General features: G+C 66.7%; 57 protein-coding genes and 1 tRNA gene (2 of these 58 only partly in view). 19 read left to right on the top strand and 39 right to left on the bottom strand.

Annotated elements, in window-relative coordinates:
- Positions 1-870, bottom strand: partial view of a YihY family inner membrane protein gene (locus tag AC1D29_RS05845; RefSeq protein WP_477895097.1) — the 5' portion only. Its footprint begins 420 nt before the window's first position; 870 of the gene's 1,290 nt are visible here — the first part of the coding sequence; the start codon lies at positions 868-870; its stop codon lies beyond the left edge, outside the window.
- Positions 871-891: 21 nt separating this feature from the next.
- Here AC1D29_RS05845 and AC1D29_RS05840 point away from each other — a divergent pair, with 21 nt between their 5' ends.
- On the top strand, positions 892-1,284 hold the full coding sequence (locus AC1D29_RS05840) for a DUF2069 domain-containing protein (protein WP_477895095.1): 393 nt from the start codon (positions 892-894) through the stop codon (positions 1,282-1,284).
- Positions 1,281-2,690 carry an FAD-binding oxidoreductase gene (locus AC1D29_RS05835; RefSeq protein WP_477895093.1) on the top strand — a complete coding sequence of 470 codons (1,410 nt, stop codon included), beginning with the start codon at positions 1,281-1,283 and terminating at the stop codon, positions 2,688-2,690. The genes AC1D29_RS05840 and AC1D29_RS05835 overlap by 4 nt, the downstream gene beginning before the upstream one ends.
- Here the strand turns inward: AC1D29_RS05835 and AC1D29_RS05830 are convergent.
- The 24 genes from AC1D29_RS05830 to rpsO form a co-directional block, all read right to left on the bottom strand.
- The gene (locus AC1D29_RS05830; protein ID WP_477895091.1) at positions 2,662-5,877 is read right to left on the bottom strand and encodes an efflux RND transporter permease subunit; all 3,216 of its coding nucleotides are present in this window, start codon (positions 5,875-5,877) and stop codon (positions 2,662-2,664) included. The two genes, AC1D29_RS05835 and AC1D29_RS05830, sit on opposite strands and share 29 nt — an antisense overlap.
- Positions 5,878-5,892: 15 nt before the next feature.
- Positions 5,893-7,062: an efflux RND transporter periplasmic adaptor subunit gene (locus tag AC1D29_RS05825; RefSeq protein WP_477895089.1), complete on the bottom strand. Its 1,170-nt coding sequence runs from the start codon at positions 7,060-7,062 to the stop codon at positions 5,893-5,895.
- Positions 7,063-7,198: 136 nt separating this feature from the next.
- Positions 7,199-7,777, bottom strand: coding sequence for an NUDIX domain-containing protein (locus AC1D29_RS05820; protein WP_477895087.1), 579 nt, complete (start codon positions 7,775-7,777; stop codon positions 7,199-7,201).
- Positions 7,764-8,066 (bottom strand): DUF2818 family protein, encoded by a 303-nt coding sequence (locus tag AC1D29_RS05815; RefSeq protein WP_477895085.1) that lies wholly within the window; start codon positions 8,064-8,066, stop codon positions 7,764-7,766. The genes AC1D29_RS05820 and AC1D29_RS05815 overlap by 14 nt, the downstream gene beginning before the upstream one ends.
- 13 nt (positions 8,067-8,079) lie before the next feature.
- Positions 8,080-9,561 (bottom strand): NADH-quinone oxidoreductase subunit NuoN, encoded by a 1,482-nt coding sequence (nuoN, locus tag AC1D29_RS05810; RefSeq protein ID WP_477895083.1) that lies wholly within the window; start codon positions 9,559-9,561, stop codon positions 8,080-8,082.
- 23 nt (positions 9,562-9,584) lie between these two features.
- Positions 9,585-11,060, bottom strand: a complete 1,476-nt coding sequence (locus AC1D29_RS05805; protein ID WP_477895081.1) for an NADH-quinone oxidoreductase subunit M — start codon at positions 11,058-11,060, stop codon at positions 9,585-9,587.
- A gap of 21 nt (positions 11,061-11,081) precedes the next feature.
- Positions 11,082-13,127 (bottom strand): NADH-quinone oxidoreductase subunit L, encoded by a 2,046-nt coding sequence (nuoL, locus tag AC1D29_RS05800; RefSeq protein ID WP_477895079.1) that lies wholly within the window; start codon positions 13,125-13,127, stop codon positions 11,082-11,084.
- A gap of 12 nt (positions 13,128-13,139) precedes the next feature.
- A complete protein-coding gene (gene nuoK, locus AC1D29_RS05795) occupies positions 13,140-13,478 on the bottom strand; it encodes an NADH-quinone oxidoreductase subunit NuoK (protein WP_477895078.1) in 339 nt (112 codons plus the stop codon).
- Complete coding sequence (locus AC1D29_RS05790) at positions 13,475-14,119, bottom strand: NADH-quinone oxidoreductase subunit J (protein WP_477895076.1); 645 nt, start codon at positions 14,117-14,119, stop codon at positions 13,475-13,477. Before AC1D29_RS05790 ends, nuoK begins: the two co-directional genes overlap by 4 nt.
- Before the next feature lie 54 nt (positions 14,120-14,173).
- Complete coding sequence (gene nuoI / locus AC1D29_RS05785) at positions 14,174-14,662, bottom strand: NADH-quinone oxidoreductase subunit NuoI (protein ID WP_477895074.1); 489 nt, start codon at positions 14,660-14,662, stop codon at positions 14,174-14,176.
- A 10-nt stretch (positions 14,663-14,672) separates the two neighbouring features.
- Positions 14,673-15,770 carry an NADH-quinone oxidoreductase subunit NuoH gene (gene nuoH, locus AC1D29_RS05780; protein WP_477895072.1) on the bottom strand — a complete coding sequence of 366 codons (1,098 nt, stop codon included), beginning with the start codon at positions 15,768-15,770 and terminating at the stop codon, positions 14,673-14,675.
- Between the two features lie 14 nt (positions 15,771-15,784).
- On the bottom strand, positions 15,785-18,091 hold the full coding sequence (nuoG, locus tag AC1D29_RS05775; RefSeq protein WP_477895070.1) for an NADH-quinone oxidoreductase subunit NuoG: 2,307 nt from the start codon (positions 18,089-18,091) through the stop codon (positions 15,785-15,787).
- Between the two features lie 20 nt (positions 18,092-18,111).
- Positions 18,112-19,452, bottom strand: a complete 1,341-nt coding sequence (gene nuoF / locus AC1D29_RS05770) for an NADH-quinone oxidoreductase subunit NuoF (RefSeq protein ID WP_477895068.1) — start codon at positions 19,450-19,452, stop codon at positions 18,112-18,114.
- 8 nt (positions 19,453-19,460) lie between these two features.
- Complete coding sequence (locus tag AC1D29_RS05765; RefSeq protein ID WP_477895066.1) at positions 19,461-19,961, bottom strand: NADH-quinone oxidoreductase subunit NuoE family protein; 501 nt, start codon at positions 19,959-19,961, stop codon at positions 19,461-19,463.
- The gene (locus AC1D29_RS05760; protein WP_477895064.1) at positions 19,958-21,211 is read right to left on the bottom strand and encodes an NADH-quinone oxidoreductase subunit D; all 1,254 of its coding nucleotides are present in this window, start codon (positions 21,209-21,211) and stop codon (positions 19,958-19,960) included. Before AC1D29_RS05760 ends, AC1D29_RS05765 begins: the two co-directional genes overlap by 4 nt.
- A 5-nt stretch (positions 21,212-21,216) precedes the next feature.
- Positions 21,217-21,813, bottom strand: coding sequence for an NADH-quinone oxidoreductase subunit C (locus tag AC1D29_RS05755; RefSeq protein ID WP_477895062.1), 597 nt, complete (start codon positions 21,811-21,813; stop codon positions 21,217-21,219).
- Positions 21,814-21,823: 10 nt separating this feature from the next.
- Positions 21,824-22,300 (bottom strand): NuoB/complex I 20 kDa subunit family protein, encoded by a 477-nt coding sequence (locus tag AC1D29_RS05750; RefSeq protein ID WP_046113908.1) that lies wholly within the window; start codon positions 22,298-22,300, stop codon positions 21,824-21,826.
- A 30-nt stretch (positions 22,301-22,330) separates the two neighbouring features.
- Entirely contained in the window at positions 22,331-22,690 is a 360-nt protein-coding gene (locus tag AC1D29_RS05745; RefSeq protein WP_056196915.1) for an NADH-quinone oxidoreductase subunit A, read from the bottom strand.
- 228 nt (positions 22,691-22,918) lie between these two features.
- Positions 22,919-23,003 (bottom strand) — tRNA-Leu (locus tag AC1D29_RS05740).
- 111 nt (positions 23,004-23,114) lie between these two features.
- Positions 23,115-23,501, bottom strand: coding sequence for a preprotein translocase subunit SecG (secG, locus tag AC1D29_RS05735; RefSeq protein WP_477895059.1), 387 nt, complete (start codon positions 23,499-23,501; stop codon positions 23,115-23,117).
- Positions 23,502-23,561: 60 nt separating this feature from the next.
- Positions 23,562-24,305, bottom strand: a complete 744-nt coding sequence (tpiA, locus tag AC1D29_RS05730; protein WP_477895057.1) for a triose-phosphate isomerase — start codon at positions 24,303-24,305, stop codon at positions 23,562-23,564.
- A 10-nt stretch (positions 24,306-24,315) separates the two neighbouring features.
- Positions 24,316-25,302, bottom strand: a complete 987-nt coding sequence (locus AC1D29_RS05725) for an NAD(P)H-quinone oxidoreductase (RefSeq protein WP_477895055.1) — start codon at positions 25,300-25,302, stop codon at positions 24,316-24,318.
- A gap of 17 nt (positions 25,303-25,319) precedes the next feature.
- Positions 25,320-27,476 carry a polyribonucleotide nucleotidyltransferase gene (gene pnp / locus AC1D29_RS05720; RefSeq protein ID WP_477895053.1) on the bottom strand — a complete coding sequence of 719 codons (2,157 nt, stop codon included), beginning with the start codon at positions 27,474-27,476 and terminating at the stop codon, positions 25,320-25,322.
- A gap of 223 nt (positions 27,477-27,699) precedes the next feature.
- Entirely contained in the window at positions 27,700-27,966 is a 267-nt protein-coding gene (rpsO, locus tag AC1D29_RS05715) for a 30S ribosomal protein S15 (RefSeq protein ID WP_477895051.1), read from the bottom strand.
- A gap of 393 nt (positions 27,967-28,359) precedes the next feature.
- Here rpsO and AC1D29_RS05710 point away from each other — a divergent pair, with 393 nt between their 5' ends.
- Positions 28,360-28,755, top strand: a complete 396-nt coding sequence (locus tag AC1D29_RS05710) for an Hsp20/alpha crystallin family protein (RefSeq protein ID WP_477895049.1) — start codon at positions 28,360-28,362, stop codon at positions 28,753-28,755.
- Here the strand turns inward: AC1D29_RS05710 and tsaD are convergent.
- The 9 genes from tsaD to uvrB all read right to left on the bottom strand — a co-directional run bounded on the left by tsaD (position 28,752) and on the right by uvrB (position 37,384).
- The gene (gene tsaD / locus AC1D29_RS05705) at positions 28,752-29,795 is read right to left on the bottom strand and encodes a tRNA (adenosine(37)-N6)-threonylcarbamoyltransferase complex transferase subunit TsaD (RefSeq protein ID WP_477895047.1); all 1,044 of its coding nucleotides are present in this window, start codon (positions 29,793-29,795) and stop codon (positions 28,752-28,754) included. The genes AC1D29_RS05710 and tsaD overlap by 4 nt on opposite strands.
- Positions 29,792-30,130 carry an ISC system 2Fe-2S type ferredoxin gene (gene fdx, locus AC1D29_RS05700; protein WP_056196904.1) on the bottom strand — a complete coding sequence of 113 codons (339 nt, stop codon included), beginning with the start codon at positions 30,128-30,130 and terminating at the stop codon, positions 29,792-29,794. Before fdx ends, tsaD begins: the two co-directional genes overlap by 4 nt.
- Positions 30,131-30,142: 12 nt before the next feature.
- Positions 30,143-31,987, bottom strand: coding sequence for a Fe-S protein assembly chaperone HscA (gene hscA / locus AC1D29_RS05695; protein ID WP_477895045.1), 1,845 nt, complete (start codon positions 31,985-31,987; stop codon positions 30,143-30,145).
- A 3-nt stretch (positions 31,988-31,990) separates the two neighbouring features.
- The gene (gene hscB, locus AC1D29_RS05690) at positions 31,991-32,509 is read right to left on the bottom strand and encodes a Fe-S protein assembly co-chaperone HscB (RefSeq protein WP_477895043.1); all 519 of its coding nucleotides are present in this window, start codon (positions 32,507-32,509) and stop codon (positions 31,991-31,993) included.
- A gap of 60 nt (positions 32,510-32,569) precedes the next feature.
- Positions 32,570-32,893 carry an iron-sulfur cluster assembly protein IscA gene (iscA, locus tag AC1D29_RS05685; protein ID WP_422015086.1) on the bottom strand — a complete coding sequence of 108 codons (324 nt, stop codon included), beginning with the start codon at positions 32,891-32,893 and terminating at the stop codon, positions 32,570-32,572.
- A gap of 4 nt (positions 32,894-32,897) precedes the next feature.
- Positions 32,898-33,287 (bottom strand): Fe-S cluster assembly scaffold IscU, encoded by a 390-nt coding sequence (gene iscU / locus AC1D29_RS05680; RefSeq protein WP_477895040.1) that lies wholly within the window; start codon positions 33,285-33,287, stop codon positions 32,898-32,900.
- Between the two features lie 24 nt (positions 33,288-33,311).
- On the bottom strand, positions 33,312-34,532 hold the full coding sequence (locus AC1D29_RS05675) for an IscS subfamily cysteine desulfurase (RefSeq protein ID WP_477895038.1): 1,221 nt from the start codon (positions 34,530-34,532) through the stop codon (positions 33,312-33,314).
- A gap of 24 nt (positions 34,533-34,556) precedes the next feature.
- Positions 34,557-35,090 carry a Fe-S cluster assembly transcriptional regulator IscR gene (gene iscR / locus AC1D29_RS05670; protein WP_025563988.1) on the bottom strand — a complete coding sequence of 178 codons (534 nt, stop codon included), beginning with the start codon at positions 35,088-35,090 and terminating at the stop codon, positions 34,557-34,559.
- A 185-nt stretch (positions 35,091-35,275) separates the two neighbouring features.
- Positions 35,276-37,384, bottom strand: coding sequence for an excinuclease ABC subunit UvrB (uvrB, locus tag AC1D29_RS05665; protein WP_477895173.1), 2,109 nt, complete (start codon positions 37,382-37,384; stop codon positions 35,276-35,278).
- 135 nt (positions 37,385-37,519) lie between these two features.
- Between uvrB and AC1D29_RS05660 the strand changes: the two genes are divergently transcribed.
- From AC1D29_RS05660 to AC1D29_RS05625, 8 genes are all read left to right on the top strand, one after another.
- Positions 37,520-38,707: an amino acid aminotransferase gene (locus tag AC1D29_RS05660; protein WP_477895036.1), complete on the top strand. Its 1,188-nt coding sequence runs from the start codon at positions 37,520-37,522 to the stop codon at positions 38,705-38,707.
- A gap of 131 nt (positions 38,708-38,838) precedes the next feature.
- On the top strand, positions 38,839-40,161 hold the full coding sequence (locus AC1D29_RS05655; RefSeq protein ID WP_477895033.1) for a polyhydroxyalkanoate depolymerase: 1,323 nt from the start codon (positions 38,839-38,841) through the stop codon (positions 40,159-40,161).
- Complete coding sequence (rsxB, locus tag AC1D29_RS05650; protein ID WP_477895031.1) at positions 40,158-40,802, top strand: electron transport complex subunit RsxB; 645 nt, start codon at positions 40,158-40,160, stop codon at positions 40,800-40,802. The genes AC1D29_RS05655 and rsxB overlap by 4 nt, the downstream gene beginning before the upstream one ends.
- Before the next feature lie 10 nt (positions 40,803-40,812).
- The gene (gene nth / locus AC1D29_RS05645; protein ID WP_477895029.1) at positions 40,813-41,457 is read left to right on the top strand and encodes an endonuclease III; all 645 of its coding nucleotides are present in this window, start codon (positions 40,813-40,815) and stop codon (positions 41,455-41,457) included.
- Positions 41,458-41,471: 14 nt separating this feature from the next.
- The gene (locus AC1D29_RS05640; protein WP_477895027.1) at positions 41,472-41,684 is read left to right on the top strand and encodes a DUF904 domain-containing protein; all 213 of its coding nucleotides are present in this window, start codon (positions 41,472-41,474) and stop codon (positions 41,682-41,684) included.
- A complete protein-coding gene (locus AC1D29_RS05635; RefSeq protein ID WP_477895025.1) occupies positions 41,681-41,992 on the top strand; it encodes a cell division protein ZapA in 312 nt (103 codons plus the stop codon). Before AC1D29_RS05640 ends, AC1D29_RS05635 begins: the two co-directional genes overlap by 4 nt.
- 219 nt (positions 41,993-42,211) lie before the next feature.
- Entirely contained in the window at positions 42,212-42,670 is a 459-nt protein-coding gene (locus AC1D29_RS05630; RefSeq protein ID WP_477895023.1) for an EVE domain-containing protein, read from the top strand.
- A complete protein-coding gene (locus AC1D29_RS05625) occupies positions 42,667-43,482 on the top strand; it encodes a sulfite exporter TauE/SafE family protein (RefSeq protein WP_477895021.1) in 816 nt (271 codons plus the stop codon). Before AC1D29_RS05630 ends, AC1D29_RS05625 begins: the two co-directional genes overlap by 4 nt.
- Here the strand turns inward: AC1D29_RS05625 and AC1D29_RS05620 are convergent.
- On the bottom strand, positions 43,475-44,488 hold the full coding sequence (locus AC1D29_RS05620; RefSeq protein ID WP_477895019.1) for a GGDEF domain-containing protein: 1,014 nt from the start codon (positions 44,486-44,488) through the stop codon (positions 43,475-43,477). The genes AC1D29_RS05625 and AC1D29_RS05620 overlap by 8 nt on opposite strands.
- Positions 44,489-44,701: 213 nt before the next feature.
- Between AC1D29_RS05620 and AC1D29_RS05615 the strand changes: the two genes are divergently transcribed.
- The 6 genes from AC1D29_RS05615 to AC1D29_RS05590 all read left to right on the top strand — a co-directional run bounded on the left by AC1D29_RS05615 (position 44,702) and on the right by AC1D29_RS05590 (position 49,468).
- Complete coding sequence (locus AC1D29_RS05615; protein ID WP_477895017.1) at positions 44,702-45,919, top strand: BaiN/RdsA family NAD(P)/FAD-dependent oxidoreductase; 1,218 nt, start codon at positions 44,702-44,704, stop codon at positions 45,917-45,919.
- A 165-nt stretch (positions 45,920-46,084) separates the two neighbouring features.
- A complete protein-coding gene (gene rpsU, locus AC1D29_RS05610) occupies positions 46,085-46,297 on the top strand; it encodes a 30S ribosomal protein S21 (protein WP_007833691.1) in 213 nt (70 codons plus the stop codon).
- 101 nt (positions 46,298-46,398) lie between these two features.
- Positions 46,399-46,845, top strand: coding sequence for a GatB/YqeY domain-containing protein (locus AC1D29_RS05605; RefSeq protein WP_477895005.1), 447 nt, complete (start codon positions 46,399-46,401; stop codon positions 46,843-46,845).
- A gap of 10 nt (positions 46,846-46,855) precedes the next feature.
- Entirely contained in the window at positions 46,856-47,200 is a 345-nt protein-coding gene (locus AC1D29_RS05600) for a TIGR01244 family sulfur transferase (RefSeq protein WP_477895003.1), read from the top strand.
- A 100-nt stretch (positions 47,201-47,300) separates the two neighbouring features.
- Positions 47,301-47,909: a TRAP transporter small permease subunit gene (locus tag AC1D29_RS05595; protein WP_477895001.1), complete on the top strand. Its 609-nt coding sequence runs from the start codon at positions 47,301-47,303 to the stop codon at positions 47,907-47,909.
- Entirely contained in the window at positions 47,909-49,468 is a 1,560-nt protein-coding gene (locus AC1D29_RS05590; RefSeq protein WP_477895171.1) for a TRAP transporter large permease, read from the top strand. The genes AC1D29_RS05595 and AC1D29_RS05590 overlap by 1 nt, the downstream gene beginning before the upstream one ends.
- A gap of 67 nt (positions 49,469-49,535) precedes the next feature.
- On the opposite strand, the gene AC1D29_RS05585 is transcribed toward AC1D29_RS05590, so the two are convergent.
- The 3 genes from AC1D29_RS05585 to AC1D29_RS05575 form a co-directional block, all read right to left on the bottom strand.
- Entirely contained in the window at positions 49,536-50,618 is a 1,083-nt protein-coding gene (locus AC1D29_RS05585) for a TRAP transporter substrate-binding protein (protein ID WP_477895169.1), read from the bottom strand.
- A 243-nt stretch (positions 50,619-50,861) separates the two neighbouring features.
- Complete coding sequence (gene pmbA, locus AC1D29_RS05580; RefSeq protein WP_477894999.1) at positions 50,862-52,229, bottom strand: metalloprotease PmbA; 1,368 nt, start codon at positions 52,227-52,229, stop codon at positions 50,862-50,864.
- A 92-nt stretch (positions 52,230-52,321) separates the two neighbouring features.
- A complete protein-coding gene (locus AC1D29_RS05575; RefSeq protein WP_477894997.1) occupies positions 52,322-52,564 on the bottom strand; it encodes a hypothetical protein in 243 nt (80 codons plus the stop codon).
- A gap of 337 nt (positions 52,565-52,901) precedes the next feature.
- Between AC1D29_RS05575 and yjgA the strand changes: the two genes are divergently transcribed.
- Entirely contained in the window at positions 52,902-53,435 is a 534-nt protein-coding gene (gene yjgA, locus AC1D29_RS05570) for a ribosome biogenesis factor YjgA (RefSeq protein ID WP_477894995.1), read from the top strand.
- On the top strand, positions 53,428-54,000 hold the full coding sequence (gene mog / locus AC1D29_RS05565) for a molybdopterin adenylyltransferase (protein ID WP_477894993.1): 573 nt from the start codon (positions 53,428-53,430) through the stop codon (positions 53,998-54,000). The genes yjgA and mog overlap by 8 nt, the downstream gene beginning before the upstream one ends.
- On the opposite strand, the gene AC1D29_RS05560 is transcribed toward mog, so the two are convergent.
- Positions 53,997-54,767, bottom strand: partial view of a two-component regulator propeller domain-containing protein gene (locus tag AC1D29_RS05560; protein WP_477894991.1) — the 3' portion only. 2,484 nt of this gene lie beyond the right edge of the window; only the last 771 of its 3,255 coding nucleotides appear in the window; its start codon lies beyond the right edge, outside the window; it ends in the stop codon at positions 53,997-53,999. The two genes, mog and AC1D29_RS05560, sit on opposite strands and share 4 nt — an antisense overlap.

Genomic DNA, 54,767 nt, shown 5'->3' with positions numbered 1-54,767 from the left:
GCCCAGCAGCACGATGACCCAGCCGAGGTAGATCCAGACCAGGAAGATGGGCACGGTGGCGAAGGCGCCGTACAGCGTCGAATAGGTCGGCACCTGCTTCACGTACCAGGCCAGCAGCGACTTGGCGAGCGCGAAGCCGACCGACACGAAGACGCCGCCGATCAGCGCGTGGCGCCAGCGCACATGGGTGTTGGGCACGTAATGGAACAGCCCCGCCATCGCCAGGCCCAGCAGCACGATGTCGACGCCGCCCAGCAGCGCGGCCAGGTTGCCGGGCATCTTCGTGAACAAGCCCTGGCCGACGCTGATCGCATAGCTGGTCAGCGTCAGGCTGCCGCCCAGCAGCAGCGGGCCCAGCGTCAGCGCGGCCCAGTAGACGAGCACGCGCTGGGCCATGGGCCGCGGGCGCTTTACGCGCCAGATGGCGTTCAGCGTGCGGTCGATGGTCAGCATCAGCGCCAGCGCCGTGACGCCCAGCACCACCAGGCCCACTGCACCCAGCTTGTTGGCCTTGGCCGCGAACTGCGTCAGCGCGCCCAACACCGGCTTGGCGATGTTGGGCGGGATCAGGCTCTTCAGGAAGTACTGCTCCAGCGCCGACTGGAAGTTGGAGAACATCGGGAAGGCCGTGAACAGCGCCAGCATGACGGTCAGCAGCGGCACCAGCGAGATCAGCGTCGTGAACGTCAGGCTGCCGGCCGTCAGACCCAGCTTCTCCTCGCGAAAACGCTGGCGGAAGGTGTGCAGCGTCTGCAGCCAGGGCCAGGCCAGCAGCTCGGTGATGACGTCGCTGACGAAGGCGATGGGGTTGCGGGCGAGTGGCGCGTCGGGGTTGTCGGGCGGCGTCGGCGGAACGGGTGCAAGGGACATGGCTTCTATGATGCCGCAGCTATGTCCCCTGCTCTCGAAACGCTCCCTCAAAGAACCGAACCCACGGCCGTCGAGCGCCTGTCGCGCAACGTCGCACTGGGTGCCACCGTGGCGTTGATCCTGCTGTGCCTGGCCTGGGAGCTGTGGCTGGCCCCGACCGGCCGCGGCACGCTGGCCGTGAAGGCGCTGCCGCTGCTGGCTGCACCACTCGGCCTGTGGCGCTACCGCATGTACACCTACCGCTGGCTGGCGCTGGCCATCTGGCTGTACGTGCTGGAAGGTCTGGTGCGCTCCACCAGCGAGGCGGGGCGCGGCCAGTGGCTGGCGCTGGCCGAAGTGGTGCTGGGCGTGGTCATCTTCGTGGCCTGCACGGCCCAGATCCGTCAGCGGCTGAAGGCCGCGAAACTGGCATGAAAGACCTTCTCGCCGCGTTGAAAGAGCAGCTCGGCGAGGCTGGGCTGCTGGTCGGCGGCGACCTGTCAGCCTACGAGAACGACTGGCGCAAGCGCTACGCCGGCAAGGCGCTGGCCGTCGCGCGACCGGCATCGACCGCCGAGGTGGCCGGGGTGATGCGGCTGTGCCACGCGCACCGCGTGCCGGTCGTGCCGCAAGGCGGCAACACGGGCCTGGTGGGCGGCTCCACGCCCGACGACAGCGGCGGCCAACTGGTGCTGAGCCTGTCGCGCATGAAGCGCGTCCGTGCCATCGACGTTGCCAATGCCAGCCTGACCGCCGAGGCCGGCTGCGTGCTGGCCGATGTGCAGGCCGCGGCTGCCGGCGCCGGCCTGCTCTTCCCGCTCAGCTTGGCGGCCGAGGGCTCGTGCACGCTGGGAGGCAACCTGGCGACCAACGCCGGCGGCACGCAGGTGCTTCGTTATGGCAATGCGCGCGAGCTGTGCCTGGGGCTGGAGGTCGTCACGGCGACCGGCGACATCTGGCAGGGCCTGTCGGGCCTGCGCAAGGACAACACCGGCTACGACCTGCGCGACCTGTTCATTGGCAGCGAGGGCACGCTGGGCATCATCACCGCCGCAACGATGAAGCTGTACCCGAGCCCCAAGGACCGGCTGACCGCGCTGGCCGCATGCAGCACGCTGGAAGATGCGGTGGCGCTGCTGAGCCTGGCGCGAGAACGGGCGGGCGATGCGCTGACCGGTTTCGAGGTCATGAACCGGGCCTCGCTGGCGCTGGTCGCGCGCGAGCTGCCGCAACTGGCGCAGCCGCTGCAGGGCGCCGAATGGACCGTGCTGCTGGAGCTGTCCGACGCCGAGAGCGCCGAGCATGCGCGCGCGGTGTTCGAAGGCCTGCTGGAGGCTGGCGTCGAGCGCGGCAGCGTGCAGGACGCGGCCATCGCGCAGAACATCCAGCAGGCCAAGGCGTTCTGGCATCTGCGCGAATCCATCCCGCTGGCCCAGGCCCAGGCGGGGCTGAACATCAAGCACGACATCTCGCTGCCGGTATCCGCCATTCCCGGCTTCGTCGCCGAGATGGACGCGGCGCTGGCGGCCTATCTGCCCGGCATCGAGGTCATCGACTTCGGCCATCTGGGTGACGGCAACCTGCACTACAACGTGCAGGCACCGGCCCAGGTCGCGCCGGCCGAGTTCCTGGCCGCGCACGAGCCGGCGATCAACGCGCTGGTCTACGACGCGGTGCAGCAGCGCGGCGGCTCGATCTCGGCCGAGCACGGCATCGGCCGGCTCAAGCGTGACGAGCTGGCCGAGCGCAAGGACCCGACGGCCCTCGCACTGATGCGGGCGATCAAGCGGGCGCTGGACCCGCTTGACCTACTCAACCCTGGGCGGCTGGTGTCACCGTGACGCGGCGGCCGGTGGCAAACCGGCCCAGCTTCACGATCAGGCGGAACACGAAGCGCACCATCACCAGGGCCAGCACGGCTTCGATCAGCGTCAGCACGAACGCGCCCACCATCGTGAACCGCGGCGCACGCCGGTGGAACTTGGCCAGCGCGTGGTCACGGGCGATCTCGATGCTGTCGTAGAAGGTCGGCACGATCAGCAGCGTCAGGAAGGTCGACGTGATCGTGCCGCCGATGATGGCCACGGCCATCGGGCGGTAGAACTCGCCGCCCTCGCCCACGCCGATGGCCACCGGCATCATGCCGGCGATCAGCGCCAGCGTCGTCATCAGGATGGGCCGGAAGCGCTTGCGGCCCGCGTGCATCAGCGCCTCCTCACGGTCCACGCCGGCCGCCTCCTCCTGGCGCGTCGCGTCCAGCAGCAGGATGGCGTTCTTGGCCACGAGGCCCATCAACATGATGACGCCGATGAGGCTCATCAGGTTCAGCGTGCCGCGGGTCAGGATCAGCGCCAGCACGACACCGATCAGCGAGAGCGGCAGCGACAGCATGACACCCAGCGGCGCCGTGAAGCTGTTGAACTGGATGACCAGCACGAAGTACATCAGCGCGATGCCGGACAGCAGCGCCGTGATCATGGCCGTGAAGACGACCTGCTGGTCACGCGCGGCGCCGGCCAGCTCGATGCCGAAACCGGGCGGGAAGTCGATCTTCTCGGCCAGCTTCTTGGCCTCGGCCGTGATCTCGCCCGACGAGCGGCCCTGCGCATTGGCGCTGACCGTGATGGTGCGCTTGCCGTCGCCGTGCTGGATCTGGCCCGGGCCCTTGCCCATGGTCACGGTGGCGATCTGGTCCAGCGGCACCATGCGGTTGGTGCCGGTCACGGCGATGGGCAGGCGCTCGATGTTGGCTGCGTCGACGCGGTCGGCCGGGTGCAGGCGGATGGACACGTCACGCGTCTCGCCGGTCGGGTCGACCCAGTCGCCGGCCTCCACACCGGCGAAGGCCACGCGCAGCGCCTGAGCCGCATCGTTGACCGAGATGCCCATCTGGTTGGCCAGGCTGCGGTCCAGCTCGATCTGCAGCTCGTTCTGCGGGTCCTGCTCGGAGTAGCCGATGTCGACGGCACCCTTGATGCCAGCCATGGTCTTCTGGAAGTCCTGCGTGATCTGCTGCAGCTTGCGCGTGTCGGTGCCGAAGAAGCGGATCTGCACGGGCTTTTGCGCGCCGTTGTTCAGGTCGTCCAGCACGACGTACTCGGCGCCGACCAGGCGGGCGACCTTTTCGCGCAAGTCCTTGGCGACGTCGGCCGCGGAGCGCTGGCGCTCGGTGCTCTTGCCGATGTCGACATAGATGCGGCCGCCGGCGGCGTTGGGATAGGAGGTCGTCGCCTTGGTCTCTGGCATGGTCGCGGCCAGGGCCGCGGCGGCGTCGAGCTTGAGCTTGGAATAGTCCAGGCTGCTGGACGCGGGGCTGCGCACCTCGACGGCCAGGAAGCCGGCGTCGGCCTGCGGCAGGAAGCTGGAGCCGCCGACTGTGGCCTGCAGCGCGATGGCGCCGACGAAGCTGGCCACCGCAAATGCAGCCATCCAGCGGCGGTGGTGCAGCGCCCAGGCGATGACGTGGCCGTAGTTGTTGGCGACGCCGTCGAACCATTCGTTGAAGCCCTTCAAGACCTTGCTGAAGCCCTTCTTCTCGGCATGGTGGTAGCCCGGGGGGTCGCCCCAGAAGGCCGACAGCATCGGGTCCAGCGTGAAGCTGATCAGCAGCGACACGATGACGGACGCGACCACGGTCAGTGCGAACGGCTTGAACCACTGGCCCGGGCCGTTGCCCATGAAGGCCACCGGCACGAACACGGCCACGATGGCGAAGGTCGTCGCGGCGACGGCCAGGCCGATCTCGGCCGTGCCCTCGCGCGCCGCGGTCACGCGGTCGCTGCCGCGCTCCATGTGGCGCACGATGTTCTCTCGCACGACGATGGCGTCGTCGATCAGCACGCCGATGGCCAGCGACAGGCCCAGCAGGCTCATGAAGTTCAGCGAGAAGCCCATCAGCCAGACGGCGATGAAGGCGGCCAGCACGGAGGTGGGCAGCGACAGCGCGGTGATCAGCGTCGAGCGCCAGCTGTTCAGGAAGGCGTAGACCACGAAAATGGTCAGCGCCGCGCCAAACACCAGCGCGTCGGTCACGTTGTGCAGGCTGTTCTCGGCGTCCTTGCCGCCGTCCTGCGTGATCTCGAGCGTCGTGCCCTTGGGCAGCTCCTTCTCGATCTCCTTGAGCAGCTTGCGGGAGTCATTGGCAACGCTGACGGTCGACGCGTCACGCGAGCGCGTGATGGAGATGCCGACGTTGGGCCGGCCGTTGCGCAGCGAGTAGCCGGTCATCTCGGCAAAGCCGTCCTGCACCTCGGCGACCTGGCCCAGGCGCACGACGGTGCCGGCGCTTCGCTTGATGATCATCTGCTCGAACTCGGCCGGCGACTCCAGGCGGCCCAGCAGGCGGATGCTCTGGTCTTCCAGCGCGCCACGCACCTTGCCGACCGGCGCCGTCGTGTTCTGCAGGCGCACGGCGCTCAGCACCTCGGTGACGGAGACGCCGAACTCGCGCAGCTTCTCGGCGCGCAGCAGGATGGACAGCTCGCGCTTGAGCGCGCCGTTGACCCCCACCGTGGACACGCCCGTGATACCGCGGAAGCGCTCGGCCAGCTTGTCCTCGGCCAGGCGGCTGAGCTGCGCATGCGTCAGCGTCGTGCTGGACAGCGACAGCTGCAGGATGGGCTGGGCGCCAGGGTCTGCCCGCGTGATGATGGGCTCGCGGATCTCGGTCGGCAGCTTGTAGCGCACCGATGCAATCGCGTTGCGCACCTCGTCGGCGGCCTCGATCATGTTCTTCGAGAAGTCGAACACCAGCACGATGGTGGCGCTGCCTTCGCGCGACGTGGAGTTGGAGCGGTCCACGCCGGAGATGCTCTGCAACGCCTTCTCGATGCGGTTGACCACCTCGCGCTCCACCGTCTCCGGCGACGCGCCCGGATAGGGGATGTTGATGACGAGCACCGGTGGCTCGACCTCGGGGAACTGGTTGACCTTGAGCTTGGACAGCGCCAGCAGGCCCACCAGCATCAGCCCGATGACCATGACGACGGTCGCGACGGGCCTGTTGATGCTGAAGTTGGAGAGGAACATGAAGACCCCTTGCGGTTACTTGCTGGCCGTCGTGGTCGGCGGGATGGCCGACGCGGCGCCCGCACCGGCGGCGACGCGCTGGACCGGCGCGCCGTCGACGAGGGTGCTGGAAGGTGCGCGAAGCACCTCGTCACCCAGGGCCAGGCCCGAGGCGATGACGACTTCACCGCGACGGTCGTCACGCTCGCCCAGCGTCACGCCGACCTTCTTCAGCTGGTTGCCGGCGACCTTCCAGACGAAGGCAGTGTCACCTTGACGCTGCACCGAGCCTTCGGCCAGCACCAGCGCACGGCGATCGGCGCTCTCGACACGGCCTTCGGCGTACAGGCCGGCCACCTGCGGCGCCTTGGCGCGGTCGTTGAACTCGGCGATCAGCTCGACCTGGCGGGTCGTCGCGTTGGCGGCCGCGTCGATGCGGGCAAGCTTGCCGCGGAACTCGGCGTCGCCGAAGCCGTTGATGCGAAAGGCCACCGGCTGGCCGAGCTTGAGCTCGCCCAGGCGGTCGGCGGAAACCTGGCCTTCAAAGCGCATCGAAGCCGGGTCGATGACCTTGATCAGCTCGCGGCCGATCTGCACTGTGTCGCCGACGGAGATCTTGCGCTCGCTGACGACGCCGTCGAACGGTGCGCGGACTTCCGTGCGCGAGACCTGCTGGCGTGCCGTGACGGCACGCGCCTTGGCGGCGGCCAGCTCGCTCTGGGCGGCGTTGCGGCGCACCTCGGCGTCTTCCAGGCCTTGCATGGAAATCATGCCCTGCTGGTTCAACGTGCGCTGGCGGACCAGCACGCGCTCGGTCTGCTCGAAACTCTGCTGCGCGGCGCGCAACGCCTCGTCGGCGGACGTCAGGCCGTCGCGGATGGAGGTCGGGTCCAGGCGGATGATGAGATCACCCGCGCGCACGCGCTCGCCGTTGTCCTTGGCCACCTGCAGCACCACGGCCGCCACTTCGGCGCGCAGGTCGGCGCGTCGGGCCGGCTGGATGGCGCCGTTGATGACGGGTGCACCGATCAGGCCGCTTTGACCCACCTGGCGCAGATCCTCGGGCGCCAGCAGCAGCGGCGCCACCGGCTTGGCCGCAGCGGCCTTGGCCTCGTCGGGCTTGCCACCCTTGCCGCAGGCGGTCAAGGTCAGGGCCAGGGTCAGTGCCAGCGTCAGGGCGGTCAGGATCGGCGTTGCACGCGTCATGGAAAAGCCTTCTTCAGAGGACAAAGTTCGAGCGTCTTACAAACGGCTGAGCTTAACGGTCTGGCAATACTTCGCCAGAGGTCATGCACGGGTCTTTTCACCAGCGCGCGGGGGTGCGCACAGGCTCCAACAGGTCTCAGGCGGGCTGCCAGTCCAGCGGCCAGCCGCCCTGCTGCCAGCGTTGCAGCCACAGCAGGCCGATCAGCGTCTTGGCATCGGTCAGTTCACCGCGGGCGGCGAGCGTGTCCAGCTCGGCGGCGGTGTGCGTGACCAGCTCGAGGAACTCGCCGTCGTCCAGCTTCTGCTCGCCGCGCGTGAGGCCGCGCGCGAAGTAGATGTGGATGCCTTCGTCGGAGTAGGCGATGGCGTTGTGCAGCACGCCGGCATAGGCCCACTCGGCGGCGCTGTAGCCGGTCTCCTCCAGCAACTCGCGCTGGCCGCAGACGCGCGGGTCCTCGCCGGCGTCGAGCTTGCCGGCCGGGAACTCCAGCATCACGCGCGCCATCGGGTAGCGGTACTGGCGCTCCATGACGAGCCTGCCGTCGTCCAGCAAGGGCACGACCATGACGGCACCGGGATGGCGGATGTATTCGCGGTGCGCGGTGCTGCCGTCCGGCAGGCCCACGCGGTCGCGACGCACGTCGAGAAAATGGCCTTGGTAGACCTGTTGGCTGTCGAGCAGGCGCTCGACGAGATGTTCGTCAACCTCGGCCACGGCGCAGGTATCTCCAGACGAAGCCGGGGAAGCCCAGCGTGATGAAGAGGCAGGCGGCCGCGGCGTAGAACTCCCAGCCCTGCTCGTGGCGCTGGCCGATGCGGCTTTCAAGCGCGGTGCCGAGCGCGAAGGTCAGCGCGGCCATCAGCGCCAGCTCCAGCAGCCGCCACCACGCCGACTTGAGCGGCGGACGCGGGCCGACCAGCAGCAGGCGCTCGTTGAAGTAAGGCAGGTTGGCCGCGACGACGGCCGCGGCGAGGACCAGCCAGACAGCGGCGGACTGGTCCATCAGCCGCGATCCATCAGGTCGCGAGCGCCTTCACGATGGCCTGGGCGCACAGCGCCATCAGGCCGCCGGGCAGCAGGCCGAAGACCAGCACCGCCGCGCCGTTCAGCGACATGACGAAGCGCACGTCGCCGGGCGCGCCGATGGGGGCCGTGTCGGTCGGCTCGTCGAAGAACATGACCTTGACGACGCGCAGGTAGTAGAACGCGCCGACCAGGGACACGACGACGGCGAACACCGCCAGGCCCAGGTAGAACGGCACGTGCGTGGACACCAGCGCCTGCAGCACGGCCAGCTTGGCGTAGAAGCCCACGGTGGGCGGCACGCCGGCCAGCGAGAACATGAACAGCGTCATGACCAGCGCGAACCAGGGGCTGCGCTTGGCCAGGCCGGCCAGGTCCTTGATCTCTTCGGCCTCATGGCCCTGGCGCGACAGCAGGATGATCATGCCGAACGTGCCCAGCGTCGTCAGCACGTAGGCGACGGCGTAGAACATGGCCGAGCTGTAGGCGTTGGCGGCCGACAGCGTGTTGTTGTTGACTACGCCCGATGCCATGCCCAGCAGCATGAAGCCCATCTGCGCGATGGTCGAGTAGGCCAGCATGCGCTTCAGGTTGGTCTGCGCGATGGCCGCCAGGTTGCCCACCAGCAGCGACAGCACGGACAGCACGACCAGCATCTGCTGCCAGTCCACCGCCAGGCCGATCATGCCTTCGACCAGCAGGCGCACGGTGATCGCGAACGCGGCCAGCTTGGGCGCCGCGCCGATCAGCAGCGTGACCGCCGTCGGGGCACCCTGGTAGACGTCCGGCACCCACATGTGGAAGGGTGCGGCACCCAGCTTGAAGGCCAGGCCGGCAACGACGAAGACGACGCCGAAGACCAGCACGGCGCGGTTGGGCGCGCCCTTGGAGATGACGTCGAAGACCTCGGGAATGGTCAGCGAACCCGTGGCACCGTACATCATCGACAGGCCGTACAGCAGGAAGCCGCTGGCCAGCGCGCCGAGCACGAAGTACTTCATCGCCGCCTCGGTCGCGACGGCGTTATCGCGGCGCAGGGCCACAAGTGCGTACAGCGACAGGCTCATCAGCTCCAGGCCGAGGTAGACGACCAGGAAGTTGTTCGCCGACAGCATCACATTGATGCCCAGCAGCGAGAACAGGCTGAGGATGAAGAGCTCGCCCTTCAGCATCTCGCGCACGCCGGCATAGGGGCGTGCATAGACCAGCGTGATCAGCGTTGCGATGCAGGCAAAGCCGGCCAGCAGATGGCCCATCGGATCGGCGACGACCATGCCTTGCATCGCGTAGACGGTCAGGCCGGCGTCGAAGTAGCTGAAGTGCATGGCGCCCACGAGGACCAGCGTCAGCTGGGTCAGCCAGTAGGTGGGGCGGCGCTGCTCGTCGGTGACCCACAGGTCCACCAGGGCCACGACGCAGCCCATGGCCAGCAGCAGGATCTCGGGATAGATCGCGAGCCAGTTCATGTCGTTCATTGTTCTTGCCTTTAGCTCGGAACTCAGGCCGGGATCTTGCTGAGCGCGACGTGCTTGAGCAGCTCGGTGACCGAGTTGTGCATCACGTCCGTGAAGGGCTTGGGATAGACGCCCATGTAGAGCGTCGCGACGGCCAGCAGGCCGAGCATGACGAACTCGCGGGTGTTGATGTCCGTCAGCGCGCGCACGTCATCGTTGGCGATGTCGCCGAAATAGACGCGCTTGATCATCCACAGCGTGTACGCGGCGCCGAAGACCAGCGCCGTGGCGGCGATGGCGCCCAGCCAGAAATTGGCGCCCACGGTGCCGAGGATGACCATCCACTCGCCGACGAAGCCGGCCGTGGCAGGCAGGCCGCAGTTGGCCATGCCGAAGAACACGGCAAAGGCGGCGAACGTGGGCATGGTGTTGACCACGCCGCCGTAGGACGCGATCTCACGCGAATGCACACGGTCGTAGAGCACGCCGATGCACAGGAACATCGCGCCCGACACGAAGCCGTGCGAGATCATCTGCACGAGGCCGCCGGACACGCCCAGCTCATTGAAGACGAAGAAGCCCAGCGTCACGAAGCCCATGTGCGCGATGGACGAGTAGGCCACCAGCTTCTTCATGTCCTTCTGCACCAGCGCAACCAGGCCGATGTAGACGACGGCGATCAGCGACATCGCGATGATGAGCCAGGCCCATTCACGCGCGGCGTCCGGGGCGATCGGCAGCGAGAAACGCAGGAAGCCGTAGCAGCCCAGCTTCAGCATGATGGCCGCCAGCACGACGGAGCCGCCGGTCGGCGCCTCGACGTGGGCGTCGGGCAGCCACGTGTGCACCGGCCACATCGGCACCTTCACCGAGAACGCGGCCAGGAAGGCGAAGAACAGATAGGTCTGCGCCGAGCCCGTCAGCGGCAGCTTGTGCCAGGTCTGGATGTCGAAGCTGCCGGCCGACTGGTAGTACAGGTACAGCAGCGCGATCAGCATGAGCAGCGAGCCGGCCAGCGTGTACAGGAAGAACTTGAAGGCTGCGTAGACGCGGTTCGGGCCGCCCCAGACGCCGATGATGATGTACATCGGGATCAGCGTGGCCTCGAAGAACACGTAGAACAGCATGCCGTCCAGCGCCGAGAACACGCCCACCATCAGGCCCGACAGGATCAGGAACGCGCCCATGTACTGGTTGACGCGCGTCTCGATGACCTCCCAGGCCGAGATGACGACGATGACCGTGATGAACGCCGTCAGCGGCACGAACCACATCGAGATGCCATCCACGCCCAGGTGGTAGCGGATGTTGAAGCGGTCGATCCAGGGCTGGTTCTCGACGAACTGCATCGCAGCCGTCGTCGTATCGAAACCGGTAACCAGCGGGACGGTGACGAGAAAGCTCGCCACGGCCGCCACCAGCGCCAACCAGCGCACGGCGTGCTTCTGGTCATCACGCCCGATCGCCAGCAGCAAGGCGCCGCAGACGATGGGCAGAAAAATCGCAAGACTCAGCAACATTCTTGTTCTCCGCCTCGTCGCTCAGAACCCGAACAGGGCCGTGAACTGGGGCTTGATATAGGGCCACAGCTGCCAGGTCATCAGTCCCATGACGCCAAGGATCATGACGAGGGCGTACCAGTACAGATAGCCGCTCTGCAGGCGACGCACCAGGCCGGCGATGCCGCCCACCGTGCGGGCCGAGCCGTTGATGATGAGACCGTCGATCAGCGCACCGTCGCCGCCCTTCCACAGGCCGGTACCGAGGGCACGCGCCAGGCGGGCCAGCACGTTCTCGTTGAACCAGTCCATGAAGTACTTGTTCTCAAGCACGATGATCAGCGGGCGCAGCACGCGGGCCAGCGTCGCCGGGATGCTGGGGGCGACCATGTAGAACACATAGGCCGTGACGACACCGCCCAGCGCCAGCCAGAACGGCAGCGTGGTCAGGCCGTGCAGCGCCATGGCAGCAGCACCGTGGAACTCTTCCTTCAGCTCTTCCATCGCCGGGTGGGCGTGCAGGTTGACGAGGATCGCGTCCTTGAAGAAGTCGCCGAACAGCATCGGCTGGATCGTCAGGAAGCCGATGACGACCGACGGAATGGCCAGCAGCACCAGCGGCACCCAGACAACGGCCGGCGACTCGTGCGGCGTGTGCGCATGCGCATCGTGGCCATGGTCGTCGTCGTGATGGTCGTGTTCGCCCGGGAAGGGCTTGTGGTGGAAGTTCTCCTTGCCGTGGAAGACCAGGAAGTACATCCGGAACGAATAGAAAGCCGTCACGAATACGCCGGCGATGACGGCGAAGTAGGCGAAGTGCGCAGCCGGCAGATGGCTGGCGTGCACGGCCTCGATGATCGAGTCCTTGGAATAGAAACCCGAGAACAGCGGCGTGCCGATCAGCGCCAGCGAACCCAGCAGCGACGTGATCCACGTGATGGGCATGTACTTGCGCAGGCCGCCCATGTTGCGGATGTCCTGGTCGTGGTGCATGCCGATGATGACGGAACCCGCGCCGAGGAACAGCAGCGCCTTGAAGAAGGCATGCGTCATCAGGTGGAACACGGCGACCGAGTAGGCCGAGGCACCCAGCGCCACGGTCATGTAGCCGAGCTGCGACAGCGTGGAGTACGCGACGACGCGCTTGATGTCGTTCTGGATGATGCCGAGGAACCCCATGAACAGCGCCGTGATCGCGCCGATGATCATGACGAAGTTCAGCGCCGTGTCGCTCAACTCGAACAGCGGCGACATGCGCGCCACCATGAAGATGCCGGCCGTCACCATCGTCGCCGCGTGGATCAGCGCGGAGATGGGCGTCGGGCCTTCCATCGAGTCCGGCAGCCAGACGTGCAGCGGGAATTGCGCCGACTTGCCCATCGCGCCGATGAACAGGCAGATGCAGGCGACCGTCAGCATGGCCCAGTCGGTGCCCGGGAAGACCATCTGCGACAGGATTTCGGACTTCGCGAAGATCTCCGCGTAGTTCAGCGAACCACCGAAGGCCACCAGCAGGCCGATGCCCAGGATGAAGCCGAAGTCACCGACACGGTTGACCAGGAAGGCCTTCATGTTGGCGAAGATGGCCGTCGGCTTTTTGTACCAGAAGCCGATCAGCAGGTAGGACACCAGGCCCACCGCTTCCCAGCCGAAGAACAGCTGCAGCATGTTGTTGCTCATGACCAGCATCAGCATGCTGAACGTGAACAGCGAGATGTACGAGAAGAAGCGCTGGTAGCCGTCGTCCTCTTCCATGTAGCCGATGGTGTAGATGTGCACCATCAGCGACACGAAGGTCACGACCACCATCATCATCGCCGTCAGGCCGTCGATGAGGAAGCCGACCTCCATCTTCAAGGGGCCGAGCGTCATCCACTCGTAGATGGTGGCGTTGAAGCGCGCGCCATCGACAGCCACGCTGTACAGCGTCTGGGCCGACAGGATGAAGGCGATCAGCACGCCGAGGATGGTGACGATGTGCGAGCCGCGGCGGCCCACCGTCTTGCCGAAGAAGCCGGCGACGATGGCGCCCGCGAGCGGTGCCAGCGGCACCGTCAACAGCAGGTTCTGGGAGAGTTGTGCAGACATCTTGTTGTGTCCTCAGCCCTTGAGGGCGTCGAGTTCCTCGACGTTGATGCTGGCTCGGTTGCGGAACAGCACGACCAGGATGGCCAGGCCGATGGCCGACTCGGCCGCCGCGACGGTCAGGATGAAGAACACGAAGACCTGGCCGCCCATGTCGCCCAGGTAGTGCGAGAAGGCGACGAAGTTCAGGTTGACCGCCAGCAGCATCAGTTCGATGGCCATCAGCAGCACGATCAGGTTCTTGCGGTTCAGGAAGATGCCGATCACCGACAGCGCGAACAGCATCGCGCCCAGCGTCAGGAAGTGGCCCAGGGTCAAGCCACTCAGGCCGCTCAGTCCAGCAAAGCCGGTCATGCCTGGCCTCCTTCGGTGGGTGCGGCAGGGGGAGCCGGCGGCGTGGCGACGGTGGGCGCCATCTTGACGATCTTCAGGCGCTGGGCCTTGGTGACCTTGACCTGCTCGGACGGGTTCATGGCGCGCGAGTCCTTGCGGCGGCGCAGCGTCAGCGCGATGGCCGCGACGATGGCGACCAGCAGCAGCACGGCCGCGATCTGCAACGGGTACAGGTAGCTGGTGTAGATCTCGATGCCCAGCAACTTGGTGTTGCCCATCCTCACCTGCTCGGCGGTGGCCACCGGCGCGTCGGCCAGCTGGAAGCCGCCCATCAGCACGATGCCCATCTCGAAGGCGATCAGCGCGCCGATGACGGCGGCGACGGGCAGGTTCTTCCAGAAGCCCTCACGCATGCTGTCCGTGTTCAGGTCCAGCATCATGACGACGAACAGGAACAGCACCATGACGGCGCCGATGTAGACGAGCACCAGCGCGATCGCCAGGAACTCGGCCTTCAGCAGCATCCAGATGCAGGACGCCGTGAAGAACGACAGGATCAAGAACAGCGCGGCATGCACGGTGCTGCGCGCCGTGATGACGCGGAACGAACTCACCAGCAGGATGCCGGAGAAGACGTAGAAAAGGATGGTCGTGATGTCCATGGGTATCCAGGCCAGCTGAGCTGGACCGCCGGGCGCCTCGCGGCGCCACAGCAATCAGCGGTACTTGGCGTCGGCCTCCTTTTGGGCTGCGATTTCGGCCTCGTACTTGTCACCGACCGCCAGCAGCATGTCCTTGGTGAAGTACAGGTCGCCGCGCTTCTCGCCGTGGTATTCGAAGATGCTCGTCTCGACGATGGAGTCCACCGGGCAGCTCTCCTCGCAGAAGCCGCAGAAGATGCACTTGGTGAGGTCGATGTCGTAGCGCGTCGTGCGGCGGCTGCCGTCGGCACGCACATCGCTTTCGATGGTGATGGCCATCGCGGGGCAGACGGCCTCGCAGAGCTTGCAGGCGATGCAGCGCTCTTCACCGTTCTCGTAACGGCGCAGCGCATGCAGGCCCCGGAAGCGCGGCGACAGCGGCGTCTTCTCCTCGGGGAACTGGACGGTGATGTTGCGCGACAGGAAGTGCCTGCCGGTGAGCTTCATCCCCTTAAGCAGTTCCCAGAGGAAGAAGGTCTTCGCGAAATTCGTGATTGCAGTCATGGGCGCCGCCTCACTTCCAGATGTTGAACGGCGTCTGCATCCAGGCACCGACAACGACCAGCCAGATCAGCGTGATGGGAATGAAGATCTTCCAGCCCAGACGCATGATCTGGTCGTAGCGGAAGCGCGGGAACGTGGCACGCACCCACAGGAACATCGTGACGACGAAGAAGGTCTTGCCGAACAGCCAGGCCCAGTTCCAGAACGCCATCGTGTGCTGGATGAAGCCCGGCGTGTCCATGCCGAACAGGCTCCAGGAGATCGGTGCGCTCCAGCCACCCAGGAACATGACGACGGCCAGCGCCGACACCAGGATCATGTTGGCGTACTCGGCCAGGAAGAACATCGCGAACGACATGCCCGAGTACTCGATCATGTGACCGGCGACGATTTCCGATTCGCCTTCGACGACGTCGAACGGGTGGCGGTTGGTCTCGGCCAGGCCCGAGATGAAGTAGACGATGAAGATCGGGAACAGCGGCAGCCAGTTCCATGACAGCAGCGGCACGCCATGCGACGCGAACCAGCCGCGCTCCTGCACCTGCACGACTTCCGTCATGTTCAGGCTGCCGGTCACCATCAGCACGACGACCAGCGCGAAGCCCATCGAGATCTCGTAGGAGACCATCTGCGCCGAGGCGCGCAGCGCGCCGAGGAAGGCGTACTTCGAGTTGGACGCCCAGCCGGCGATGATGACGCCGTAGACCTCGAGCGACGTGATCGCCATCAGGAACAACAGGCCGGCGTTGACGTTGGCCACGGCGGCATCCGGGCCGAAGGGCACGACGGCCCAGGCGGCCAGCGCCGGCATGATGGTCATGACCGGGCCGAGGAAGAACAGGCCCTTGCTGGCGGCGGCCGGCTTGATGATCTCCTTGAAGATCAGCTTGACCGCGTCGGCGATGGGCGTCAGCAGACCGTAGGGACCCACGCGGTTCGGACCCGGGCGGATCTGCGACCAGCCGATGGCCTTGCGCTCCCACAGCGTCAGGTAGGCCACGCAGCCCAGCAGCGGCAGGATGACCGCGACGATCTTCAGCAGGCTCCAGACCAGGGGCCACAAGCCCCCCAGCAGGGCAGCGCCGTTTTGGTAGAGAGAGTCGATCATTCTTGTCAGCTCCCTCAGACCTTGCTGATGTTGAGCGTGCCGAAGGCAGCACCCAGCGCGGCGGTTTGTGCGAGGCCGGCGGGCACGCGGGCCACGCCGTCGGGCAGACCGGTTTCGAGCCGGGCAGGCAGCTGGGCGGCGCCACCGTCCTGCACGACGCGCACCTGGTCGCCGTCTTGCAGACCCAGCTGTTGCCACAGCGCCGTGGGCAGACCGACCGTGGCGGCTTCGCGGCCGTCGGCGGTGAGCTGCAGCGACGTGGAGTTGCGCACCAGCGCATCGGTTGCATAGATCGGCAGGTTGGCGAAGCGCTCGACGCCCTCGCCTCGTGCCGCGGCCGTCGGCGTGGCGACCGTCGCGTTGCTCAGGCGGGCGGTGATGTCGCCCCCCAGCGCCTGCTCACGCACCTGCTCGGAGCTGTCCTGGTCGAAGCCCGGCAGGCCCAGCAGGTTGCCGAGCACGCGCAGCACCTTCCAGGCCGGACGCGTCTCGGCCAGTGGGCGCACGACACCCACGAAGCTCTGCAGGCGCCCTTCGGCGTTGACGAAGCTGCCGGAGGTCTCGGTGAACGGGGCAATCGGCAGCAGCACGTCGGCGTACTCAAGGCCGCTCTTGAACGGGCTCAGCACGACGACCATCTCGGCGGCGTCCAGCGACTTGGCAGCAGCCGCGGCATTGGCCGAGTCCAGCACCGGGTCGGTGTTCAGCAGCAGCGCGGCCTTCAGCGGCGTGCCGGTCAACATCTGCGCGGCGTTCAGACCGTCGATCTGCGGTTGTGCCTTGACGAGCTGTGCGCCGACCGTGTTCGCGGCTGCCGTCAGGTAGCCGACGCTCGCGCCAGTCTGCGCGCCAATCCACTGCGCCAGTGCCAGCAGGCTCGTGGCTTGCGGATGTTCGGCGGCAGCGTTGCCCAGCAGGATGGCCTTGCGTTGACCCGACGTCAGGCTGACGGCAATGGCCTTGGCCTCGTCGGTGGCGTTGCCAGCGAGCGGTGCGCCGGCGCCAATGGCGGCGGCCACGTCGGCCAGGGCTTGCACCCAGCCCGAAGGCGCCACGGAATGCGACGCGGCGAGCGGCAGCAGCCAGTCATCGTTGTTCACGCCGACGCGATGGACGGCAGCACCACGGCGCGCAGCGTGGCGCAGGCGGGCGGCGAACAGCGGGTGGTCCTTGCGCAGGTTGGAGCCGACGACCAGCGCACGGTCCAGTTCGGACAGGCTGGCGATGCTCGTGCCCAGCCAGCGCGCCTGGCCTGCCGACGCGGCATTGCCGAAGTCGCTGTGGCGCAGGCGGTGATCGATGTTGTCGCTGCCCAGGCCGCGCACGACCTGTGCGAGCAGATGCAGTTCTTCCACCGTGCTGTGGGCCGAGCCCAGTGCGCCGATGGCAGCCGCGCCGTGGTCAGCCTTGATGGACTTCAGGCCATTGGCGACGTACTCCAGCGCCGTCGTCCAGTCGACCTGCTTCCACGCGCCGCCCTGCTTGATCATGGGCGCGGTCAGGCGGGCGTCGCTGTTCAGCGCTTCGTAGCTGAAGCGGTCGCGGTCGGCGATCCAGCATTCGTTGACGTCTTCGTTCTCCAGCGGAACGACGCGCAGCACTTGATGGTTCTTGACCTGGACGACCAGGTTGGCACCGGTCGAGTCGTGCGGGCTGACGCTCTTGCGGCGCGACAGCTCCCAGGTGCGGGCGCTGTAGCGGAAGGGCTTGCTGGTCAACGCACCGACCGGGCAGATATCGATCATGTTGCCCGACAGCTCGGAGTCCACCGTGCGGCCGACGAAGGTCTGGATCTCGCTGTGCTCGCCGCGGTGAGCCATGCCCAGTTCCATCTGGCCGGCGATCTCCTGGCCGAAGCGCACGCAGCGGGTGCAATGGATGCAGCGGCTCATCTCCTCCATCGAGATCAGCGGGCCGACGTTCTTGTGGAAGACGACGCGCTTCTCCTCGGAGTAGCGGCTCTTGCCCGCGCCGTAGCCGACAGCCAGGTCCTGCAGCTGGCACTCGCCACCCTGGTCGCAGATGGGGCAATCCAGCGGGTGGTTGATCAGCAGGAATTCCATGACACCCTGCTGGGCCTTGAGCGCCTTGTCGCTCTTGGTGCGGACGATCATGCCTTGCGTGACCGGCGTCGCGCAGGCGGGCATGGGCTTGGGCGCCTTCTCCACGTCCACCAGGCACATGCGGCAGTTGGCCGCGATGCTCAGCTTCTTGTGATAGCAGAAGTGCGGGATGTAGGTGCCGGCCTTCTCGGCGGCATGCATGACCATGCTGCCTTCCTGGACCGAGACCTTCTGACCGTCGAGTTCGATTTCAACCATGGTGGTGTTTCTCTAGGCGCTCAGGTCGGAGCCACCAGGGGCTTCTTGTGTTCAATCAGGTGCACGAACTCGTGCTTGAAGTGCTTGATCATGGCGCGCACGGGCATCGCGGCCGCGTCGCCCAGCGCGCAGATCGTGCGGCCCTGGATGTTGTCGGCCACCGAGTTCAGCAGGTCGATGTCCTCTGCCCTGCCCTCGCCGTGATAGATGCGTTCCAGCACCCGGTGCATCCAGCCCGTGCCTTCGCGGCAAGGCGTGCACTGGCCGCAGGACTCGTGGGCGTAGAAGTAGGACAGGCGCAGCAGGCTCTGCACCGCGCAGCGCGTGTCGTCCATGACGATGACGGCGCCCGAGCCCAGCATGGAGCCGGCCTTGGCGATGGAGTCATAGTCCATCGTGCACTGCATCATCACTTCGCCAGGCAGCACCGGGGCGGACGAGCCGCCGGGGATGACGGCCTTCAGCGTGCGACCCTTGCGGACACCACCGGCCAGTTCCAGCAGCTTGCTGAACGGCGTGCCCAGCGGGATCTCGTAGTTGCCCGGGCGCTCCACGTCGCCAGACACCGAGAACAGCTTGGTGCCGCCGTTGTTGGGCTTGCCGATCTCGAGGTAGGCCTGGCCGCCGTTGCGGATGATCCAGGGCACCGCCGCGAAGGTCTCGGTGTTGTTGATCGTCGTGGGCTTGCCGTACAGGCCAAAGCTGGCCGGGAACGGCGGCTTGAAGCGCGGCTGGCCCTTCTTGCCTTCCAACGATTCCAGCAGCGCGGTTTCCTCGCCGCAGATGTAGGCGCCGAAGCCATGGTGGCCGTGCAGTTGGAAGCTGAAGCCCGAGCCCATGATCTTGTCGCCGAGATAGCCGGCGGCACGGGCTTCTTCCAGGGCCGCCTCGAAGCGCTCGTAGACCTCGAAGATCTCGCCGTGGATGTAGTTGTAGCCGACCGTGATGCCCATCGCGTAGGCGGCGATGGCCATGCCCTCGATGACCTGATGCGGGTTGAACATCAGCAGGTCGCGGTCCTTGCAGGTGCCCGGCTCGCCTTCGTCCGAGTTGCAGACGAGGTACTTCTGGCCCGGGAACTGGCGGGGCATGAAGCTCCACTTCAGGCCGGTCGGGAAGCCCGCGCCGCCGCGACCGCGCAGCGCCGAGGTCTTCACTTCGGCGATGACCTGGTCAGCGGTCATGCCTTCGCCGCCGTCAGCAGCAAGGATCTTCTTCAGCGCCGCATAGCCACCACGCGCTTCATAGTCCTTGATCGACCAGTTCTTGCCGTCCAGGTCCGCGTAGATCTGCGGCACGATGTGACGGCCGTGGAAGCAGGTCTCGGCGCCGGTGCTTTGGAATTTGGTGAGGTCCAGCATCGTCTTCCTCAGGCCTTCGCGGCTTCAGCGCGCAGCACGTCGACCAGCTCGTCGAGGCGGTCGTTCGTCATGAAGCTGCACATCTGACGGTCGTTGACCAGCATCACCGGCGAGTCGGCGCAGGCGCCCAGGCACTCGGTCTTCTGCACGGTGAACAGGCCGTCGGCCGTTGTGCCGCCCTGCTCGATACCGAGCTTGCTGCACAGATGGTCCAGTGCGTTCTGACCGTCACGCAACTGGCAAGGCAGGTTCGCGCAGACGCCCAGCTTGAACTTGCCGACCGGGCGCTGGTTGAACATGTTGTAGAACGTCGTCACCTCGTACACGGCGATGGGCGCCATGCCGAGATGAGCGGCGATCGCATCCTCGGCAGCGCGAGGCACAAAGCCTTCTTCCTGCTGCACGATGGCCAGGCAGGCCATGACGGCAGACTGGCGCAGCTCGTAGGGGTACTTGGCAACCTCGCGGTCGAAGCGCGCACGGGTGGCGTCTGAGAGTTGGTAGCTCATCGATCAATCTCGCCGAACACGATGTCCATGGTGCCGATGATGGCGACGGCGTCCGCGATCATGTGGCCGCGACCCATCTCGTCCAGCGCGGCCAGGTGGGCAAAGCCCGGCGCGCGGATCTTCAGGCGATACGGCTTGTTGGCGCCATCGCTGACCATGTAGATGCCGAACTCGCCCTTGGGGTGTTCAACGGCCGCATAGGCCTCGCCCTCGGGCACGTGGAAGCCTTCGGTGAAGAGCTTGAAGTGGTGGATCAGCTCTTCCATGTTGGACTTCATGTCCACGCGCGAAGGCGGCGCCACCTTGTGGTTGTCGGTGATGACCGGGCCGGGGTTGGCACGCAGCCAGGCCGAACACTGCTGGATGATGCGGTTGGACTGGCGCATCTCTTCCACGCGCACGACGTAGCGGTCGTAGGTGTCGCCATTGGTGCCGACCGGGATGTCGAAATCCATCTTGTCGTACACGTCATAGGGCTGTGTCTTGCGCAGGTCCCAGGCGATGCCCGAGCCGCGCAGCATGGCGCCGGTGAAGCCGAGGTTCAACGCCCGCTCGGGCGACACCACGCCGATGCCGACCGTGCGCTGTTTCCAGATGCGGTTGTCGGTCAGCAGCGTTTCGTAGTCGTCGACGTTCTTCGGGAAGCGCGCGCAGAAGTCGTCGATGAAGTCCAGCATCGAACCCTGGCGGTTCTCGTTCAACTGGGCGATCGCCTTGGCATTGCGGATCTTGCTGACCTTGTACTGCGGCATCACGTCCGGCAGGTCGCGGTAGACGCCGCCCGGACGGAAGTAGGCCGCGTGCATGCGCGCGCCCGAAACGGCTTCATACAGGTCGAACAAGTCCTCACGCTCGCGGAAGCAGTAGATGAGGATGTTCATCGCACCGCAGTCCAGGCCGTGACAGCCCAGCCAGAGCAGGTGGTTCAGCAGTCGAGTGATTTCGGCAAACATCACGCGGATGTACTGCGCGCGGATCGGCACCTCGATGCCCAGCATCTTCTCGATGGCCAGGCAGTAGGCATGCTCGTTGGCCATCATCGACACGTAGTCGAGGCGGTCCATGTAGGGCAGCGACTGGATGTAGGTCTTGCTCTCGGCCAGCTTCTCGGTCGCGCGGTGCAGCAGGCCGATGTGCGGGTCGGCGCGCTGGATGACTTCGCCGTCCAGTTCCAGCACCAGGCGCAGCACGCCGTGGGCGGCCGGGTGTTGCGGACCGAAGTTGAGGGTGTAGTTCTTGATTTCGGCCATGGTGTTCAGAGCCCGCCGTACTTGTCTTCGCGAATGATTCGCGGCGTGATCTCGCGCGGCTCGATGCTGACCGGCTGATAGATGACGCGTTTCTGTTCGGCGTCGTAGCGCATCTCGACATGGCCCGACACCGGGAAGTCCTTGCGCATCGGGTGGCCGATGAAGCCGTAGTCCGTCAGGATGCGGCGCAGGTCATCGTGGCCGTCGAAGATGACGCCGTACATGTCAAAAGCTTCGCGCTCGAACCAGTTGGCCGAGCTCCACACGCCGGTGACCGAAGCCACGGCGGGGAAGTCGTCGTCGGTGGCGAACACCTTCAGGCGCAGGCGCCAGTTCTTGCTGACCGACAGCAGGTGGCTGACGATGGCGTAGCGCTGGCCTTCGTAGCCGCCGTTGCCGAAGTCGCTGTAGTCAACGCCGCACAGGTCGATCAACTGCTCAAGCTTGAGCTCGGGGTGGTCGCGCAGCGTCGTCGCCACGCCGAGGTAGTCGGCCGCGCGCACGGTCAGCGTCAGTTCGCCCAGGGCGGACTGAAGCGAGACGACGCGCTCGCCGAAGATGGCGCCAATCTGCTGGGCCAGGGTTTCGAGATTCAGGCTCATACCTTGACGCTCAGCGGGCAATGGTGTTTTCGCGGCGGATCTTGGCCTGCAGTTGCAGGATGCCGTAGAGCAGCGCCTCGGCCGTCGGCGGGCAGCCGGGCACGTAGACGTCCACCGGCACGATGCGGTCGCAGCCGCGCACGACAGAATAGCTGTAGTGGTAGTAACCGCCACCGTTGGCGCAGGAGCCCATGGACAGCACCCAGCGCGGTTCGGCCATCTGGTCGTAGACCTTGCGCAGCGCCGGTGCCATCTTGTTGCACAGCGTGCCGGCCACGATCATCAGATCCGACTGGCGCGGGCTCGGGCGGAACAGCATGCCGAAGCGGTCGATGTCGTAGCGCGCGGCACCCGCATGCATCATCTCGACGGCGCAACAGGCCAGGCCGAACGTCATCGGCCACAGCGAGCCGGTCTTGGACCAGTTGATGAGCTTGTCGACCGATGTGGTGACAAAGCCCTCTTTCAGGACGCCTTCAATACCCATATCGAATTCCCAGCGTGTTTGGCTTGGCGTTCATTCCCAATCCAGGGCGCCTTTTTTCCATTCGTAGGCGAAGCCGACGACCAGAATGCCGAGGAAGATCATCATGGCCCAGAAGCCCGTCGCACCGATTTCCTTGAGCGCCACGGCCCAGGGAAACAGGAAGGCAATTTCCAGGTCGAAAAGAATGAACAGAATCGCGACGAGGTAGTAGCGCACATCGAATTTCATGCGCGCGTCTTCAAAGGCCTCAAAGCCGCATTCGTAGGGGGAGTTCTTGGCCGCGTCGGGCCGATTGGGGCCGAGCAGCGCGCCGAGCACCTGAGGTGCAATCCCGACTACTGCGCCGACCAAGATGAAGAGGATGACGGGCAGATATTGATCGAGATTCATCGTGGCATTCCCGGGCCGGCTAAGACTTCGTCAAACGTGACCGCTGGACAAGCCGACCACAAAAGCAAACAGGCGCGCCACCAGCGAATCGATTGATGTCGCTCGCGGATCGCGCCCGCCTTGAACCTTGCCTCCATCGACCCAGCTTCAGGCTGGGCGACCTTGGCGACAGGCCGCTCTGGCTGCTGATTCCCGCATCAGGACCAACGGGAATCCTAGCCGATGTTCTGGTGCCGTCGGCGAGACTCGAACTCGCACAGCTTTCGCCACTACCCCCTCAAGATAGCGTGTCTACCAATTTCACCACGACGGCAGGTATTCAAATATGCCTGGCAGCTAGTGAGGGTTTGCCCGCCAGACAGCCTCGCATTCTATACCGGAAAAGACAGGCCTCCGGTGAGGAAGCGAGGGTTTTACTCGGGCTTCAGTTCGCCGCGGCGGAGGCCGCAACAGACGCCGGAGCCGTGGGTGCAACGCTGGCGCCAGGAATGGCGGCGGCACCCGATGCGGCTGGAGCCGGCGCGACGACCGGCGCGCGGTCCAGCACGCTGTCGGCGCCCGAGGCGGTGGGGCGGCCATTGGACAGGAAGGCCAGGCCCAGCGTGCAGCCGAAGAACAGGGTGGCGGCAAACGCCGTCGTGCGCGACAGGAAGTTGGCGCTGCCGGTGGCGCCGAACAGGCTGCCCGACGCACCGCTGCCGAAGGATGCGCCCATGTCGGCACCCTTGCCGTGCTGCACGAGCACGAGACCGATGATCGCCAGTGCCGACAGCAATTGGACGATCAACACCAGATTCGCAAAGAACTGCATTCCAAACACTCCATCAAAACTTGATGACGCCCGGCCTCACATGGCGGGCGCCGGAAAAACTCAGTGGGCCGCGGCCAGGCAGATGGTGGCGAAATCCGCCACCTTCAACGACGCGCCACCGATCAGGCCGCCGTCGATGTCCGGCTGAGCAAACAGCTCGGCCGCGTTGTCGGCCTTGACGCTGCCGCCGTAGAGGATGCGCATGACGCCGGAGCGGTCCGTCGCGGCATGCAGCTGCGCACGCAGCACGGCGTGCACGGCCTGCGCCTCCGCCGGCGAGGCGGTCAAGCCGGTGCCGATGGCCCAAACGGGCTCGTAGGCCACGACCATCTCGCCGCAGCAGTGACCCAACGTGTGGATGACGGCGGCGAGCTGGCGCTTGACGACGGCTTCGGTCTGGCCGGCCTCGCGCTCGGCGCGGGTTTCGCCGACGCAGACGATGGGCGTCACGCCGTGGGCCAGCGCCGCCTTGGCCTTGTCGGCAACGAGCTGGTCGCTCTCTGCGTGATAGGCGCGGCGCTCCGAGTGGCCGACGATGGCGTAGCGGCAGCCGACATCGGCCAGCATCGCGCTCGACACCTCGCCGGTAAAGGCACCCTGCTCGTGCGCGGAGCAGTCCTGCGCGCCGTAGGCGATGGCCGTGCCGGTCAGCGCGAGCGCCGTCTCGGCGATGTACAGCGAAGGCACGCAGACGGCGACGTCGGCGTTCCAGGGTCCGGCTTCTTTCAGGCCAGCGAGCAACTGCGCATTGGCAGCGCGGCTGCCGTGCATCTTCCAGTTGCCCACGACGAGTTTTCTTCTCATCTCAGCTCCATCACCAGGTCAGCACGATCTTGCCGATGTGCTGGTTGGATTCCATACGCGCGTGCGCCTCGGCCGCTTGAGCGGCGGGCAACTCGCGGTCAATGACCGGCTTGATGCGGCCGGCCTCGATCAGCGGCCAGACCTTGTCGCGCAGCGAACGCGCCAGGCCGGCCTTGAAGGCCGCCGAGCGCGGGCGCAGCGTCGAACCGGTGATCGTCAGGCGCTTGCGCAGCACGAGGCCGGCATCGATCTCCGACTTCACCCCGCCCTGCACCGCGATCAGCGCCAGCCGACCATCCTCGGCCAGCGCTTGCACGCCGCGGCCGATGTAGTCACCGGCCACCATGTCCAGGATCACGTCGACACCGCGGCCACCGGTGGCGGCCTTGGCTTCGACGACGAAATCCTGTTCGCGGTAGTTGATCGCAATGTCTGCACCCAGCGTCTTGCAGGCCTCGGCCTTGTCGGCGCTGCCCACCGTCACCAGCACGCGGGCGCCGAGCGCCTTGGCGATCTGGATGGCCGTCACGCCAATGCCGCTGCTGCCGCCATGGATCAGCAGGCTTTCGCCCGACTGCAGGCCCGCGCGGTCGAACACATTGGCCCAGACGGTGAAGCAGGTCTCGGGCAGCGTCGCCGCTTGCGCCATCGACCAGCCCGCAGGCACCGGCAGGCATTGGCCCACCGGGGCCGTGCACAGCTCGGCGTAACCGCCACCGTTGACCAGCGCGCAGACCTTGTCGCCGACCGCAAAGCCGGCCTCAAGCAGCGCCGCCGCATCGCCCGAGACGATCTCGCCAGCCACTTCGAGGCCAGGCAGATCGCTGGCCCCAGGTGGCGGCGGGTAGGCGCCCTTGCGCTGCAGCACGTCCGGCCGGTTGATGCCGGATGCGGCGACGCGAATCACGCACTGGCCGGGCCCGGCGACCGGATCCGGTCGCGTGACCAGCTCCAGCACCTCGGGCCCGCCGGGGCGAGTGATCGCAATCGCCTTCATCGCGGCTTCGCCTGGCCTTACTCGGCCGGCGCGTCGGGCGCGGCCGTCGGTGCAGCGACAGGTGCCGGTGCCGGCTGCTGTTCGCGATCGATCAGCGCCTTCATCGACAGCTTGATGCGGCCCTTTTCGTCCGTCTCCAGCACCTTGACCTTGACGATCTGGCCTTCGCTCAGGAAGTCGGTCACCTTCTCGACGCGCTGGTGGGCGATCTGGCTGATGTGCAGCAGGCCGTCCTTGCCGGGCAGCAGGTTCACGAGGGCCCCGAAGTCCAGGATCTTGGTGATCGGGCCTTCGTAGACCTTGCCGACTTCGACTTCGGCCGTGATTTCCTGGATGCGCTTCTTGGCCAGCTCGGCCTTGTCGGCGTCCGTCGAGGCGATGGTGATGGTGCCGTCTTCGCCGATGTCGATGGTCGTGCCGGTCTCTTCGGTCAGCGCGCGGATCGTGGATCCGCCCTTGCCGATGACGTCACGGATCTTCTCCGGGTTGATCTTCATCGTGTACAGGCGCGGTGCGAACTGCGACACCTCGGTGTTGGCGCTGCCCATGGCTTCGGTCATCTTGCCCAGGATGTGCAGGCGGGCTTCCTTGGCTTGCGCCAGCGCGACCTGCATGATTTCCTTGGTGATGCCCTGGATCTTGATGTCCATCTGCAGGGCGGTGATGCCGGTCGTCGTGCCGGCCACCTTGAAGTCCATGTCGCCCAGATGATCTTCGTCACCCAGGATGTCGGTCAGCACGGCGAAGCGGTTGGCGTCCTTGATCAGGCCCATGGCGATGCCGGCCACGTGGGCCTTCATCGGCACGCCGGCGTCCATCAGCGCCAGGCAGCCGCCGCAGACCGAAGCCATCGACGACGAGCCGTTGGACTCGGTGATTTCGGAGACGACGCGCAGCGAGTAGGGGAAGTCTTCCTTGCTCGGCAGCGCGGCGATCAGCGCGCGCTTGGCCAGGCGGCCATGGCCGATTTCGCGGCGCTTGGGGCTACCGACACGCCCCGTCTCGCCGGTGGCGAAGGGGGGCATGTTGTAGTGCATCATGAAGCGGTCTTCGAACTCGCCGTCCAGCGCGTCGATGCGCTGCGCGTCACGGTCCGTGCCCAGCGTCGCGACGACCAGGGCCTGCGTCTCGCCGCGTGTGAACAGCGCCGAGCCGTGGGTGCGCGGCAGGATGCCGTTGCGGATTTCGATGGGGCGCACGGTGCGCGTGTCGCGGCCGTCAATGCGCGGCTCGCCGGCCAGGATCTGGCTGCGCACGATGCGGGCTTCGATCTCGAACAGCAGGCCTTCGACCTCAACCTTGTCGAACTCGACGCCTTCGCTCTTCAGCGCGGCGAAGACGTTGGACGTCACGCTGCGGCAGGCTTGCGTGCGGGCTTGCTTGGAGCGGATCTGGTAGGCCTCGCGCAGCGGGCCTTCGGCCAGCGCGTTGACCTTGGCAATGAAGGCCTCGTCCTTGGCCGGGGCGGTCCAGTTCCAGGCCGGCTTGCCGGCGTCACGCACCAGCTCGTTGATCGCGGCGATGGCGACGTTGCCTTGCTCGTGGCCGTAGACGACCGCGGCCAGCATGACTTCTTCCGACAGGCCGGAGGCCTCGGACTCGACCATCAGCACGGCGCTTTGCGTGCCGGCGACGACCAGGTCCATCTGGCTGTTGACCAGCTCGGACTTGCTGGGGTTCAGCAGGTACTCGCCGTTGACGTAGCCCACGCGGGCGGCGCCGATGGGGCCATTGAAGGGGATGCCGGAGATGGCCAGCGCGGCGGACGTGCCGATCATGGCGGCGATGTCGGCCTGCACTTCGGGGTTCAGGCTCACCACATGGATGACGACCTGGACTTCATTGAAGAAGCCTTCCGGGAACAGCGGGCGGATCGGGCGGTCGATCAGGCGGCTGGTCAGCGTCTCGTGCTCGCTCGGGCGACCTTCACGCTTGAAGAAGCTGCCGGGGATCTTGCCGGCGGCGTAGGTCTTCTCGAGGTAGTCGACGGTCAGCGGGAAGAAGTCCTGGCCGGCCTTGGCTTCGGTCTTGGCGACCACGGTGGCCAGCACGACGGTGCCTTCGATGTTGACGAGGACGGCACCAGTGGACTGGCGGGCGACTTCACCCGTTTCCAGCACGACGTTGTGGCGACCCCATTGGAAAGCCTTGGTGACCTTGTTGAACATGGACATGCTCATTGCTCCTGGTTGTTGTGGGCGCTGATCAGTGGATGAAAAGCGCCCGGAAGAACCGGGAACGAGGCTGGGTTTGGTCCAGATGCCATTCCAGGGCGGCTCAGCAAGCCGCCTTGGAATGACACATCCGACACCACGTCAGCTTGGTTCCTGGGTAGAAAGACAAAGAGCCTGTACTGGGCTTGAGGGACCAGACAGGCTCCTTGCGGATTCGAGGCGCCTACTTGCGCAGGCCGAGCTTGGCGATCAGCGCGGTGTAGCGGCTGGAATCGGTGCGCTTCAGGTAGGCCAGCAGGCTCTTGCGCGAATTGACCATCTTCAGCAGACCGCGGCGGCCGTGGTGGTCCTTGGCGTGGGTCTTGAAGTGGGGGGTCAGATCGTTGATGCGGGCGGTCAGCAGGGCGACCTGGACTTCCGGCGAGCCGGTGTCATTGGCGCTGCGTGCGTTGGCCTTGACGATCTCGGCCTTCTTTTCGGCGATGGACATTTGTTTTCCAAAAGGTTTCGGAAGTCCGGCCGGGCGAGACGCACTACTGGAGCGCTGCCGCAGACGGTTTCCGGGGTTGACTTGCGGACACGGGGGAAACCACCCCGAGCCGTGCTGGTGCCGCTCAGCTTGCGCCGAGCGTTCGTTCTGCTTGCGCAAAACCTGCGGATTCTAGCCCAAAGCGCTGCGGGTATGCACAGCCCCCAAGGCCAAGCTCGCGGACATGCTGCCGGCGGCGCCGGTTTCAAGAGCAAAAACCGCCCTGCCCTGCAAATGCGTGACATCTCCGCACCCGGCCGAAAACAGGCCTTGAAGCGGCTGAGCATCGCCCTATCTCTCGGTCATCGGGTGCTGCTCCCGACTGGTTCAGCAGCGCAACCACTGGAGTTCACCATGTTCTACCTGACCCACCCCCGCCACGTTGCCCGCGCCCTGCGCCAGTTCGACGCGGACAGCAACGCCGCCCGCAGCCCGGCGCTGGACGTCTCCGAAGACGACAAGGCCTACCGCGTCACCGTCGACATGCCTGGCGTGGCCAAGGAGGCCGTCAAGGTTCGCGTCGAAGGCCGCCGCGTGCATGTCGAGACCGTGACGCCGGAAAGCGAAGCCGCCACCGACGGCTCTCGCCTGCTGTACAGCGAGCGCCGCGCCGCGCGTTACGCCCGCAGCTTCTCGCTGCCGGTGGAGATCGACCAGAGCCAGTCGGAAGCGCGCTTCGAGAACGGCGTGCTGACGCTGAACCTGGCCAAGCGCGTCGCCGAGAACGGCGGCCAGCTGACGGTCAACTAAGCCGAGCCAAGTTCCCAGCGCGGACGGACTTCAAAGCCGCCGTCCTGCCTGGGTTGGGCCATGCCGCGCTGCACCCGCAGCGCGGCGGCCATCGCGATCATCGCGCCGTTGTCGGTGCACAAGGACAGTTCGGGGTAGTGCACGCGCACGCCCCGCTTGGCGCAGGCCGCGTTCAGCTGCTCGCGCAACCTGGCGTTCGCGCCCACGCCGCCGGCGACAACCAGGCGCTTCAGCCCCGTTTCCTTCAGGGCCAGCAGCGACTTCTTCACAAGCACATCGACTATTGCCGCCTGTGTCGACGCAGCGAGGTCGGCCTTCGTCTGCTCGCATGGTGAGTCGCCAATCTTCTTCACCTGCGTCAACACGGCCGTCTTCAGGCCGGCAAAGCTGAAATCCGGCTTGCCGCTGTGCAGCAGCGGGCGCGGCAGCGTGAATGCCTCGGCATTGCCGAACTCGGCCATGCGCGCCAGGTGCGGGCCACCTGGGTAAGGCAGGCCCAGCAGCTTGGCGCTCTTGTCGAAAGCCTCTCCGGCCGCGTCGTCAATGGTCTCGCCCAGCATCTCGTAGCTGCCCACGTCATCCACCCGCATCAATTGCGTGTGGCCACCGCTGACCAGCAGCGCGACGAAGGGGAACTCCGGCGGGTCGGCCGACAGGAAGGGCGACAGCAGGTGCCCTTCAAGGTGATGGATGGGCAGCGCCGGCACGTCGAGCGACGCGGCCAGCGACACGGCCACACCTGCACCCACCAGCAGCGCGCCGGCGAGGCCGGGACCCTGCGTGTAGGCGATCAGGTCAATGTCATGCAGCGCCAGCCCGGCCTGCGACAACACTTCGCGTGTCAGTGGCAGCACACGACGCACGTGGTCGCGCGAGGCCAATTCGGGCACGACGCCACCGTAGGCCTGGTGCATGCTGATCTGGCTGTGCAGCGCCTGCGCGACCAGGCGCGGCGGCGCATCGCCGTCCACCTCGACGAGCGCCACCCCGGTCTCGTCGCAGGACGACTCGAAACCCAGGATGCGCTGGACCGAACTCACTTGCCTTCCTTGGCGTGATTGATGGAGTACTTGGGAATCTCGACCGTCACGTCCTGCTGGCGCAGCAGTGCCTGGCAGGACAGGCGCGAGTCGGGCTCCAGACCCCAGGCGCGGTCCAGCATGTCCTCTTCGTCCTCTTCCATCTCGCTCAGCGAACGCCCGCCCTCGCGCACGATGACGTGGCAGGTCGTGCAGGCGCAGACCTGGTCGCAGGCGTGCTCGATGTGGATGTCGTTGGCCAACAGCGCTTCGCAGATCGACGTGCCGGGCGTCGCGGTGATGCTGGCGCCGTCGGGACAGTACTCGGCGTGCGGGAGGATCTTGATGACGGGCATGTCTTTGTTCTCTCAAAGGGCCGAGACGTTGCGGCCGGTCAGCGCGCGGGCGATGGAGCGATTCATGCGCTCGGCAGCAAAGCCTTCGGTCGCCTCGGCGAGTGCCTTGACGGCGGCGTCGATGGCGTCGGCATCACCGTCCATCGTGGCCAATGCCACGACGCGCGCTTCCAGCGCGTCGCGCTCGGCCGCAGGCAGCAGGTCGCCGTCGGCCGCCAGCGCGCTGCGCGTCGCGAGGACCATGCGCTCGGCCTCGACCGTGGCCTCGCGCAGCTTGCGTGCGGCCATGTCTCCCTCGGCGCTGGCGAAACCGTCCTTCAGCATGTTGGCGATCTCATCATCACCAAGGCCGTAGCTGGGCTTGACGGTGATGGCCGCCTGCACGCCCGAGGTCAACTCCTCGGCCGACACGTTCAGCAGCCCGTCGGCATCGACCTGGAAGCTGACGCGGATGCGCGCGGCGCCAGCGACCATCGGCGGAATGCCGCGCAGCTCGAAGCGCGCCAGCGAGCGGCATTCGCTGACCAGCTCGCGCTCGCCCTGCACGACGTGGATGGCCAACGCGGTCTGGCCGTCCTTGAAGGTCGTGAAGTCCTGCGCCTTGGCGACGGGGATGGTCGAGTTGCGCTCGATGACGCGCTCGGTCAGGCCACCCATGGTCTCCAACCCCAGCGACAGCGGGATCACGTCCAGCAGCAGGATTTCGCCATCCGCTGCATTGCCGGCGAGCTGGTTGGCCTGGATGGCGGCGCCCAGCGCCACGACCTCGTCAGGGTTCAGGTTGGTCAGCACCTCGCGACCGAATAGCTCGCCGACCGCACGGCGCACGACGGGCATGCGCGTGGAGCCGCCGACCATCACGGTACCGGCCACGTCGGCCGCCTTCACCTTCGCGTCGCGCAACACACGCTTCACGGACGACAGCGTCTTGGCGATCAGCGGTTGCGCCAGTTGCTCGAACTGCCCGCGCGTGACGGTCACGCGCAACTCGCCGGTGTCCAGCGCGGCGACCAGCTCGGTCGAGTCGGCATCGGACAGCGCTTCCTTTGCCGCCCGTGCGGCAACGAGCACGGCACGCTTGTCGTGCGCCGATTCCACAGCGCGGCCCGCCAGCGCCCAGTCGGCCAGCACGCGATCGAAGTCGTCGCCGCCCAGCGCTGCATCGCCGCCGGTCGCGACGACCTCGAAGACGCCACGCGTCAGGCGCAGCAACGAGATGTCGAAAGTGCCGCCGCCGAGATCGTAGACGGCGTAGAGCCCCTCGCTGGCGTTGTCCAGGCCGTAGGCGATGGCGGCGGCCGTGGGCTCATTGATGAGGCGCAGCACCTTGAGGCCGGCGAGTTCCGCAGCGTCCTTGGTGGCCTGGCGCTGGGCATCGTCGAAATAGGCCGGCACGGTGATGACGGCACCGAACAAGTCGTCGACGAAGCTGTCCTCGGCGCGGAAGCGCAGCGTGGCCAGGATCTCGGCGGACACCTCGACGGGGCTCTTGACGCCGTCGCGCGTGGCGATGGCCAGCATGCCGGGGCGGTCTTCGAACCGGTAGGGCAGGTGCTCGCGGTTGGCCACATCGGCCAGGCCGCGGCCCATGAAGCGCTTGACCGAGACGATGGCGTTCTCGGGGTCTTCGGCCTGGGCGGCGAGCGCGTCGGCGCCAATCTGGCGCCGGCCTTCTGGCAGGTAGCGCACGGCCGACGGCAGGATCACGCGGCCCTGCTCGTCGGGCAGGCATTCGGCCACGCCATGGCGGACGGCGGCAACCAGAGAGTGCGTCGTACCGAGGTCGATGCCGACGGCGATGCGGCGCTGATGCGGGTCGGGCGACGCGCCGGGTTCGGAAATCTGCAGGAGGGCCATGTTTTAAGCGTCAAGCGCGGCGAGGCGCTGATCGATGTCGGCACGGAAGCGCTGGATGAACATCAGCGCGCGGACCTGGGAAGCGGCGGCCGGCGCATCGCCGACCTCGTCAAGCAGGCGCAGCACATTGGCGAGCGCCGCGGATTCTGCTTGCGCCGCGTCGTCGTCCAGAGACTGCAGCGCGGCTTCGCCGTCGGCCTCGTCGAGCGCCTCGCGCCATGCCATCTGCTGCATCAGGAATGCCGCGGGCATTTGCGTGTTGTTCTCGGCTTGCACGGGTGCGCCGCGCAGTTCGCACAGGTAGGCGGCACGCCTGAGCGGATCGCGCAAACGCTGGTGAGCCTCGTTGACGCGCATGGCCCATTGCATGGCCACGCGCTGGGCGGCGGCGCCCTCGGCGGCGAAGCGGTCGGGGTGGACCTCGGCCTGCAGCGCCTTCCAACGCGCGTCGATGTCGGCGCGCACCTGGGCCTGCGTCTCAGGCAGGCCGAAGAGCTGGAAGTCGTTGTCGGTCAGGCGCATGGCGAGGGGAAAAAGCAAAAGGCGCGGTTCACACCGCGCCTGTCATGGAGTCAGCGAGGTTCAGACACGGAAGGACTCGCCACAGCCGCACTTGTCTTTCTCGCGCGGGTTGCGGAACTTGAAGCCTTCGTTCAGGCCTTCGCGCACGAAGTCCAGCTCAGTGCCGTCAAGGTAAGGCAAGCTCTTGGGGTCGATGAGGATCTTGACCTCATGGCCTTCGAAGATCACGTCTTCGGGCGCCACGTCGTCGGCGTATTCGAGCTTGTAGGCCAGGCCCGAGCAGCCCGTCGTCTTCACGCCCAGGCGAACGCCCACGCCCTTGCCGCGCTTGGCGATGTAGCGCTTGACGTGGCGAGCGGCGGCTTCGGTGAGGGTGACCGACATGGATTTAGGCGACGGTCGCGTGCTTGGCGCGGTAGTCGTCCACCGCGGCCTTGATGGCGTCTTCGGCCAGGATGGAGCAGTGGATCTTGACCGGCGGCAGCGCCAGTTCTTCGGCGATGTGCGTGTTCTTGATCGTCAACGCCTCGTCCAGACTCTTGCCCTTGACCCACTCGGTCACGAGCGAGCTGGAGGCGATGGCCGAGCCGCAGCCGTAGGTCTTGAACTTGGCGTCCTCGATGAGACCCGTCGCCGGGTTGACCTTGATCTGCAGCTTCATCACGTCGCCGCAGGCGGGCGCACCGACCATGCCGGTGCCGACGTCGTCGCCGTTGTCGAACTTGCCGACGTTGCGGGGGTTCTCGTAGTGGTCAACGACCTTTTCGCTGTATGCCATGGTGTTCTCCTGTGTCGACGACGATCAGTGGGCAGCCCACTGGATGGTCGAGATGTCGATGCCGTCTTTGTACATGTCCCAAAGCGGGGACAGTTCGCGCAGCTTGGCCACGCGGTCGGTCAGCACGCTGATCGCGTAGTCGATTTCTTCTTCGGTCGTGAAACGGCCGATGGTCATGCGCAGGGATGAGTGCGCCAGTTCGTCCGAGCGGCCCAGCGCGCGCAGCACATAGCTGGGCTCCAAGCTCGCCGATGTGCAGGCCGAGCCCGACGACACCGCCAGGCCCTTGACGCCCATGATCAGCGACTCGCCCTCGACGTAGTTGAACGAGATGTTCAAGTTGTGCGGGACGCGTTGTTCCAGGTCCCCGTTGATGAAGGTCTGCTCGATGCCCGACAGGCCCTGGATCAGCTTGTTGTGCAGCGCGCGGATGCGTTCGCTTTCCGTGCCCATCTCCTCACGGGCGATGCGGAAGGCTTCGCCCATGCCGACGATCTGGTGCACCGGCAGCGTGCCGGAGCGCATGCCGCGCTCGTGGCCGCCACCGTGCATCTGCGCTTCCAGGCGCACGCGCGGCTTGCGGCGCACGTACAGCGCGCCGATGCCCTTGGGGCCGTAGGTCTTGTGCGAGGCCAGGCTCATCAGGTCAATGGGCAGCTTGGCCATGTCGATGGCGACCTTGCCGGTGGCCTGGGCCGCGTCGACGTGGAAGATGATGCCGCGCTCGCGGCACAGGTTGCCTAAAGCGACGACGTCCTGGATGACGCCGATCTCGTTGTTCACGTACATGACCGACGCCAGGATGGTGTCCGGGCGCAGTGCGCCCTTGAAGGCTTCCAGGTCGACGAGGCCGTTTTCCAGCACGTCGAGGTAGGTCACGTCAAAGCCTTGGCGCTCCAGCTCGCGCATCGTGTCGAGCACGGCCTTGTGCTCGGTCTTGACGGTGATCAGGTGCTTGCCGCGCGTCTTGTAGAACTGCGCGGCGCCCTTCAGCGCCAGGTTGTTGGACTCGGTGGCGCCCGAAGTCCAGACGATCTCGCGCGGGTCGGCGCCGATCAGCTCGGCGACCTGCACGCGCGCCTTCTCGACTGCTTCTTCCGCTTCCCAGCCCCAGGCGTGGCTGCGCGACGCCGGGTTGCCAAAATGCTCGCGCAACCAGGGAATCATCGCGTCCACCACGCGGGGATCGCACGGCGTCGTCGCGCCGTAGTCGAGGTAGATGGGGAAGTGCGGGGTCATGTCCATGGAACGACTTCTTTTGAGTTTTTCTTACTTGCTGAACGCGCCGCCCAGCGCGAAGACCGAGTTCGGCGCCGTCACGCGGATGGGCTTGAGCACCGGCTGCGAGGAGATGGCGCGCTTGACCGGCGCAGCCTCGACCTCGAAGCCCTTGGCCAGTTGCTCATCGGCAAGCTTGCGCAGGGACACGGAGTCGAGGTACTCGATCATCTTGGCGTTCAGGTTGGTCCAGAGTTCATGGGTGATGCAGCGGCCGCTGTCTTCACCCATGCAGTTTTCCTTGCCGCCGCAGCCGGTGGCGTCCAGCGCCTCGTCCACGGCGACGATGATGTCGGCGACGGTGATGTCTTCGGCCTTGCGGCCCAGCGAGTAACCGCCGCCCGGGCCGCGGGTGCTTTCCACCAGCTCATGGCGGCGCAGCTTGCCGAACAGCTGCTCCAGGTAGGACAGCGAAATCTGCTGCCTTTGGCTGATCGCTGCCAGGGCCACGGGACCCGTATTCTCGCGCAGCGCCAAGTCCAACATCGCGGTGACTGCAAACCGGCCTTTGGTAGTGAGACGCATAAAAACTCCTTTGCGAGATGGCACGACCAGGATTTGTCCTGGACAAATGATTTCGGGTTAACCCGGGACGCCTGGACAATAGCCGAGCGAATCATTTCCGATGATTTTACTCGACTACTCGGCCACTTCCCATGGCCGGTGGGTAGCCCTAGGAAATGGCGGGCCTTTGCTGCGCCGCAGCAGCCTCAGCGAGGTGCGTCGGCCTTTCGCGCGCTGTCCAGGGGCACGATGTTGTCGTGCACGCGCGCGCCGAAGGCCTGCTCGCGCAGTTGGCCCAGCTGATCGCGAATGCGGGCGGCTTGTTCGAACTCCAGGTTGCGCGCGTGCTCCAGCATCTGCTTCTCCAGCTGGGCAATACGTTTGGCCAGATCCTTCTCGGACAAGTCCTCGATCTTGGCCGCCGCCAGCAGCTTGGCGTCGTCGCGGCCGGATTCGGCGGAGTACACGCCGTCGATGAGGTCCTTGATGCGCTTTTGCACGCTGCGCGGCGTGATGCCGTTTTCCTCGTTGAAGGCGATCTGCTTGGCGCGGCGGCGCTCCGTCTCGCCGATGGCCTTGCGCATCGACTCGGTGATGCGGTCACCGTACAGGATGGCCTTGCCGTTCAGGTTGCGCGCCGCGCGGCCGATCGTCTGGATCAGGCTGCGCTCGGCGCGCAGGAAGCCTTCCTTGTCGGCGTCCAGGATGGCCACCAGCGACACCTCGGGAATGTCCAGACCTTCACGCAGCAGGTTGATGCCCACCAGCACGTCGAAGGCGCCCAGCCGCAGGTCGCGCAGGATCTCGACGCGCTCCACCGTGTCCACGTCCGAGTGCAGGTAACGCACCTTGACGCCGTTGTCGCTGAGGTAGTCGGTCAGCTGCTCGGCCATGCGCTTGGTCAGCGTCGTGATCAGCACGCGCTCGTTGACCTCCACGCGCAGGCGGATCTCCTGCAGCACGTCGTCCACCTGATGCGTCGCCGGACGCACCTCGACGGTGGGATCGACCAGACCGGTGGGTCGCACGACCTGCTCGACCACCTGGCCGGCGTTGTCCTGCTCATACTGAGCCGGCGTGGCCGACACGAACACCGCCTGGCGCATCTTGCGTTCGAACTCGGCGAACTTCAGCGGCCGGTTGTCCAGCGCGGAAGGCAGGCGAAAGCCGTACTCCACCAGCGTCGTCTTGCGTGCCCGGTCGCCGTTGTACATGCCGCCGAACTGGCCAATCAGCACGTGGCTCTCGTCCAGGAACATGATGGCATCCTTGGGCAGATAGTCCACCAGCGTGGGTGGCGGGTCGCCCGGCTCGGCGCCGGACAGATGCCGCGTGTAGTTCTCGATGCCCTTGCAGTGGCCCACCTCCTGCAACATTTCCAGGTCGAAGCGCGTGCGCTGCTCGACGCGCTGCGCCTCGACGAGCTTGCCTTCCTTGACGAAGAAGTCGACGCGCTCCCGCAACTCCGCCTTGATGGCGTCGGTGGCGGCCAGCACGCGCTCGCGCGGCGTCACGTAATGGCTGCTGGGGTAGACCGTGAAGCGCGGGATCTTCTGGCGGATCTGGCCGGTGAGCGGGTCGAACAGCGACAAGCCCTCGATCTCGTCGTCGAACAACTCGATGCGGATGGCCAGCTCGGAATGTTCGGCCGGGAACACGTCGATGGTGTCGCCGCGCACGCGGAAGTGGCCTCGCACGAACTCCATCTCGTTGCGCGTGTACTGCATGCGGATCAGCTGCGCGATGACGTCGCGCTGGCCCATCTTGTCGCCCGTGCGCAGCGTCATCACCATCTGGTGGTAGTCGCTCGGGTTGCCGATGCCGTAGATGGCCGACACGGACGCGACGATGACCACGTCGCGTCGCTCAAGCAGGCTCTTGGTGCAGGACAGGCGCAGTTGCTCGATGTGCTCGTTGATCGCGCTGTCCTTCTCGATGAACAGGTCGCGCTGCGGCACGTAGGCCTCGGGCTGGTAGTAGTCGTAGTAGCTGACGAAATACTCAACCGCGTTGTTCGGAAAGAAATCCCGGAACTCGCTGTACAGCTGCGCCGCCAGCGTCTTGTTGGGCGCGAACACGATAGCGGGGCGGCCCAGGCGGGCGATGACGTTGGCCATCGTGAAGGTCTTGCCGGAGCCGGTCACGCCCAGCAGCGTCTGGTAGCTGAGGCCGTCGTTGATGCCCTCGACGAGCTGGTTGATGGCCGCCGGCTGATCCCCCGCAGGAGGAAAAGGCTGGAACAGCTGGAACGGCGAGCCTTCGAAGCTGACGAACTCGCCCTTGCGTTCCTCCGTGTCGCCCTCGGGGGCCGGCATGACGTTCAAGGCTTCTTGCATGGGGGAATCCCTGGGTTAGAGGGCAAAATTGCTGCGCTGCGCAATCCGGCAGGGTAGCGCAGGCCCCGCCCCAACGCCCTCCCCCTCCTGCCAACGTCCCTTCAGGAAACATCCATGTCACTCTTCGCCGACGTCGCCCTTGCCCCCCGTGATCCCATCCTCGGCCTGAACGAGCAGTTCAACGCCGACACCCGCCCGGGCAAGGTCAACCTCGGCGTGGGCGTCTACTACGACGAGGCCGGCAAGCTGCCGCTGCTGAAATGCGTGCGCGAAGCCGAGGCCGCCATGGCCGCCGCCCCCAAGCCGCGCGGCTACCTGCCCATCGACGGCATCGCCGCCTATGACAAGGCCGTGCAGAAGCTGGTCTTCGGCAGCGAGCTGAAGAACGTCGCCACCGTGCAGGCTTTGGGCGGCACGGGCGCGCTGAAGATCGGCGCCGACTTCCTGAAGCAGCTCAACCCCGGCTCCAAGGTGCTGATCTCCGACCCGAGTTGGGAGAACCACCGTGCGCTGTTCACGCAGGCCGGCTTCACCGTCGAGACCTACCCCTATTACGACGCCGCCAACAAGGGTATCAACTTCGACGGCATGCTGGCCGCGCTTAACGCGGCGCCGGCCGGCACGGTCGTCGTGCTGCACGCCTGCTGCCACAACCCGACCGGCTACGACATCACGGCCGCCCAGTGGGCCCAGGTGGTCGCCACCGTCAAGGCAAAGGGCCTGACGCCCTTCCTGGACATGGCCTATCAGGGCTTCGGCTTCGGCCTGAAGGAAGACGGCGAAGCGGTGCGCCAGTTCATGGCCGCCGGCGTGGGCTTCTTCGTTTCGACCAGCTTCTCCAAGAGCTTCTCGCTGTACGGCGAGCGCGTCGGCGCGCTCAGCGTCGTCTGCACCAGTGACGAAGAGGCCGTGCGCGTGCTGTCGCAGCTGAAGATCATGATCCGCACCAACTACTCCAACCCGCCGACGCACGGCGCCCAGGTCGTCGCCCAGGTGCTGGCCGACGACAAGCTGCGCGGCCTGTGGGAAGAAGAGCTGGCCGGCATGCGCGTGCGCATCAAGGCCATGCGCTCGGCGCTCGTGGCCGCGCTGAAGGCCGCTGGCGTCACGCAAGACCTGGGCTTCGTCACCGAGCAGCTGGGCATGTTCAGCTATTCGGGCCTGAACGCCACCCAGATGCAGCGCCTGCGCAGCGAGTTCGGCGTCTACGGCGTGGATTCGGGCCGCATCTGCGTGGCCGCACTGAACGAGGGCAATCTGCCCACGGTGGCCGCTGCGATGGCCGCCGTCATTCAGGGCTGAACCCCTTTTCGCACCAGTGAAGTGCGCAGGATTGGCGGTTTGACCGCCGTCCTGATGTTGCAGCGCACAAGGGCGAAAGCGTTTTCTGGCACCATCCACGCATTCCCCGGCCCCTAGTTCAAGGTTTTGCCATGCTGTATCAGCTCTTCGAAACCCAGCGCGCACTGCTCAGCCCCTTCTCGGAGTTTGCTGCCGCGTCGGCCAAGCTCTACAGCCACCCGCTGTCGCCGTTTGCGCACACGCCGATGGCACAGCGCCTGTCGGCCGGCCTGGACCTGGCGCACCGCCTGGCCAAGGACTACGAGAAGCCCGAGTTCGAGATCAAGTCGGTCGAGGTCGACGGCGTCGACGTTGCCGTGCAGGAGCTGGTCGCGCTGGAGAAGCCCTTCTGCCGCCTGCTGCGCTTCAAGCGCTACACGGACGAACTGGCCGTGCTGTCCCGCATGAAGGACCAGCCCACGGTCCTGGTCGTCGCGCCCCTGTCCGGCCACCACAGCACGCTGCTGCGCGAGACGGTCAAGCAACTGCTGAAGACCCACAAGGTCTACATCACCGATTGGACGGACGCGCGCATGGTGCCGCTGGACGTGGGCCCTTTCCACCTGGACGACTACATCGCCTACGTGCAGGAGTTCATCCGCCACGTGGGCGGCGCCGACAGCCACGTGATCTCCGTCTGCCAACCCACCGTGCCGGTGCTGGCCGCCATCTCGCTGATGGCCAGCCGCGGCGAGCCCACGCCGCGCAGCATGACCATGATGGGCGGCCCCATCGACGCCCGCAAGAGCCCGACCGCCGTCAACAACCTGGCCATGAACCGCAGCTACAGCTGGTTCGAGACCAACGTCATCTACCGCGTGCCGACCAACTTCCCCGGCGCCGGCCGCGCGGTCTACCCCGGCTTCCTGCAGCACACCGGCTTCGTCGCGATGAATCCGGACCGCCACCTGTCCTCGCACTACGACTACTTCCTGGACCTGGTGCGCGGCGACGACGAAGGCGCCGAGGCGCACCGCCGCTTCTACGACGAGTACAACGCCGTGCTGGACATGCCGGCCGAGTACTACCTGGACACCATCAAGACCGTCTTCCAGGACTTCGCGCTGGTCAACGGCACCTGGGAGGTCGACGGCCAGTTGGTGCGCCCGCAGGACATCACGACGACCGCGCTGCTGACCGTCGAGGGTGAACTGGACGACATCTCCGGCGCCGGCCAGACCAAGGCTGCCCATGAGCTGTGCTCCGGCGTGCCCAAGCAGCATCAGTTCCACTACGACGCGATTGGCGCGGGCCACTACGGCATCTTCTCGGGCCGCCGTTGGCGCGACAACGTCTACCCGCAGGTGTGCGACTTCATCGCCAAGTACGAGGCCACGCCGCTGAAGAAGACGGCCAAGGTCACTGCGACGAAAGCCACCGCCAAATCGTCGCCGGCCCGCAAGCGCAAAGCGTGAGCCTTGCCGAGCTGATCGACGCCGCACTGCCGCAGACCCAATGCACCCGCTGCGGCTACCCGGACTGCCGTCGCTACGCTGAAGCCGTCGCCGCGGGCGAGGCCGACATCAACCAGTGCCCGCCCGGCGGCGCCGAGGGCGTGGCACGCCTGGCGGCGATCACGGGTCGCACCGCCCACCCCCTGAACCCCGCCAACGGCGTTGAAGCCACGCGCGGCGTCGCCGTCATCGACGAGGCCTGGTGCATAGGCTGCACGTTGTGCATCAAGGCCTGCCCGGCGGACTGCATCGTCGGCGCGCCGAAGGCCATGCACGTCGTCGTCGCGGCGCAGTGCACCGGCTGCGAGCTGTGCGTGCCGGCCTGCCCGGTCGACTGCATCTCCATGCCCGAGGCCACGACGACCACCGGCTGGGCCGCCTGGAGCCAGCCGCAGGCCGACGAAGCCCGCGAGCGCTACGGCTTTCGCCAGTTCCGCCGCCACCGCGAGGCCGAGGAAAACGAAGCTCGCCTGGCCGCCAAGGCCGAGGCCAAGCTGGCCGATCTGCCCGCCGCATCGGCCATCACCGACCCTGCCCAGCTTGACCGCAAGCGCGCCGCCATCGAGGCCGCGCTCGCCCGGGCACGCGCCAAACGCGGCTGACAATCACGGCATGAACGGTGCCCAAGTCGAACGCTTCTTCGCCATCCTGAAGGCCGCCAACCCGGCGCCCCAGACCGAACTGGAATTCGCCAGCGTCTTCGAGCTGCTCACGGCCGTGCTGCTGTCCGCCCAGGCCACGGACGTGGGCGTCAACAAGGCCACCCGGCGCCTGTTCGCGATCGCCAACACGCCGGCGCAGATCCTCGCGCTAGGCCAGGACGGCCTGGAGTCGCACATCAAGACCATCGGCCTGTACCGCAGCAAGGCCAAGCACCTGCTGCAGACCTGCCGGATGCTCATCGATCTGCACGGCGGCGAGGTGCCACGCTCGCGAGCCGACCTGGAAGCCCTGCCCGGCGTGGGCCGCAAAACCGCCAACGTCGTGCTGAACGTCGCCTTCGGCGAGCCGACGATGGCCGTCGACACGCACATCTTCCGCGTCGGCAACCGCACGGGCCTGGCGCCCGGCAAGACGCCGCTGGCTGTCGAGCTGGGCCTGCTGGACCGCGTGCCCGAGGCCTATCTCGTCGATGCCCACCACTGGCTGATCCTGCACGGCCGCTATGTCTGCCAGGCGCGCAAGCCGTTGTGCAATGTTTGTGCCGTCGTCGCCGAGTGCGATACCGGACGCCTCCTAAAATCGGCCCCCGCCTGATCACAAGCCCCTCCATGGCCAGCCTCACCGACCTGACTGACCGCGTTGAGCGCCTGCTCGTGCGACACGACGAAATCCTGCGCACCAACCTGCTGCTGCAGGTGCAGCTCACCGCCATCACGCAGGAGCGCGACAGCCTGCGCTCGCGCCTGAACGCGGCACGCGCCCGCGTGGACGCGCTGCTGGAGCGGCTGCCGGTCGAAGCCCCGAAAGAAGAGCTGCCATGAAGCAGATGGAAGTGATCATCATGGGCCAGAGCTACCTGCTCGGCTGCCCGGAAGGCGGCGAGGCCGCGCTGACCTCGGCCGTGGCCCAGGTGGATCGCGAGATGAGCGCCATCCGCGACGCCGGCAAGGTCAAGGCCCGGGAACGCATCGCCGTGCTGGCCGCGCTGAACCTGGCCTACCAGCTCGCCGAGGCGCCCCGCGAAGCGACGCGGCAACCGGCCGCTCCTACGCCTGTTTCGTCACCCGAGGTCGATACCCTCATCAAGCGCCTGGATGAAGCCCTCGGACACGATGGCCAGCTCCTCTGAGCCTTAGAATTCACGCCGTCCATCGCTTTCCCCGGGGCTTTATTTCCTTCATCCGATGCTCTATGAGCAAGGGCTTGGAAAATGCCGGGCGGGCGTGATCGTCTCGCGTCAGATGAACCCGAAGCCCGGCTGACTTCGCCCACCTGATTACCCCTGGGTGTTCAGGATCTCGGCCCCCAGGATTGCGGTGGACACCCTCCCCTCCCTTAGCATCAGCCCATGAACTACTGGCTGATGAAGTCGGAGCCCGATGAGGCTTCCATCCTCGACCTGGAACGTGCCGGCACCCTGCCCTGGACCGGCGTGCGCAATTACCAGGCGCGCAACTTCATGCGCGACGAAATGCGCCTCGGCGACGGTGTACTGTTCTATCACTCGTCCTGTCCGGAGCCCGGCATCGCGGGCCTGGCCGAGGTCTGCAGCGCGGCCTATCCGGACGCGACGCAGTTCGACGCCGCAAGCCACTACTTCGACCCCAAATCCAAGCCCGAGGCGCCGCGCTGGGTTCACGTCGACGTGCGCTGGCGCGAAACGACGCGCTTGCTGAGCCTGAAGGAAATGCGCGAGGCCCCCGAGCTGGCGGAGATGCAGACGCTGCAGCGAGGCAACCGGCTGTCGATCACGCCGGTCACGCCCGCCGAGTGGCGGGCCGTGATGAAGCGGCTGCACGCCGCATGACGGCCACGCTGATCGCGGAACTGCTTGCGCTGGGTCTTGCCGCCGGGTTTCTCGCCGGGCTGCTGGGCATAGGCGGCGGCATGCTGATGGTGCCGCTGCTGACGTTCATCCTGGGCCAGCGCGGCGTCGAGCCTGGCCTTGCCGTGAAGATGGCCATCGCCACCTCGATGGCCACCATCATGTTCACGTCGCTGTCCAGCGTGCGCGCCCACCACAAGCGCGGCGCCGTGCGCTGGGACCTCGTCAAGGGGCTGGCGCCAGGCATCCTGATCGGCGGCCTGCTGGCCGGCGCGGGTCTGTTCGCGCTGATCAAGGGTGCGTGGCTGGCGCTGGTGTTCGCGGCCTTCGTCAGCTTCTCGGGCTGGCAGATGCTGCGCAATAGGCGCCCGGCGCCCAGCCGGCAGATGCCCGGCCCGGCCGGTCAGTTCGGCGCCGGGGCAGGCATCGGCCTGCTGTCCGGCCTTGTCGGTGCGGGCGGCGGCTTCGTCAGCGTGCCCTTCATGGTCTGGTGCAACGTGCCCGTGCATCTGGCCGTGGCGACCAGCGCGGCGCTGGGCTTTCCGATCGCAGTCGCCAACACGCTGGGCTATGTCATCGGCGGCTGGGGCATGGCGCCGGCGCTGCCCGGCTCGTTCGGCTACCTCTACCTGCCGGCGCTGGCGCTGATCGCCGCGGCCAGTGTGACGATGGCGCCGCTGGGCGCCCGCGCGGCGCATGCCATGGATGTCGCCCAGCTGAAGAAGGCGTTCGCGACACTGCTGTTCGCGCTCGCCGCCTACATGCTCTGGCAGGGGATCGCCGGGCTCAGCTGAAGGCGATGGAGGCCAGCACGACCTGGTTGCCGCCACGGCGCTGGGCCTCGTGCACGGCGGCCTCGCTCGCAGCCATCAACTCGTCCTGGCGCGAGGCCGTGTGCGGGAAGCTGGACACGCCCATGGAGATTGACAGGCCCAGGTCCTGCCCGTTCAGCACGACGATCTGCGCCGCGCACTGGCGGCGCAGCTGCTCCATGCGCGCATGCGCCGTCGCCAGGCCCACGCCCGACAGCAGCACCGCGAAGCGCTGCGCGCCGATGCGGCAGGCCGAGTCCATCGCCCGCGTGTTGGCGCGCAGCATGCGACCTATACCTTCGAGCAGGCGCTGCTGGGCGTCGTCACCCAGGCTGGCAACGGAAGGCGATCCGTCCAGCGCGATGACGACCAGCGCGAACTCGCGGTGTTCGCGCGAGGACAGGTCGATCTCGCGCAGCAACTGGTCGTCGAACTGCGGCCGCATGTACAGGCCGGAGACGTCATCGCGGCCGGAGCCCAATTGCAGCTCGCGGCGGATCTGCTCGATGGAACTCTGCTGCTGCTCGATCTGCGCCAGCGCGCGCTGCAGGTGGGCCTCGCGATGGCGCTCCTCGGTGCGCTCATGCCAGACCGACAGCAGGAAGTCCTGGCCCAGCGCCAGGCGCGTGACGCTGAATTCGCGACGGCGGCCGTTGATCTCCAGCTTGTGCTCGCTGACGACCGGGTGGCGCTGGGCCATCACGGTCTGCTCGACGCGGCGCAGCGCCGTGGTCTCATCGGCCTTGAGCAATTCGGCATCGGTGTGGCCGATGACGTCTTCGCGTTCGAACAGCTGCGCCAGCCCGACGCTCGCAAACACGTAGCGGCCGTTGGCCACCGTCTTGATCGCCGCCTGGCTGCCCAGCGGCTCGATCAACGACACCAGCCCCGCCAGCGCCTCGTGGCCGAGTTCGGCGTGCGCGCTCAGCCACTGGGCCAAGCTGCCGGGCTGCGGCTGCATCGCGGTCTGGGCGGCAGTCATGTCCATGAAATCGTTTTGATGGGGTCGCGCGGCACAGGGGAGAACCCGGCCGCAACCAGGGGTCGAAGGACTGTAGTGGGGCCTCGGCGCGCCCAGCAAGGCCGTACCACCCCACGAATCGGGCCTCCCCCCTAGAAGGCCCTTCAGTTACCACGGCTGCATCGTAGCGAGTTTCGCCAGAGCCACCCGCGACAATCGCCCCGTTCAGCGTGGAGGCATATGCAGGTTTTCGATGCGGTGGTGGTGGGCGCAGGCGCGGCAGGGCTGTTCTGCGCGGGCTTGGCGGGGCAACGCGGGCTGCGAGTGCTGTTGATCGACCACGCGCCACGCCTGGCTGAAAAAATCCGTATCTCTGGCGGCGGGCGTTGCAATTTCACGAATCGCGAGGCGGGACCGGCGAATTTCCTGTCCGACAACCCAGCCTTCTGCCGCTCGGCGCTGGCGCGCTACACGCCGCAGGACTTCATCAAGCTGGTGCAGAGCCACGGGATCGCCTTCCACGAAAAGCACAAGGGCCAGCTGTTCTGCGACGACGCCAGCGAGCAGATCATCCAGATGCTGGTCAAGGACTGCGATGCAGGTGGCGTGACGCGCTGGCAGCCCTGCACGGTGGCCGACGTGCGTCGCGTGGCTGAAGGCGGCTTTGAGCTGGACACCAGCCAGGGGCCGGTGCGCACCCCGCGCGTGGTCGTCGCGACCGGCGGGCTGTCGATCCCGAAGATTGGCGCCAGCGACTGGGGCCTGCGCCTGGCCAAGCGCTTCGAACACGCGATCGTCGAGCCGCGGCCGGCGCTGGTGCCCCTGACCTTTGACGTCGACACCTGGGCGCCGTTCGCGGCGCTGGCCGGGCTGTCGCTGCCGGTCGAGGTGTCCTGCGGCAGCGGCAAGGCGCGCGGCCGCTTCCTGGAGGACCTGCTGTTCACGCACCGCGGCCTGAGCGGCCCGGCCATCCTGCAGATCTCCAGCTACCGCACGGCCGACCAGGCCTTGCAGATCAATCTGATGCCCGAGCTGCAGCTGGACAAGGAACTCGTCGAGGCCAAGGGCGCGTCGCGTCGCCAGCTTGGCAACGAGCTCGCCGCCCGCCTGCCCCAGCGCCTGGCCGCCGCGTGGCTGGAGCGCGCGGGCCTGGACGCCAGCCGGCCGCTGGCCGAATGTCGCGACGCCGACCTGCAGCGCCTGGGCCGCAGCGTGCATGACTGGCAGCTGATGCCCAGCGGCGACGAGGGCTGGCGCAAGGCCGAGGTCATGCGCGGGGGCGTCTCTACCCGCGAATTGAGCTCACAGACGCTGGAGAGCAAACGCCTGCCGGGCCTGTATTTCATCGGCGAGGTGGTGGACGTGACCGGCTGGCTGGGTGGCTACAACTTCCAGTGGGCCTGGGCCAGCGCGGCGGCCTGCGCGCACGCCATGGCGGACGCCTCAGCCCCTGCCTGAGCAAATCTTGGCAAGTCCTTGATTTCCCGGCTACAATCCTCGGCTTTGCTGGCAAACCCGCGCGTCGATTCGCTGCACTTCTCGAAGAAGACTGAAGAGAAGCAGTAATCCGGAACCTGCTGCTGATCCCAGCCGCGAACACCGAGCGCAATCCGAAGGAAATAAATGACCACCATCCGCGTCAAGGAAAACGAGCCGTTCGACGTCGCACTGCGTCGCTTCAAGCGCACCATCGAAAAGCTGGGCCTGCTGACCGACCTGCGCGCCCGCGAGTTCTATGAGAAGCCCACCGCCGAGCGCAAGCGCAAGAAGGCTGCGGCCGTCAAGCGCCACTACAAGCGTGTGCGCAGCATGCAGCTGCCCAAGAAGCTGTACTGATCGTCTCTGACGCGACCCGGAGCCTCACCCGCTCCGGTTGACTCCAAGACCCGCCACAGGACGCTGTCGCGGGTTTTTGTCTTTTCGAACTGGATCTCCCCATGAGCCTGAAAGACCGCATCACCGAAGACATGAAGGCCGCCATGCGCGCCAAGGAAGCCGACCGGCTGCTGACCATCCGCGGCCTGCTGGCTGCCGTCAAGCAGAAGGAAGTGGACGAGCGCGTCGTCGTGGACGACATCGCGCTGGTGGCCATCGTCGACAAGCTGATCAAGCAGCGCAAGGATTCGATCAGCCAGTTCGCCGCCGCAGGCCGCGATGACCTCGTCGCCAAGGAGACCGCCGAGCTGGCCGTGCTCCAGGTCTACCTGCCCGAGCGGCTGTCGGCCGAAGCCGTGGCCGAGAAGGTCGCCGCCATCGTCACCGAGCTGGGCGCTAGCGGCCCGGGCGACATGGGCAAGGTCATGGCCGCCGCCAAGGCCGCACTCGGCAACTCGGCCGAGATGAGCACGGTGTCGGCCGCGGTCAAGGCCGCGCTGGCCAAGTGAGGAGCGCGCGATGAGCCTGCCCCTGCAAGCGCTGACACCCGACATCTGTGCCGCGCCGCAGTTGAGCCCCGAAGCCATGGCCGAGGCCGCGGCGATGGGCTTCAAGAGCGTCGTCAACAACCGGCCCGATTTCGAGCATGGCCCGGACCAGCCCACCTCGGCCGCCATCGAAGCGGCCGCCAAGGCGGCTGGCCTGACGTACCGCCACCTGCCGGTCGCGGGTGGCTACCAGTCGCCGGAGGAGATCGCTGCCTTCGCCCGGCTGCTGGAAGAGCTGCCGCGCCCGCTGCTGGTCTTCTGCCGCTCCGGCGCGCGTTCGACTCGCCTCTTCCTGCAGGCACAGCAACTCGGCTGAACCCCGTCGGGGCTTACCCTGAACGACGGCTCAAAGAAGCCGTCGCCCCTCAAGCGGTCGCTACATTGGCGGCCGCTTTGCTTTCTCCTCACCCAGCCCCATGAACGCCCTGCTCTCCCTGGCGCGGCGCATCGACAGCCTCAACGACCGCTTCGGCAAGCTTGCCGCCTGGGCCGTGCTGCTGTCCTGCTTCATCAGTGCCGCCAACGCCGTCGTCCGCTACGGGCTGGACTACAGCTCCAACTCGTTCCTGGAAATTCAGTGGTATCTGTTCGCGACCTGCGTGATGCTGGGCGCCGCGCAAGTGCTGCGCCTCAACGAGCATGTGCGCGTGGACCTGGTCTACAGCCGGCTCACGGGGCATGGCAAGGTCTATGTCGACCTGTTCGGCCTCGTCGTCTTCCTGATGCCGGTGATCTGCTACATGGCCTGGCTGTCATGGGGCCTGTTCATCGTCAAGCTCAGCACGGGCATGACGGCCACTGATTCGGTCGCCAGCCTCGGCTTCACGGGCTACTGGCTCAAGCTGCTGACCTCCGGTGAGGTGTCGAGCAATGCCGGTGGCCTGATCCGCTGGCCGGCCGTGCTGGTGCTGCCGCTGGGCTTCGCGCTCGTCGCCTTGCAGGGCGTGGCCGAGATCATCAAGCGCGTCGCCTGGCTCGCGCACAAGTTCGACATGGACATCCATTACGAGAGGCCCCTGCAATGATCTCGATGGAGAGCTTCCCGCCGCTGATGTTTGCGGGGCTGATCCTGGTCATGCTGATCGGCTTCCCGGTCGCGTTCTCGCTGGCCGCGCTGGGCCTGGCTTGCGGCTTCTTCGCGGTGAGCCAGGGCTGGTTCCCGCCGGAGTTCATGAGCGCGCTGCCGCAGAACGTCTTCGGCATCTTGTCCAACGACCTGCTGCTGGCGATCCCCTTCTTCACGCTGATGGGCTCGCTGCTGGAGAAATGCGGCCTCGCGGAGGACATGCTCGATTCGATGGGCCAGCTGTTCGGCCCCGTGCGCGGCGGCCTGGGCTACTCGGTCATCATCGTCGGCTTCATCCTCGGCGCCATCACCGGCACGGTGGCGGGCCAGGTCATCGCGATGGCCATGATCTCGCTGCCAGTCATGATGCGCTACGGCTACAACATGCGCTACGCGACCGGCGTGCTGGCCGCGTCGGGCACGATCACGCAGTTGGTGCCGCCGTCGCTGGTGCTGGTCGTGCTGGCGGACCAGCTCGGCCGCTCGGTGGGCGACATGTACAAGGGCGCCTGGGGTCCTTCCATCCTGCAGGTGCTGATCTTCGCGCTCTACACCTTCGTGCTGAGCCGCGTGAAGCCGCACCATGTGCCGGGCGTGCCCAAGGAGGCGCGCACGCTGCAGGGCTGGGCGCTGTGGAAGAAGTGCCTGCGCGGCATCATCCCTTCGGCCGTGCTGATCTTCGCCGTGCTGGGCTCCATGGGCGGCCTGCCGGGCATCAACACGGCCATCTGCACGCCGACCGAAGCCGGCGCGATGGGTGCGGTGGGTGCCTTCATCCTGGCCGGCCTGCACAAGCGCCTGAGCTGGCCGCTGATCAAGGACACCATGCTGGGCACCATGCGCATCACGGCCATGGTGGTGTTCATCCTGATCGGCTCGCGCACCTTCTCGCTGGTGTTCCAGGGTGTCGAGGGCGGGCGCTGGATCGAGCACATGCTCAGCGACCTGCCGGGCGGCCAGATCGGCTTCCTGATCGTCGTCAACCTGTTCATCTTCTTCCTGGCCTTCTTCCTCGACTTCTTCGAGATCGCCTTCATCATCCTGCCGCTGCTCGGGCCGGTGGCCGACAAGATGGGCATCGACCTCGTCTGGTTCGGCGTCATGCTGTGCGTGAACATGCAGACCAGCTTCATGCACCCGCCGTTCGGCTTCGCGCTGTTCTATCTGCGTGGCATCTCGGACACGCTGTTCAAGAACGGCTCCATCCCGAAGAAGGTGCTGTCCAGCGACATCTACATGGGCTCCATTCCCTGGGTGTTCATGCAGCTCATCCTGGTGGCCATCGTCATCTTCTTCCCGCAGACGGTGACGGTCTTCCTCGACAAGGAGAAGGCGGTCGACATGAACCAGGCGTCGGAGCTGCTGCAGCAGATGGGCGGCCACGACAAGCCGGCCGACATGAGCTCGGACGATGCGAGCAAGCTGTTCATCCCCGAGCCACCGGCGTCCAGCGCCAGCGCGCCCCTGGACGACGGTGACGCGGTGCGCCGCGCACTGGAGGACGCGGCGAAGAAGTAGCGGCTGCGAGCGCCCATGAAAAAAGCCCCGCGACGCGGGGCTTTCGTTTGCCTGAGTGGCGAACCGGTCAGAGCTTCTGCGACTGCATGAAGTCGTCGAAGCCCGCCTCGGCGAAGCGGAACCACAGGTTCTGGTCGCGACGGAAGTTGGCATAGTCCTCGTAGACCTTCTTCCAGTTCGGGTTCTTGGCCGACAGCTCGCCGTAGATCGCCATGGACTCCTTGAAAGCAGCGTCCATCACGTCCTTGGGGAAGCGGAACAGCTTGGTACCCGAGCCGACCAGCTGCTTCAGCGCGGCCGGGTTCTTGGCGTCGTACTTGGCCTGCATGTCGATGTGGGCCATGGCGGACGCGGCCTCGATGACGGCCTTGTACTCGGTCGACAGGCCGTCATAGGCCTTGGTGTTGATGAAGAAGTCCAGCTCTGGGCCGCCCTCCCACCAGCCGGGGTAGTAGTAGTTGGGCGCGACCTTGTTGAAGCCCAGCTTCTGGTCATCATAGGGGCCGACCCATTCGGCAGCGTCGATGGTGCCCTTCTCCAGCGCGGAGTAGATCTCGCCACCGGCGATCTGCTGCGGCACGGCACCCAGGCGCTCCATGACGCGGCCGGCGAAGCCGCCGATGCGGATCTTCAAGCCCTTCACGTCGGCGATGCTCTTGATCTCCTTGCGATACCAGCCGCCCATCTGCGCACCGGTGTTGCCGCCGAGGAAATTGATGATGTTGTAGTTGCGGTAGAACTCGCGCATCAGCTTCATGCCGTTGCCTTCCACCATCCACGCCGTCATCTGACGGCTGTTCAGGCCGAACGGGATGGCGCAACCGAGCGCAAAGGTCTCATCCTTGCCGAAGAAGTAGTAGGGCGCCGTGTGCGCGATCTCGACGGTGGCGTTCTGCACCGCGTCGACCACCTGCAGCGCCGGCACGATCTCGCCGCCGGCATGCACGGAGATCTGGAACTTGCCGCCCGTCATCTCCGAGACCTTCTTCGCGAACACGTCGGCGGCGCCGAAGATGGTGTCCAGCGATTTCGGGAAGCTCGACGCGAGGCGCCAGCGCACCTGCGCCTGGGCGTGCACGATGGCGGGCGCGGCGCCGGCAGCCAGCACACCGGCGATACCGGCGTGGCGCACGAAGGAACGGCGTTCCATGGACATGGATGTCTCCTGTTATCAGTTTGCAAAGAGAAAAGACGGGGCGATTCTGGAACGCCGCATCGCGCGTCGCGGCCCGGATTTACCCCGGCGCCCAACGTATCGGGCCGAGCGACGGGCCGCTCCCAAGCCGGCCCGCCGGGCGATGTGCTCGCGGCTCGATGCCGCGAGCATCGCCGTCCCCTCGGGGGACCGACCAGACCAGCCTGCGTGCAGCAAGGCCAGGCGGGGCGATGGGCTTCAATTGCCGGCCAGCTTCATGCCGGTGACCAGCACCGAACCGACGGTCTTGGTGCCCATCGTGTACTCGTCGGCGCCGATGCCGACAATGTGCTGCAGCATGTCCTTCAGGTTGCCGGCGATGGTCACCTCGTGGACCGGGTAGGCGATCTCGCCGTTCTCGACCCAGTAGCCGCTGGCGCCGCGCGAGTAGTCGCCGGTCACGTAGTTCACGCCCTGCCCCATCAGCTCCGTGACGAGCAGGCCGCGGCCCAGGCGACGGATCATCGTCGGCAGGTCGTCGCCGGGCGCGGTGGCGCGGCTGGTCATGCGCAGGTTGTGCGAGCCGCCGGCATGACCGGTCGTCTTCATGCCCAGCTTGCGCGCCGAATAGCTGGACAGGAAATAGCCCTGCAGCACGCCGCCCTGGACGACCGAACGTGCGCGGGTCACGACACCCTCGTCGTCGAACGGCGAGCTGCCCTTGCCCTTGGCCACGTGCGGGTCCTCGCTGATGTCGATGTGCGGCGCCATGACGCTCTGGCCCAGGCTGTCGAGCAGGAAGCTGGTGCGCCGGTACAGCGCGCCGCCGCTGGTCGCCTGCACCAGGGCTCCGAGCAGGCCGATAGCCACTGTGCTCTCGAACAGCACGGGGATCTCGGCCGTCGCGACCTTGCGCGCCTTCAGCCTGGAGAGCGCACGTTCCGACGCATAGCGGCCCACGGCCTCGGCCGAGGCCAGGTCGGCCGCATCGCGCATGGAGCTGTACCAGGCGTCGCGCTGCATGCCGGCACCGCGCCCGGCGATGGGTGCCACGGACAGTGAATGCCGCGAGCTGGCGTAGCCGCCTTGGAAGCCGCGCGTGTTGCCCATCCAGAAGTGCGACTGCTGGGCCGACACGGCTGCGCCCTCGCTGTTGGTGATGCGCTTGTCCACGCCCAGCGCCGCGGCCTCGCAGCGCAGCGCGATCTCGGCGGCTCCGGCCGCGTCGATGGCCCAGGGGTGGAACAGATCCAGCTCGGGCCGCAGCGCCGCGTCCAGCGCGAGGTCATCGGCATCCGGCAGGCCGGCGAACTCGTCCTCGGCCGTGAAGCGGGCGATGTCGTACGCCGCGCGGACGGTGTCGCGGATGGCCTGCGCCGAGAAGTCCGACGTGCTGGCATTGCCGCGGCGCTGGCCCAGGTAGACGGAGATGCCCAGCGATTTGTCGCGGTTGCGCTCCACGTTCTCCAGCTGACCCAGGCGCGCCGACACCGACAGGCCGCAGCCCTCCGACACCTCGGCGCCGGCATCGCTCGCGCCGAGTTTCTTCGCCTCGGCCAAGGCGTCTGCGATCCACTGCTGAAACTGCTCGGGGCTGTAGGCGAAACCGTCTTTGGCTTGGGACATGAAAGGCACTGAATCGGGGTGGGCGGCAATCATAGGCCGCAAGAAATCATGGCCGCCGGTCGCGCTGCGCCAACCCTCAAGGCGGGACGGGCTCATGGCCTGGCGTCCGGCTCCCGCACGCCCTGTTGGCCATAGAGCTGCAGCGTGACGGCACCACCGGCGCTGCGCATAGCCGGGATAGCCGCCCGGCGTGATGCCGGCCGTGTGGGCCGCAGCGTCACGGGATGCTCGGCACTTTGCTTGCCCGCGGACAGCTGCACGCTGCGCAGCGAGCCGTCGACATCGCGGTCCCGGTCCAGCCGGCCGGCGGCCGCCAGACGCGGCGCCGCGAGCAACGTGGCGGGCTTGACCAGCGAACCGGCAGTTGGCCGGCGCGGATCACCGCCACAGTCCCGGCACGCGCTGCGCTGCCATGCGGGCGCTCAGCGGCTGAGCCTGTGTCTCGCCCTCGAACACCACGCTGGGTGTCATGCCCTGCTCGAATGCCGCGCTGCGACGCCGGGTTGCTGTGCGCAAGCGCGGCCATCCGGCACCTGCTGGGCTGGCGCTGCGGCCGCGTGGGCGGTGCTGGCCAGTACGGCGCAAGCGAACAGGAGGCGCAGAGCTTGTGGCATGAGGGTGCTGGATTCGAGGTGGGCGACAATCCCAGGTCTCGTCCGAACACGGCCCCCAATGCAAGAAGACATCCCTGAATTCGAAGACGACGACGACTTCGACCGCCCCAGCAAGAGCCAGCTCAAGCGCGACATGACCGCGCTGCAAAAGCTCGGCGAGGACCTGCTCGAGCTCCCTGAGTCGCGCTGGGAGCCGTTGGCCCTGCCCGAAATCCTGAGCGACGCGCTCAAGGCGGCCAAGAAGATCACCAACTTCGAGGGCAAGCGCCGGCAGATCCAGTACATCGGCAAGCTGATGCGCAAGATCGACCCCGAGCCCGTGCGCGAGGCCGTGGCCGCCTTCAAGCTGGGCCATGCACAGGACAGCCTGCGGTTGCACCAGTCGGAGCGCTGGCGCGAGCGCCTGCTGGCCGACGACGGCGCGTTGCAGGAGTTTCTGAACGAGCATGTCGACGTCGACATCCAGCAGCTGCGCAACCTCGTGCGCGCGGCCCGCAAGGACGCGGCCAACGAGCCCGAGAAGCGCAGCGGCCGCGCCTTCCGCGAGCTGTTCCAGTTCATCAAGACCAGCGAGGTGGCGGCGGATGAGTGACGCGGTTCGCATCGGCATCGTCTCCATCAGCGACCGCGCGTCGACCGGCGTCTACGAAGACAAAGGGCTGCCGGCGCTGAAGGACTGGCTGACCGGCGCGCTGCACAACCCCATCAGCTTCGTGCCGCGGCTGATCCCGGACGAGCAGGCCGGCATCTCGGCCGCGTTGACCGAGCTGGTCGACGCCGAGCGCTGCGACCTCGTGCTGACCACCGGCGGCACCGGCCCCGCGCCGCGCGACGTGACGCCGGAGGCGACGCTGGCCGTGGCCGACCGCGTGATGCCGGGCTTCGGCGAGCAGATGCGCCAGATCTCGCTGCACTTCGTGCCGACGGCCATCCTGTCGCGCCAGGTCGCCGTCATCCGAGGCCGCGCGCTGATCATCAACCTGCCGGGCCAGCCCAAGGCCATCGCCGAGACGCTGGCCGGCCACGAGAAGGCCAGCGGCATCTTTGCCGCCGTGCCCTATTGCATCGACCTGATCGGCGGGCCCTACCTGGAAACGCGCGACGAGGTCTGCAAGGCCTTCCGCCCCAAGAGCGCGCAGCGGCCGCCGGCCGCCTAGTCCACCAGCTCGCCGGGCTCTGCCGGTGAGGCAATCGCGGCCGCGACGTCGTCCAGGCTGCGGTTGCTGCTCAGGCCAAAGCCCCCCACGACGCGCTGGCCAATGGCGCCGCGCCCCGTGGCGGTGTGCACCCCCACCCAGGCATCCCGGCCGGACCGCTTGGCGGCATACAGGCCCAGGTCGGCCAGGTTGACGACCTGCTGCCAGCTCTTCCCCTGCAGCCGCTCCAGCTCGAAAGGCACGCAGGCGAAGCCGATGGAGCAGCTGACCGCCATCTCGCTGCCGTCATCCAGCGTGAAAGGCGTGTCGGCGATGACAGCGCGCATGCGCTCGGCCAGCTCCGCGGCGCGCACGCGGTCCGTGTCGCGCGCGACGGCCAGGAACTCCTCGCCGCCCCAGCGCACCAGGTAGTCGGACTCGCGCAGCACCGAGCGCAGCCGCGCGCCGAACTGCACCAGCACCGCATCGCCCGACGCATGGCCGTAACGGTCGTTGATGCGCTTGAAGGCGTCGACATCCAGCAGCAGGAAGACGTTGTCCGTGTCCAGCGGCTGGCCACCGGCGGCCAGCGTCTCCTGGGCGCGGCGCAGGCTGGCGGCCAGGTCCTGCTCGATGTGGTCGGACAGGAAGCGGCGGTTGTGCAGACCGGTCAGCGGGTCGGTCACGCTGCTCATCTGCAGCTGGGCGGACTTCTCCTCCAGCGTGCGGTGCAGCGCCTCCAGCTCGGCCGTGCGCTGGCGCACCTTGTGCTCCAGGTCACGCTGGCG

This window comes from Roseateles sp. P1_C6 (genome assembly GCF_056406315.1).
The sequence above is the reverse complement of the archived record's forward strand: the minus strand, read 5'-3'. Positions and strand labels throughout refer to the sequence as shown.

Bases quoted from the DNA above. Each gene is read 5' to 3' on its own strand.
- iscA (WP_422015086.1), bottom strand. From the start codon at position 32,893: ATGTCGGTCACCCTCACCGAAGCCGCCGCTCGCCACGTCAAGCGCTAC.
- AC1D29_RS05600 (WP_477895003.1), top strand. From the start codon at position 46,856: ATGAGCCTGCCCCTGCAAGCGCTGACACCCGACATCTGTGCCGCGCCG.
- AC1D29_RS05835 (WP_477895093.1), top strand. From the start codon at position 1,281: ATGAAAGACCTTCTCGCCGCGTTGAAAGAGCAGCTCGGCGAGGCTGGG.
- AC1D29_RS05620 (WP_477895019.1), bottom strand. From the start codon at position 44,488: ATGGACATGACTGCCGCCCAGACCGCGATGCAGCCGCAGCCCGGCAGC.
- AC1D29_RS05640 (WP_477895027.1), top strand. From the start codon at position 41,472: ATGGCCAGCCTCACCGACCTGACTGACCGCGTTGAGCGCCTGCTCGTG.
- AC1D29_RS05790 (WP_477895076.1), bottom strand. From the start codon at position 14,119: ATGGACATCACGACCATCCTTTTCTACGTCTTCTCCGGCATCCTGCTG.
- AC1D29_RS05675 (WP_477895038.1), bottom strand. From the start codon at position 34,532: ATGGACATGACCCCGCACTTCCCCATCTACCTCGACTACGGCGCGACG.
- AC1D29_RS05815 (WP_477895085.1), bottom strand. From the start codon at position 8,066: ATGGACCAGTCCGCCGCTGTCTGGCTGGTCCTCGCCGCGGCCGTCGTC.
- uvrB (WP_477895173.1), bottom strand. From the start codon at position 37,384: ATGCCGGCCCCCGAGGGCGACACGGAGGAACGCAAGGGCGAGTTCGTC.
- pnp (WP_477895053.1), bottom strand. From the start codon at position 27,476: ATGTCCATGTTCAACAAGGTCACCAAGGCTTTCCAATGGGGTCGCCAC.
- nuoN (WP_477895083.1), bottom strand. From the start codon at position 9,561: ATGAACGACATGAACTGGCTCGCGATCTATCCCGAGATCCTGCTGCTG.
- nuoH (WP_477895072.1), bottom strand. From the start codon at position 15,770: ATGATCGACTCTCTCTACCAAAACGGCGCTGCCCTGCTGGGGGGCTTG.
- AC1D29_RS05765 (WP_477895066.1), bottom strand. From the start codon at position 19,961: ATGAGCTACCAACTCTCAGACGCCACCCGTGCGCGCTTCGACCGCGAG.
- AC1D29_RS05840 (WP_477895095.1), top strand. From the start codon at position 892: ATGTCCCCTGCTCTCGAAACGCTCCCTCAAAGAACCGAACCCACGGCC.
- nuoK (WP_477895078.1), bottom strand. From the start codon at position 13,478: ATGACCGGCTTTGCTGGACTGAGCGGCCTGAGTGGCTTGACCCTGGGC.
- AC1D29_RS05630 (WP_477895023.1), top strand. From the start codon at position 42,212: ATGAACTACTGGCTGATGAAGTCGGAGCCCGATGAGGCTTCCATCCTC.
- AC1D29_RS05725 (WP_477895055.1), bottom strand. From the start codon at position 25,302: ATGAAGGCGATTGCGATCACTCGCCCCGGCGGGCCCGAGGTGCTGGAG.
- hscA (WP_477895045.1), bottom strand. From the start codon at position 31,987: ATGGCCCTCCTGCAGATTTCCGAACCCGGCGCGTCGCCCGACCCGCAT.
- AC1D29_RS05745 (WP_056196915.1), bottom strand. From the start codon at position 22,690: ATGAATCTCGATCAATATCTGCCCGTCATCCTCTTCATCTTGGTCGGC.
- AC1D29_RS05635 (WP_477895025.1), top strand. From the start codon at position 41,681: ATGAAGCAGATGGAAGTGATCATCATGGGCCAGAGCTACCTGCTCGGC.
- nuoG (WP_477895070.1), bottom strand. From the start codon at position 18,091: ATGGTTGAAATCGAACTCGACGGTCAGAAGGTCTCGGTCCAGGAAGGC.
- AC1D29_RS05805 (WP_477895081.1), bottom strand. From the start codon at position 11,060: ATGTTGCTGAGTCTTGCGATTTTTCTGCCCATCGTCTGCGGCGCCTTG.
- fdx (WP_056196904.1), bottom strand. From the start codon at position 30,130: ATGCCCGTCATCAAGATCCTCCCGCACGCCGAGTACTGTCCCGACGGC.
- AC1D29_RS05825 (WP_477895089.1), bottom strand. From the start codon at position 7,062: ATGACGCGTGCAACGCCGATCCTGACCGCCCTGACGCTGGCACTGACC.
- nuoI (WP_477895074.1), bottom strand. From the start codon at position 14,662: ATGACTGCAATCACGAATTTCGCGAAGACCTTCTTCCTCTGGGAACTG.
- AC1D29_RS05585 (WP_477895169.1), bottom strand. From the start codon at position 50,618: ATGGAACGCCGTTCCTTCGTGCGCCACGCCGGTATCGCCGGTGTGCTG.
- rpsU (WP_007833691.1), top strand. From the start codon at position 46,085: ATGACCACCATCCGCGTCAAGGAAAACGAGCCGTTCGACGTCGCACTG.
- yjgA (WP_477894995.1), top strand. From the start codon at position 52,902: ATGCAAGAAGACATCCCTGAATTCGAAGACGACGACGACTTCGACCGC.
- AC1D29_RS05625 (WP_477895021.1), top strand. From the start codon at position 42,667: ATGACGGCCACGCTGATCGCGGAACTGCTTGCGCTGGGTCTTGCCGCC.
- hscB (WP_477895043.1), bottom strand. From the start codon at position 32,509: ATGCGCCTGACCGACAACGACTTCCAGCTCTTCGGCCTGCCTGAGACG.
- nuoF (WP_477895068.1), bottom strand. From the start codon at position 19,452: ATGCTGGACCTCACCAAATTCCAAAGCACCGGCGCCGAGACCTGCTTC.
- rpsO (WP_477895051.1), bottom strand. From the start codon at position 27,966: ATGTCCATCGCCGAAAAGAAGGCCGAGATCGTCAAGGCCAACGCACGC.
- AC1D29_RS05660 (WP_477895036.1), top strand. From the start codon at position 37,520: ATGTCACTCTTCGCCGACGTCGCCCTTGCCCCCCGTGATCCCATCCTC.
- AC1D29_RS05605 (WP_477895005.1), top strand. From the start codon at position 46,399: ATGAGCCTGAAAGACCGCATCACCGAAGACATGAAGGCCGCCATGCGC.
- pmbA (WP_477894999.1), bottom strand. From the start codon at position 52,229: ATGTCCCAAGCCAAAGACGGTTTCGCCTACAGCCCCGAGCAGTTTCAG.
- iscR (WP_025563988.1), bottom strand. From the start codon at position 35,090: ATGCGTCTCACTACCAAAGGCCGGTTTGCAGTCACCGCGATGTTGGAC.
- AC1D29_RS05710 (WP_477895049.1), top strand. From the start codon at position 28,360: ATGTTCTACCTGACCCACCCCCGCCACGTTGCCCGCGCCCTGCGCCAG.
- mog (WP_477894993.1), top strand. From the start codon at position 53,428: ATGAGTGACGCGGTTCGCATCGGCATCGTCTCCATCAGCGACCGCGCG.
- secG (WP_477895059.1), bottom strand. From the start codon at position 23,501: ATGCAGTTCTTTGCGAATCTGGTGTTGATCGTCCAATTGCTGTCGGCA.
- AC1D29_RS05750 (WP_046113908.1), bottom strand. From the start codon at position 22,300: ATGGGTATTGAAGGCGTCCTGAAAGAGGGCTTTGTCACCACATCGGTC.
- AC1D29_RS05830 (WP_477895091.1), bottom strand. From the start codon at position 5,877: ATGTTCCTCTCCAACTTCAGCATCAACAGGCCCGTCGCGACCGTCGTC.
- nth (WP_477895029.1), top strand. From the start codon at position 40,813: ATGAACGGTGCCCAAGTCGAACGCTTCTTCGCCATCCTGAAGGCCGCC.
- AC1D29_RS05615 (WP_477895017.1), top strand. From the start codon at position 44,702: ATGCAGGTTTTCGATGCGGTGGTGGTGGGCGCAGGCGCGGCAGGGCTG.
- AC1D29_RS05755 (WP_477895062.1), bottom strand. From the start codon at position 21,813: ATGAGCCTGAATCTCGAAACCCTGGCCCAGCAGATTGGCGCCATCTTC.
- iscU (WP_477895040.1), bottom strand. From the start codon at position 33,287: ATGGCATACAGCGAAAAGGTCGTTGACCACTACGAGAACCCCCGCAAC.
- AC1D29_RS05595 (WP_477895001.1), top strand. From the start codon at position 47,301: ATGAACGCCCTGCTCTCCCTGGCGCGGCGCATCGACAGCCTCAACGAC.
- tpiA (WP_477895057.1), bottom strand. From the start codon at position 24,305: ATGAGAAGAAAACTCGTCGTGGGCAACTGGAAGATGCACGGCAGCCGC.
- nuoL (WP_477895079.1), bottom strand. From the start codon at position 13,127: ATGTCTGCACAACTCTCCCAGAACCTGCTGTTGACGGTGCCGCTGGCA.
- AC1D29_RS05760 (WP_477895064.1), bottom strand. From the start codon at position 21,211: ATGGCCGAAATCAAGAACTACACCCTCAACTTCGGTCCGCAACACCCG.
- AC1D29_RS05655 (WP_477895033.1), top strand. From the start codon at position 38,839: ATGCTGTATCAGCTCTTCGAAACCCAGCGCGCACTGCTCAGCCCCTTC.